Here is a 57671-nt window from a genome sequence, read left to right as displayed (position 1 = left end):
GCCGGACGCGATCAATTTCATGGCGAAATACGGGCGCGGACTGATCTGTCTTTCGCTCACATCAGCGCGCGTAAAAGAACTGGGCCTGTCGCTCATGGCACAGCATAACGGCACGCGCCACCAGACAGCTTTTACGACCTCCATTGAGGCTGCTTCCGGTGTTACGACCGGCATTTCCGCTGCCGACCGCGCGCGAACGGTTTCCGTAGCAATCGACTCCTCCAAAGGCGCGCGCGATATCGTCACGCCCGGCCATATTTTTCCGCTCGTCGCCCGCGATGGCGGCGTGCTTGTACGCGCGGGCCATACGGAAGCGGCCGTGGATATCTCCCGCCTTGCCGGACTCAATGCCTCCGGCGTGATCTGCGAAATCATGAATGACGACGGCACGATGGCGCGCCTGCCAGACCTGATGGAATTCGCCAAGCAGCATAATTTGAAAATCGCGACGATCGCCTCGCTGATTGCTTACCGCAGACGCAGTGAAAAGCTTGTGGAATGCGTTGCGGAGACGGATTTTCATAGCCGTTACGGCGGCGATTTCCGCATGCGTATCTATGTGAATAAGATTGAATATGCAGAGCATATTGCACTGATCAAAGGCAAGATTGACCCTACAAAACCTGCGCTTGTGCGCATGCATGCACTCGACCTTTTACATGATGTATTGGGCGATACGCATGATGCTAAAGCAACCGACCTGCATACTGCAATGCAGCGTATCGGAGATGCAGGAAACGGCGTAATCGTACTGCTGCGCGAACCCAAGCGCTCCGCCCTGCTCGACAAGGTACAGGCTCGCACGGGACTTAACCCGGAACCGCAGGCGCATTTACGCGATTACGGTATCGGGGCGCAGATATTGCTGGATCTGGGTGTACGCGATATGACGCTGCTTTCCAACTCGAAGCGCCCTGTTGTAGGACTTGAGGGGTATGGGCTTACGATTAAAGGATATGAAGGGATTTAGGGGAATTATTGTATCGTTCATTGCGAGGTCAGAAGACCGAAGCAGAAGCGATTTAAAGCACCTTAGAAACCTAAAAGCATCACCGAGAAATTTTCTCGCCAAACAGGGCATAATAGTACTGGAAACGCGCCGGATTTGGGTGTATGCAGGATAGTATTAATTTTGAACACGCGCTTTAGTGGGGTAGACATGGCCATCAATCTTCATCTTCCCGGTAAATCAGAAACGCTACGCCCGACCATCACGGTAGTAGGCGTAGGGGGCGCAGGCGGCAACGCCGTCAACAACATGATAAGCTCCAATCTGGAAGGTGTGAATTTCGTCGTGGCCAACACGGACGCACAAGCCCTGGAGAATTCTCTTACCGAGCGCCGCATTCAGCTGGGCAGCAGCCTCACACGCGGCCTTGGCGCAGGCGCTAATCCTGAAACCGGCCGCGCTGCCGCTGAAGAAGCGCTGGACGAAGTAGCGGGCTATATCGAAGGCAGCAACATGGTGTTCATCACCGCCGGCATGGGCGGCGGCACCGGCACGGGCGCTGCACCGGTTATCGCGCGTTTCGCCAAAGAGCGCGGCATCCTGACCGTAGGCGTTGTGACCAAGCCGTTCCAGTTCGAAGGCAACCACCGTATGCGCCTGGCTGAACAGGGCGTGAAAGAACTGCAGCAGTTCGTGGATACGCTGATTGTCATTCCGAACCAGAATCTGTTCCGCATCGCCAATGAAAAAACCACGTTCGCCGATGCGTTCCGCTTAGCGGATGAAGTATTGCACTCCGGCGTGCGCGGCGTGACCGACCTGATGATCATGCCCGGCCTTATCAATCTCGACTTTGCCGACATTCGCACCGTAATGAGCGAAATGGGCAAGGCAATGATGGGCACCGGCGAAGGCGAAGGCGCTAAGCGTGCGATCGATGCTGCCGAAGCCGCTATTTCCAACCCGCTGCTGGACGATGTTTCGATGAAGGGCGCACGCGGCGTACTCATCAATATCACCGGCGGTTACGACATGACCCTGTTCGAGGCCGATGAAGCCGCAACCCGTATCCGTGAAGAAGTTGACCCGGATGCCAACATCATCTTCGGCGCCACCTTCAATCCGAACCTGGAAGGCAAGATGCGCGTTTCCGTGGTGGCTACCGGTATCGATCTGGGAAATGCCGCAGAAGAACCTAAGTCGCAGGCAAAGCCCGCAGAAGCGGTTCGTTTCTATGGCAGCAAGCTCGGTTTTGCCGCTCCTCCGCGCGCACCGGAACCCGCCAAATTTCCGGGTGCACCGGTCCATGCCAAAGCACCTGAATCTTTTTCCGCACCGGAACAAATCAAGCGCCCTGAACCGGCTCTTGAGCAGCGCGCCAGCGCAAGAAGCGCTTTCGTATCACCGCAGACCGTTTCCGCCGTTGCCCCCGCGCCCACACCGCAACCGGTAGCGCAGCAGGCACGTCCCGCTCAGGTGGCCATGCAGGCGACCGCTCAGGACGATCATGCGCATGTCGTATTTGTCAACCGCATGGTAACCACCATTGGCGCTATCAAATATCATGAAGAAAACGAACAGCAGCTCCAGCTTCCGATTGCCGTGGGCCAGCGCGCTCCGAGCTTCGTGAGCCCGCAGGCAGCACAGCCCGCGCAACGCAGCTTTTTCCCAGCCCCGGAAGAAACGCTGCCGCAGCGCAAAAGCTCGGCCAATCAGCCGCAGGATCGCAATGCCGAAGACAGAAGCCGTGATGCCGGTAACAACTCCGCCATCAACTTCCTCAACCGTATGGCCAATGTAGGCCGCGTACTTGCTGCAAAGCCGGAAAAACCCGAACGTAGCGTGCATGTTGTTGAAAAGCCGAAGGTAGAAGTCAACGAGCGTACGCAAAAATCCATCACGGATAATGACTACCTCGAAATCCCCGCATTCCTGCGCCGCCAGGCTAATTAATCCTGCCGCAGCCAAAGGAAGAGACCGGAGCATGGTAAGGCAACATATCGTCATTTTGTCTGTACCTTCTCCGGTTTTTTTATTCAGCCTGTTATGAACGCCCAGTCCGTCGCGCATCACACCAAGCTTGTTCATCTTACCAAGGCGCTGCTTTTCGTACTGGTTGCCGTGCTGGTGTGCGTGCTGCTTTTTTATCCTATCATCCGCAAGAATACGAGCATACGCATTGCCTTTACGAGCACCGCGGAAAAGAACAACACTCCCCCGCCGACCACCATGGTCAATGCTAATTTCCACGGTTTCGATGCCAGCAACCAGCCTTACAGTATCACGGCTAAAACCGCCCTGCAGGTCGATGCCGAGAATGTGCTGCTCGACCAGGTCAACGGCGATATCTCTCTCAATAGCGGCGTCTGGTTCACCGCACAGGCCAATAAAGGCAATCTGCAAATCAAGCAGGAGCAGCTTTTCCTAAGCGGCGCTGTGGAGCTGTTTAACGACCAGGGCTATGAGATGCATACCGAATCCATGCATATTGACATTGCGAAGAAAATCGCCGTTACTGAAGACCCTGTCAGCGGCCAGGGGCCGCTTGGCACCTTAAAATCCCACGGGGCAGTTTTTAACGGCGCTCAGAGTATTGCGACGTTTAACGGCCCGGTTTTTGTTACTATTTATCTGCCTCCCAAGGAATCCAGTTCTGCCGGACAGAAAGGAAATGAAGAATGAAGCGCATTACCCTCCTCACCCTTTCCCTGATTGCCAGTGCCGCCATACTCCCCGGCCAGGCTTCGGCACAGATTGCGCAAGTGCAAATGCGCCAGCCGCAGAATGCCCAAGTCATGACAGAAAAGGATCCACAGCACTTCGACACCAAACTGCCAGTGGAAATCACCTCCGACAGTCTTGAAGTGCTCCAGCACGAAAATAAAGCCGTTTTCAAGGGCAATGTCGTGGCCGTACAGGGGAAGGTGCGCCTGAAGTCCGATATTATGATCGTGCATTATAAACAGGGCGGCAGCGAGCCAAAACCCGCCACGCCTGCTCCGGCAGGCAGCAATAGCGGCATGGGGGCGATCACGCTGATCGAAGTGCAGGGCCATGTGCTGGTGGCCACACCGGAAGAATCTGCCCAGGGCGATAAAGGCGATTACGACGTTCCCAGCCGCCTGCTGCGCCTTTCCGGCGGCAATGTCGTGCTCACGCGCGGGAAGAATATCATGCGCGGCACGGATCTCGTTTATAATATGGATACAGGCCGCAGCATTCTTACGAACCAGAATGGCAGAACGGGAAGCAAATTTGACAATGGTGGCACGCGCGTGCGCAGTCTGTTCGTGCCCAATCAGGATCAGCAAAACAGCGCCCCCACCGATTCTCCCGCCAAGCCCTAAAAAGAAAAGGGCGGCACGATGTGCCGCCCTCGCTCATTTAGTGTAATCTTTTTTATTTGCTTACACGCAGGTTCACAAGCTGGTTCGCAATCTGCTGGAATGCCGCTGCAAGCTGATCGTTTGTCGGCGCCAGGAAGAAATGATCGGGACCGCTAGCACAATCTTTCAGTAAGTAAGTATCCACGTACGTAGAAGCTGCTGCAGGCCAGTGCGCCGTTCGATCTGCCAGCGTTGGCGTTTTATGCGGATCGGCCTGCCCAAAACCGATCGTGTAAATTACAATATTTTTATCGGGCGCCTTCATCGCAGCGCAAACTTTTCTTGTCAGCGCATCCAATTGATCATTCGTCGGGCGATCATCTTGAAGCTCATAAGCGTTATCTGTATTATTATTATGATTACAGCACGGACTACCATGATAGCCTGAAGGCTGCTCACCGTTCATATTGATACCATCTGTCATCAGTACGACTACTTTTGTCATATTCTTAGTGCCATATGGCAGTGGAAGCGAAGTGCCGCCATAGTTTTGCGCCCCCCATAAACCGGTCCAGGTAGGTGACAACAGACGCCAGGACCAAGCCAGGCCAAGATTAATCATCGTGTTACCATTAGGCTCTATTTTCTTAATCGTTGCCTCCACAGCGCTTCTGCTGGTCGTCGGAGGCAATATGCTGGCGCTAGGACAGTAATCCAGTTCTATGGTTCCCGGATACGTGCTTTGCAAGGCTTTGAATGCTGTTGCAGTATTAGCTATCGGACGATCATCCGATATATCTAACGTTAAAGTGCGATCTCGTGGACTAATCGCATTACGATCACGTGCATCCACACAGCCATCCTGATTAGAAATCGTAGAATTATCGATAAAAGCTTTACCAGGATAGGATGTCACATTCGCGTTGACCATATTATCAAATGGCACAACACTTACGTAAACGTTCGAGAAGCTTGTATTGCTACCGTATAATACATCCAGCATACCGGTAGTCGTAAGCCCTTTTCCTGCACAATTAACGCCACTTGCATTACCTGCCACGGCGCATTTCAATGCATCGATTTTTGCAACTGAGCTATTGGACTTATCTACCGGATATGTCATCGAATCAGTCATATCCAATGCCAGTACAAGTTCAAGCCCTGTTACATCGCGCGTAATTGTTGAACTCAAATTGAGCGCCATATTATTTATGCCTGCCACCGGCATCAGTGATGGGCGCTGCCCTGTAGTTACATTGAGTGTCAACGTGTTATTATTGTTGGAAAGCTGCGCGTCCAGCTTAGTGATTTTTACGCCCAGATAGGCTTTCTGACAATCCGTATAAAAATACTTGCTTACCAATTGGTTCACCCATTGCTGCGTTGAACCTTGATGTGGCTCGTTGATCTTAGCCATTGCTGCAAGACCTGCCGTATCCATACAGTCGTGCAGCTTCTGCCTCGTCGTCTGCAGGCGGGACATATCGATCGCCACACCCGCCGCCGCCACAAGCGCAAATAATGCACAGGCGACGATAATGAGAACGTTCCCATCTTCCCGTTTCCTGAATTGTTTCAGAAATGCGATCATCTTATTTTTCATAACCCTTCTCCTACCCTGCCTTTATTTACAGTTCGATCCGCCTGCCGTAGTTAATAGCGAAACGAGCGAGCTGTATCGTGGAACGCTGATAGCAACGTTATATACTGTCTTATCAAATGGAACGACTTTACTGGTGATTCCGTTTTTTACTATCGGATTGAATTTATAATAGAGTTCAGCCGCTACAATTTCATCGCCTTCAGACATTGTAAAATTATTAGGCAGACTTTTTAATGTCGCCGCTTTCCCTACCGCGCCGAGCTTGCTGGTTCCCAATGTGCCAGGCCCACAATAACGCCATTTCACAACAGGACTGCCAGGATTATTGCCCAAACCGCTTGTAACTGGTGCATAAATATCCGTTAGTATCAACGTGGAGTTAGTTGTATCCAGCGCATAAGGAGCCATCATGATTTTCGCGGCGGTGATGATGGAGTCCATCTCGGACTTGGTCATGGCCGGATCATGCTGCGGATCAATTGCCGTGATAAGATTGCTTTCATTATTCACAGTAATTTGCAGTTTCTGGAAGATTAAAACATATCGGGAAACCTCAATACCACCAAAGAGTAGCAGCATTAGGATAGCCACAGAAAACGCGAATTCTATCAGCGCAAGTCCTCTTTCACATTGTCCAAACTCGGTCAATGCGCATTTGAACTTATTTAAATATACAGATACCGCTCGCATTACTGGAACACCTCGTTCTTTACGACTACGGTTGCCTGCATATTGTTGCCCTTACCGAACAGAAATTGCACAAATGGGATGTTGGGGTAAGGATACCATGCTTTATAAACCACAACTTTACCAGAACCGCCTATGCAGTCAGGTGTGCCCCCCGCCTCCTTAGCCGCAGAGGTAAAATCGGGATAAGTCGTAGCTGAGTACCCTATTTTATTAGGATCAAACAGAAACTTGGTTTGCCCTGTAAAATTACTATAAACACTTCCCCACCGAGAATTTGGCGCACTGGTTTTTACACCATTATCGAGCACATTGGGATACCCGGTTTTCCCCTGACGGGCAGCATCATTGAGTGCGCCCTGCAAGTCAGAAGATTCGTAGATCACAGCACCAAACGAAATAATACCGAGCACAAACAACACCACTACCGGCAGGATTATTGCGAATTCGATCGCGGTCGAAGCAGTCTCGGAGCGAGTGAGTTGCGCGAGTTTTCTTTTCAGCGTGATAGGGGATATACACTTTGCGAATACGCGGTAGCGATATAGTAGGCCGTTTGTCATGCACCGTATCTTTTCTTTTGTTTTATGAGCAGGCGGCTCAAATCCGTTTTAACAAACTACTCCTCAAATATCCCTTAATTATATACTAAATCCTTGCAGTTGTATAATATTATCTATTAACGATTTTCTTTATTACAACTGTGTTACAATAACTTATAAACCCTTGAGCGGACGGGACCCGCAGCATTCGCAATCCGGGTCCTGTAACAGTATGCTGCTCTTCCACTGCATGGTGAGCGCATCGAAGCGCAGTAATTTTCCGGCGGAAGACTCACCGATCCCCAGCAACTCACGCAATGTTTCGAGCGCCTGCATTGAGCCGACAATGCCCGTCAGCGCCCCCAGTACACCCAGGTCACGGCAGCCGCGTTCGTCATCCGGCGCGCCACCGACAAAGCAGCGATAGCACGGCTGATTTTCGCCCAGATAAGGCTTGAAAACGGCAAGCTGCCCTTCAAATGCGCGCACGGCGCCGGAAACCAGCGTTTTTTTCTCAGCCAGACAGGCTGCATTCACCGCAAAGCGCGTAGCGAAGTTATCCGATGTATCCACTACGATATCGTATTCGCGCATGAGCGCTGCGGCATTTGCATTATCCAGTCTCTGGCGATGAAGGGTAATACGTATTTCCGGATTTAACTCCGAGATACGGTCGCGTGCGGCTTCGGCCTTGAAGCGGCCGATATCTCCTGTTTCAAATAATATCTGGCGCTGGAGATTGGAAAGTTCCACGCGGTCATCTTCCACGATGCCGATATGCCCCACTCCTGAGGATGCCAGATAGGCCAGCACCGGTGCACCGAGCCCGCCTGCGCCAATCACAAGCACTTGTGCAGCAAGCAGCTTCTCCTGCCCTTCCTTGCCTACGCCGGGAAGGGAGATATTGCGGGCGTAGCGCCGTAACTGGTTGTCCGTCAGCATTAGTTTTCTCCGAGGGGGATTCTCCCCCTCCGCTTACGCTTACCCCCGCGCTTCGCGAGGTCATCGCCGGAAATTTTCATAAATTTCCTTGCTCTTCCGCGTACCCGCGTAACGTTTGAGGTGCTAAAAATTCTCTTTGACCCACTGGACAACCTGCTTCAGCGCGAACGGCAGGGGTTTACGCTGTATGGAGTCCATATGCGACTCCTCCAGCGCGCGGCGGCGGGCGAATTCCATCATGCCAATGGCGGAAGAGAAAGCTGCGCCGCTTACGGCTTCAGCCAGCCCGTTGATCATGCGCGGCTTCACGAGCCGCACCTGCTTGCCCAGCACGCGTGTCGCGATCTCACGCATTCCCAGCAGCTGGCTTGCACCGCCCGTCAGCACGACGCGGCGGCCTGCAATACTGTCCATGCCCGCCATTTCCAGCTTGCTGCGGATCATCTCGAAGATTTCCTCCAGACGCGGGCGGATAATGCCCACCATGATCGAGCGCGGCATCATATTGCTGCCGTCTTCGCTATATTCTTCGCCGAGCTGGGGCACTTCGATCATCGCCTGATCGTCGGATGACGCCGGCACTGCGCTTCCATGGAGGGTTTTCAGGCGTTCCGCATGCGCGATGGAGGTGGAAAGCCCCTTGGCCAGGTCGCTTGTTACATGCACGCCGCCAATAGGCACGACATCCGTATAAACATTTTTGCCGCCGGAAAAGACTGCGATGGAAGTCACGCCGCCGCCCATATCGATCAGCGTCACGCCGAGCTGCATTTCGTCCGGCTCCAGGCAGGCAAGGCCCGAAGCATGCGAGGACACCACGAATTCTGCTGCGTTCAGGTGGCAGTTGGCCAGACAGTTTGCAATATTCAATATCATCGTGGAAGGCGCAGTGATGATATGCAGGTCAGCACCCAGTTTCTCGCCGACCATGCCGCGGGGGTCATTAATGTTGCTGACATCGTCCAGCGTATAATTGACGGGGAAGCAATGAATGATTTCGTCATCGTCGCTTTCGACGCTCCCACGCCCTTCGCGCATAATGTCTTCAATGTCGCGGCCGCTGACGCGCTCACCCGACACGGTCAATTCCACGCGCAGCGTGTGCGACTGGATGCCCATGCCGCTGATATTGACGACGACATTCTCAATCGTTTCATCCGCCATCTGCTCGGCTGCATGAACGGCCGCCACTACGGAAGTTTCGGCTTCGATAATATCAATGATATGGCCGCTGCGGATTCCCTTGGAAAGCTGGTGGCCAATACCGGTCACGCGCAGGGAGCCGTCATCCTCCGCTTTCGCGATGAAGCAAGCCACTTTCGTGCTGCCGATATCCAGCACGGCAATGTTACCGTTAATTTTTTTCTGTTTTCTGGTCATTTCACAGAAAATGACTGATGAAGGGGGAATGTTCAACAAGATTTTTTGAGGAAATTTTTATTTGAAACGCCCCCGTAAAACCTACTGCCCCCGTTCCTTTATTTATCCCAGGATTTGAAACATTCCGCTTACTACTTAGTATCTTGTCATACCCCCCTGAAACGTGGTATATTTCCCGTATGAAAATACTTGTCCCCATCAAGCGCGTGATTGACTATAACGTCAAGGTGCGCGTCAAGGCTGACGGTAGCGGCGTTGAGACCGCAAACGTTAAAATGTCCATGAACCCGTTTGATGAGATCGCACTGGAAGAAGCAGTACGGCTCAAAGAAAAAGGCACTGCGACGGAAGTCGTAGCGGTGCTGATCGGGCCGGAAGCCGCACAGGAAACGCTGCGCTCGGGGCTTGCCATCGGTGCGGACAGGGCTGTGCACGTCGTCCTGGATGAAACCATACAGCCGCTGCAGGCCGCAAAGATTCTGGCTGCTATCGCTAAGGAAGAAAATCCGGGACTTATCATCTCAGGCAAGCAGGCAATCGACGATGACGCCAACCAGACCGGCCAGATGTTGGCTGCGTTGCTTGGCATTGGGCAAGGAACGTTTGCATCGAAACTGGAAGTTGCCGATGGATTCGCCACCGTTACACGTGAAGTGGACGGCGGCCACGCAACCGTAAAGCTTAAACTACCCGCTGTAGTGACCACGGATCTGCGCCTGAACGAGCCGCGTTATCCAACGCTTCCCAATATTATGAAAGCCCGCAGCAAGCCGATTACCAAGAAAACCGTCGCGGAGCTCGGCATCACGCTTACGCCTAAAGTGACGGTCGAAAAAGTGGAAGAACCGCCCAAACGCAAAGGCGGCGGCAAGGTGAAGGATGTCGCCGAGCTGGTGGATAAACTCAAAAATGAGGCGAAGGTGTTATGACAGTCCTCGTTGTCGCATCGCATGATAATGCCAAACTCGCCCGCGCAACCTTGCGGGTGCTCGGCGCTGCCGCCCGGATTGGCGGCGGCACACATGTGCTTGTGGCCGGGAAAAGCTGTGGACCGGTAGCACAGGCCGCCGCAAAAGCTCAAGGGGTTGAGAAAGTGCTTCTGGCTGACGATGCCGCATACGAACAGGGGCTGGCGGAAAATCTTTCCCTGCTGGTTTCCTCACTTGCAGGGAATTATTCCCACATTCTTACGGCAGCGGATTCCACCGGCAAGGATTTCATGCCGCGTGTAGCCGCCATGCTGGACGTGACACAGATTTCCGAAATCAGCGCCGTATTGGCCGCAGACCGCTTCAAACGCCCTGTTTATGCCGGAAATGCGATTGAAACCGTGCATTCGCAGGAAGTCATTAAAGTGCTGACAGTGCGCCAGACCGCCTTTGATGCCGTGGCCGCTGAAGGTGGAAATGCTACAGTCGAGACTATTGCCAGCAAAGGCGATAGCGGTCTTTCCAGCTTTGTTTCCCGCGAAACAGTGCAAAGCGAGCGTCCGGACCTGGGTTCAGCCCGTATCGTCGTTTCCGGCGGGCGCGGATTCGGCTCCAAAGAGAATTTCGCACTCGTAGACCAGCTTGCTACTAAGCTTGGGGCTGCCACCGGCGCTTCCCGCGCTGCGGTGGATGCGGGTTATATTTCAAACGACGCGCAAGTCGGCCAGACCGGCAAAATCGTTGCGCCCGATCTTTATATTGCGCTTGGCATCTCCGGCGCTATTCAGCATCTGGCAGGCATGAAAAGCAGCAAAGTCATTGTAGCCATCAACAAAGATGAAAACGCCCCGATCTTTGAAATTGCCGATTACGGGCTTGTAGCTGACGTATTTGAAGCCGTTCCGGCACTCATCACCCTGCTCTAACTCTCTTTTATTGTTCACTTATTGATTATCATCAATGACAACGCTGTCATTGTATGCTATTTTTAGTTGCATATTCCCCGTTTAAGGATGAATCAAATCGTGCTTATCTCATATAGAAACATAAATAGTTAATCTATGTATAATCAGCTACGTCATTTCCGCGTATTGATCTTCGACACCGATACAGTGCTCGCCGACATGCTCAAGGAGATGCTCAAGCATATGGGGTTCCACAGCCTCCAGCTTGCGCATAATACACGCAGAGCAATGGAAATGCTGGAGCGGGAATGCCCCGATTTTCTCATCATGGACTGGGGTGTATCCGGCGCAGAGGGAGCGGACTTCGTTGCCGCCGTCCGCCGTAATGTCAAAATCGCCAATCCGGCACTGCCTATTGTGCTTTTAAGCAGGCGGGCGGAAGTATCGGATATTAAACTTGCAAGGGATACGGGCGTCAATGAGTACATCATCAAACCCTTCTCTGCCAAAGCCATTTATGAGAGACTGGAGCGCCTTGTCGAGGCGCCGCGCTATTACATCAGCTCCAAAGCCTATACCGGTCCCGACCGCCGCACACGCCAGATGGAACCGCCCGCTGGCCGTAAAGACGGACGCATCGCACGCATTCTGCCTAAACTCCAGCCGCAGGACCCCAAACTGCTTATCGAAGCCGAGCAGCCGCAAATATGGATGCCCAACTTCTCCATGAAGCATAAAATCGGGCAGGATGTCACGCTGGCCTCCATCATCACCCCCGCCGTGCTGAACCAGGCACAGGCCACGATGGATGAAGCAACCGCACAGTCCGCCCAGTGGATAAAATCCGATGTGGATATTCTTTACGGCCTGTATGAGACGCTTCGTGCAATGAACGGATCGCAGGCGGTGGTGGATGAAATAAGCAATGCGTCGCTGATGGTCAGCTCACGAGCCGGGACATTCGGCTATCTCGGCGCTTCCGAAGCCGCCTACATGCTTTACCTGTTCTGCCGCAACGCGCTTAAATATACCCATGCCTCCCACCATGCCGTGATCGAGAAGCATCTGAAAGTTATCAGGCACATTATCGATAATAACGTCCGGGGCAACAATCCTGAGATTGTGGAAGTAGTCGGCGCGCTCCGAGTCCTGGCACAAAGATATAGTAAGTAGGTTTTGTTGTCAGGGGGCGAGCATAGTTCGCCCCCTACGAACCTAACGCCTTCGGCGACTAAAGAGTGCGGTCTGCTGACCGCATCCAGCATCTGCGGGTTTAATACGTAGGCTGGTATGGCATATTAATTGCTTGTATTTCTTCCATGTATTGAATCTTAGATGGTATGGAGAATTTATGGTCACGATATCAGCAATTTCAGCTAGTTACGCAAGTTACTCTTCTTCCGGCAATTCGTCTCAGGGGGTAAATTCCCTTATGAAGCAGCTGGGGAAGGCCCTGCAGTCAGGGGATACATCTTCCGCGCAGCAGGCCTATTCCGCTTTGACAAACATTCCGTGGATACATAATGCGCTTTCCAATACCTCCAGCAGCTCGGGTAGCAGCGATTTCGTCAAAGGACTGGAGCAACTGGGCACGGATTTAAGCAGCAATAATCTCAGCGGCGCTCAGCAGGATTTCAGCAAGCTGCAGCAGCTTCTGGAAGCCATGCAGACCGGCGGCGCGAGCGGCCATCACCACCATCACCATGCCGTGGGCGCTAAAAATGATAGCAACTCCAGTGACAGCAGCGATCCGCTTATGCAGTTGCTCAACGACATTGAAAACGCACTGAATAATACGCAGAACAGCCAAAGCGGCAGCGACAGCAGCTCCTCTTCTTCGCTGGCAGCCGGTTTAAGCGTGAATATCTCCGTATAAACGGGTGACAAGAAGCGGGCAGCGAGCTAAGAATATAGCAGATTCACTGCTTCTCAGCCTTTTATGCCCGCCATTGCCATAGCCCAGATCAATGTTACCGTCGGCGATCTTGCCGGAAACATCGCTAAAATAACCGCTGCTTACCGCAACGCCGTGCAGGCAGGGGCGGATCTCGTCATATTTCCTGAAATGTGCCTTACCGGCTATCCGCCGGAAGATCTGATCCTACGCCCCGCTTTCCGCAAGCAGGCGATGCAGGCTCTTGATCAGCTTGTGGCGCTCACGCAAGGCAGCGCGGCGATGCTGGTGGGCGGGCTCTGGCAGGAAGGCGAAGCGGCTTATAATGCGGCATTCCTGCTGGAAAACGGCGCGGTCGTACATCGCCAGTATAAATATAACCTGCCTAATTACGGCGTATTCGATGAAAAGCGCGTTTTTACGCAGGGGCCTTTGCCGGAACCGGTGCTCTGGCGTGGAATAAAGCTTGGCATGCTTATCTGCGAAGATATCTGGACGGGCAATGTCGCCCGTCACCTTGCCGCACGCGGAGCCGAGTTGCTGCTTGTCATCAACGCTTCGCCTTATGAGCTGCATAAGAACAGCCAGCGCATGAACATCACGCGCAAGCGCGTGCAGGAAACCGGGCTGCCGCTGCTTTATGCCAATCTCGTCGGCGGGCAGGATGAGCTTGTGTTCGACGGCGGATCATTCGTGCTTTCCGCTGGAGGCGAAGTGCAGGCGCAGCTGCCTGCGTTTCAAGAGAAAATAGCGGTCACGCAGTGGCGGCAGGAAGCAGGCTGCCTCACCTGCGCTCCCGCCCATAAAGAGCCGGAGCTGCCGGAAGAAGCCTCGATCTACCAGGCCATGGTGCTGGGGCTCAAGGATTATGTGGAGAAGAACCGCTTTCCGGGCGTGGTGCTCGGGCTTTCGGGCGGGATCGACTCGGCCATCAGCGCCGCCGTCGCCGTGGATGCGTTGGGGGCAAGCCGCGTGCATGCGGTGATGATGCCCTCCCCTTATACTTCGCAGGATAGTCTGGAAGATGCCGCCAAATGCGCGCAGGCGCTCGGCATTACGCTGGATATTATACCGATCTCGCCCGCCATGCTGGCATTCGATGAGATGCTTGCGCCTGTTTTCAGCGGCAAGGAACGCGATGTGACGGAGGAAAACATCCAGTCCCGTCTGCGCGGTGCATTGCTGATGGCCGTCAGCAACAAAACCGGTGCGATGGTGCTTACGACCGGCAATAAATCGGAAATGGCCGTGGGTTACGCCACGCTCTACGGCGATATGTGCGGCGGCTATAATGTGCTCAAGGATATTTATAAAACGGATGTGTATAGGGTTTCAAAGTGGCGCAACACCCAAAGCCCTGTGATTGCCGAGCGCATTATCACCAAAGCCCCTTCGGCGGAATTGCGCCCCAACCAGACGGATCAGGACAGTTTGCCGCCTTATGAGGTGCTGGATGCGATCCTTCATTGCCTTGTGGAGCAGCAACTTTCCGTAGAGGAAACCGCTGCTAAAGGCTATGACCTCGCCACCGCGCAACGCGTTTCCCAGCTGCTCACCCGCGCGGAATATAAGCGCAGGCAGGCCGCGCCGGGGGTTAAAATCAGCTCGATGTCCTTCGGGCGCGACCGCCGTTACCCCCTTACCAGCGGCTGGAAGCCATAGAGATAAGTTGCATAATCCGTTTTTATCTTTATAAGCGTCTTGGAGTGCCCTGGTGGTGGAATTGGTAGACGCGCTAGACTCAAAATCTTGTGTCCGCAAGGACGTGTCGGTTCGAGTCCGACCCGGGGCACCATCTTAATGTAGATCAGACGATATGTCTTATACACCTTGGGTCCGCGATACTATTAACATCGCCCTCGGTAAACGCCTTATAGCGTTACGTGAGCGTATTGTTGCACATTTCAACGCAGGCCATTGGGAAGAAGTTGGCTTACTCACTGGCTGCACCGACATCATTAATAATCATTATCGCCTATTACGTAGTCTTTCCTTCGGTGATGAAGACTATGACGGGAATGTCCTAGCGGTCCTTCGTCAAATCGCTGAATATCAGCCGCAAGGTTTAGCAATCATCGAAAATTATCTCGATGAGAAATTTCCCGGTGAGGGCGCTTATATTTCTGTAAAACCATCAGAGCGGAAAATCGCTTTTGCACCGAATGTTTTTCAGCTGCCCGAAGGTGGTGTTGAACTTAGGTGATGTCCCCTTTGATATGCAGCATCACCGAGCTCTTAAGTATTTGCCTAATAATCAGGGATTTACCACTCTCGAAACTGACTTGATAAAGAAATTGCAGCAATATAGCTTAAAAGTTGCAGCTGCACCTTCTAACATTGGAGTAATATCCACAAACATCAATGATGATATACCTTTTTAGTAATACTATTTAGATACTTTGATCCAGCCACTGCTCTACGTCTCTATCTCCTCATAACTATCCGCAACCGCTTTATAAAGCGGCGTTAGCGCTTTCAGCGTTTCGGCGCGTTCGTGGAAATACTGCATCGGCACGTGGCGTTGTCTGTTTTGTGCGCGGCGGCTGGCGGTTTCTATGTTCGTATTCAGCGCTATGATCCTGACATAGTAGCCGATATGCTGTCTGGCATGCCGCAGGATTTCCACATGATCCGCCCGTGCGCCGCTATGGTCCATGATAATATTATAACCGCCCTCCAGGGCGCGGAATAATATCTCGTAGCCGATTTCGCGTGCGGCTTCCTCCCAGTATGCGAAGGCTTCCGCTATGCCTTGTTCGTCCCTCATCTGCCGGTATTGCGGCAATGCTTCCATCACCGCATCGAAAGCGACGATCACGGTGTTCGCCGTATCCAGGCTGCGCACCGCCGTGCTTTTCCCCGCTCCGGGGATACCGAGCATATGGGTTATGTGCGGCTGTTTTTCGGCGCGTTTTTCCCTGAAGCTAGTGGTTATGATCGCTTCCGCATCCACGAGCGGCACATTCTTTTCCTGTAATACCGTTTGCATCCCCCGATGCAGGACTATCCGGCGGGGCGATACGGTCGCGGGAGTCATAGGTTTACAGCTTATCCGGCCGGATATTCCATGCGGAGCACTGCCAGCCCCTTTCTGCATGCGTAAAGACGCAGAGCGCACCAGTGGCGATTTTCAGCGTGTCTTTCTGTTGTGATGCCGCTTCTTCGGCCAGATGCACCGCGAAGCGCGCGATGCCGTTGCTGGTCACCACCAGCACTTTCTTGCCCTGGTATTCCTGCGCGATATGCGCGGCGAATTCCTTCCATGCAAGGATAATCTTTTCCGGCTCTACATGCCAGCCCTGCGGCACGATAGCGTGTTTATCCCATGCGAGCAGCGCCTCTTCACCCAGCCTTGCGCGCACCTTGTCTTCCGGCTGGTTTTCATCCGGCCCGTAGTCGATCTCGTTAAATATTTCGAGCGCCTGCCTCGGCAGTTTCGTGCCCATCTCGGCTTCCGCTTCGTCCGCTGTCTGGCGGGTGCGCTGCAGGTGCGATGTGAAGATCACATCCGGCACCAGCCGGTGTTGCGCAAGGTACTTTCCCATCAAACGGCCCTGCCTGCGCCCGCTTTCCACGAGCGGCAGATCCGTTTTGCCCACGCGTGTAACGATATCGCCGGGGCCGAATGTGTTGCCGTGGCGGGCGATGATGAGCGTGGTGGCTTCCGGCTTCACAGCAACTCTCCGTGCTTTGCAATCAGCGCTTCCGCCCTGGTAATATCTTCGGGACTATCCACGCCCGACATGCTGGCGCGCCCGCGATAATCCACCGGAACGCAGCGTATGGTATAACCGTTCTCGATAGCCCTTAGCTGCTCCAGCCCTTCCATCTGCTCAAACCTGCCGGGAGGCAGCGTTCCATAGGTTTCCAGCATGGCGGGGGAATAGCCGTATAGGCCTATATGGCGATAAACCGGGCTGAGACTGTCTTTCACGCGCAGCTTTTCTTCGCTGCGGATGGCAGGGATGATATTCTTGCTGAACCAGAAAGCATGGCCGGTTTTTTCATCGAACACGGCGCAGGTGCCGCTGAAGGGGGTCCGCTGCTTCTGTTCCCTGAGCTTATCCAGCTCCTGCCAGGATAATTGCGTGACCGGCGTGACCATATCGCATGGTGCACGGTAAAAAGCGTCTATCATGCTTTGCAGAAAATCCGGCGGCGTGAGGGGAGCATCGCCCTGCAGATTCAGGACGAAATCCGGTTTCCTGCTGAACTGGCGCACCGCGCTTGCAATGCGGTCCGTTCCGCTGGCGCAGGCGGGGTCCGTCTGCACAAAATCCACCCCTATCGCCTTGCAATGCTCCTCAATACGCGCATCGTCCGTGGCCACGGTGACTGAGATATCCGGCTGATGTTTTGCCGCCGCCCTTGCTATTTCAACCACACGCTGCAGCATGGATTTGCCCGCAATCACCGCAAGGGGCTTGCCCGGCAGGCGGGTAGAGGCGAAACGCGCAGGAATAATGATGGCGGTGTATTGGCTCATGAGGGCGCACAGGGTAAATTAAGACTATAGAACTGCTTAAGGTAAAAAGAGCCCACGGTCAATATTACAGCGGTTCGGGCGTTAACGCCCTCTTCCTGCCGCTTCTGCTGTCTGGGCCTGTTCCCTTCCCCGCCACCATTCGCCCAGCACACGCTGCATATTTCCTCCGAGTATTTTATCAGGCACATCGGGAGCATATCCATTCTTAATGCAATAGCGCTCGCGAATCGCCTTTTCGAGATTATGGATGCCGGAAGGCGTTTCCAGTCCCGGGGCCATTTTGTCGGTGCCCGGATGGAACATGGAGCGGTCTTCGTATAAGCCCCTTTTCACCTCCCACCAGTCCCGCACCGACTGCACCCAGCCGGGATTATACGGCGCAATTCCGGTCCAGAAATCCAGCCCCAGCCCCACATGATCGGGCCCTGCGACCTTCACCACACGGTCAATATGCTCCATAATGCGGTCAATGGTGTTATTCTGCTCTCCGGGTTTGCTCATGGAATAAAAAAGCGCTGAGATTCCCACGACGCCGCCTCCCGCCGCAACTGCACGGATTACCTCATCCGAACCTGTGGCATTGCGCGGAATATCGCATATCTCCTGACAATCTACATGGGAAACCAGAGGCGGCATTTTCAGCTCCTCCGTGATGAATTTCACCGCATCCAGCGCAGTCTTTTCATTGAGATGACATAAATCGATGGCTACCCCGGCCTCTTTTCCGGCGCGGATGTAATCCCTTCCCTGATCCGTGAGACCATGCTCATTGTCTTTATCGTTAAGCCCGGATCCCAGACGGTTTTTTATATTATAGGCAATCCCCGTCACCATTACGCCCTGGTCTCCGAAAGCGGCAACATCTTCAGGTGTCGCCGGGCGCGGAGGCGTTACAAAGGGCAGAAACTCCATGCGATTCAGAAGCCCGCCTATAAATCCTGCGCGGCTAAGCGGGTCGCCGAAACCCGGAGCGCCCTGATTACAGATAAATACACCGAGTTTTCCCTGCCGATGAGCCTTGTCCATATCCTCCATTGAGGTCACCAGCATGGCATAGGGACTTTTTTCCACGCTGCGGCGAATACGGGCCACGCTTTTTTCCAGTTCCTCTACTGTACGCCCCTCAAAGGGAACGGTGCTGATGCCGATTGCATCCACTCCACCTTCCAGATAGCTTTTATAGATGTCCTGAGACGGCCCCGGCATTACGCGCCTTAATATTTTAGGTCTTGGCCCGAGCCTTGAAGCGAGGGGAGACGTCGTGTCGATGACTGGAGCGGGATTTCGATCTTCCGGAGCGACGGAACCACCGACCAGAACCCTGCCGGGTGCGGGAAGTTGCCAGTCCCGTGGCCTTATGCGCCTTCTTATTTGCCGTCCGTCCTTCTCTGCTTCACCCGCTGGCGTGGAATCTTCTTCTGACATACCATGATCTCTTCTTGTTGAGCGGGCATGGTAGTAGAGAATTATTAATATTTTATTACTGGAAATGGTTGATTTATGAACGCAGTGCCTATGTGCCATCTGGCAGAATATGGGATTGCCATAAAATCAGCTACAAAACCTTCCTAAAATCATGTAATATTAGCGTGTTATGACAGAAATGTCTCGTGGTTTGCGTGAACGTGCAACCACCCTCTCCTGCTCATGGGGGGTCATTCCGACGCCGTGGAAAGGACGGTGCTAGAATGAAAGCGCTATGGAATGCGCTATGGAGGATCCGGGTCCTTTGGTACTACAACGCCGAAGGCGGTGTCTTCCTGCTCCTGGGGATGGCGATCAGTCATCTCTTCGGAATCCTACACCCAGAGAACTCCTGGTTCCTGCGGGACCTGGTTGTCTGGCTACTGGTGGCGGGTATCTATCTTGCCGCGACCGGGGTTCCGCTGGACAAGCTGCGCGAGCACTGGCGTCTCATCGTGATCGCCATTGCCACAGAAGTGGCGGTAAAATGGGTGATCATCTCGGTGGCCACGATCTTCTTCACCGGTCCGATCGCGCTCTGGGTATGCATTGGGCTTGTGCAGATCGATCCGATCACGACCAAGGTGGTCAAGCGGATCCTGTCGCTCACACCGGCAGGGGAGACCCTCATCACGACGGTCTCTATCTATGATGACATGATCACCTCGGTAAGCTCCGTCAGCCTGGTTCTCTTGCTGGCAGCGTTCGGCGTCATGCACCCCGTGCTGCCCGGCGAGATGGGGCTGGCCGAGGGATGGTCCGCCATCCTGGCTCCGCTCGCGTTCGCCCTGCTCGTGGTTGTCTACCTCGTCATGCTCAAGTGGCGGGCGTATCGCAGGCACGTGAAGGCTGAGGTCAGCGAGGAGGCGCTCAATTTCTTCCGCTGGCTCACGGGAGCGCTGTTTGCCGCCACTTTCACCGGTGGCGCCGCATCGACGGGTATGCTCATCCGTCCGAAGTGGCTCGAACGTCCCCTGGCAGAAGGTTCGGAAACGACCAATGCCGAGGGGATCAACCGGGTCATCTTCTGGACTGTCTTTTTCATCCTCGGGATCACCATTCCGAGCGTGAAGATGGCCTGGCGGATCGGGGGGATCGCGGGAACGGCGTCCTACTTCTCGCAGTTCCCGGCTGCGTGGCTGGCTTTCTGGGCAAATGCAAAGTTCCGTGAAGCTGCGGTACTGCCCAGGGAAGACAGGCACGTGTTCTCCCGCGCACAACTGCTCGGCCTGACTGCGGTGAGCCTCGGCCTCAACGGCCAGTACACGCATGTCTGGGCCCCGACGCATGTGCTGGGTGAGGCAACATCCGGCCCGCTCAGCCTGCTGCTGCCTGCGATCCTGGCATGCAACCTGTGGCACCTGTTCGTCAACACCGGTCACCTGTGGGGACGCCGGGACTGACAGCACTCCGGAGACCGTCGCCACCCGCAGGGGGTGATGGTCTTCGGAGAAGCCCGGGATTTTATCATTGTAGCAGGTGCCCTTATTGCGGTAGTCTGCTAATAGCATGTTATCCACAAGCTCCAAGGACAAGGCTGCGCTGCAAACCCGTTTCCGTCATGCGAAGCTGGATATGGAGGCTTTTGCGCGGCCTTACCGGCGCTGCAAGCCGGGAACCTGCGAAGCGATCTGCTGCGAAGCGGGAACCGTGCTGCATAAAGGAGAGGCAGATGTTCTCACCGATATCATGCAACAGCATGGAGCGGTGCTCAGGCAGTACCTGCCGGATCTTCCGGATATACCTTTCGAGCAGGCACGTACCGGCGGCAGTGAAATCACTGCTTTCATGACGAAACTGCGGCCTTTTTCATATCGCGAGGCATTACCGCCTCATTTTGCCAGCACGCGCTGCGTTTTTGCCGACGATAAGGGGTTTTGCAGCCTGCAGCGCCTTTCCCAGGAATCAGGACAGCATCCCTGGTGGTATAAACCTCTGGATTGCTGGCTTCACCCGATCCAGTTGATTGCGGAACCCAGTCCGATCATTACCATTCCGACCGATGCGAACGACCCCTACCGCACCGAAGGCTATCCCGGTTTTACGGCCCATACGCCTTGCGGTTCGTGCACGCAGGAAGGCGAACCGGGCCATATTGTATTCCGTGAAGAGCTGCAGATGCTCGGAAAGCTGCTGGAGCGCGATTTCCTGCGTGAGATTCAGTCTCATATTGGGCAGATATCATGAAACGCATCGCGCATACTTCTTCACTGCAGAGTGAAGAATGGTTTCGCCCTCTCGGATGTGCTTCCCTCATCGGCAGGAATGCCTGGCGAGGCGATGTTTTTTATGCCTTCATGCCGCAGGAAATACAGCGGCTTAAAGATGTTGCTGCGGAACTGGAAACCCTGTGCATGCAAGCTGTGGAACATGTGATTCGCCACCGGCTGTATGACGCAATGCTCATGCCCTCCGCGCCTTCTCTGCGTCAGGAGATCGAGCGTAGCTGGGAGCGGCAGGAACCGGCTTTCTGCGGCAGGCTTGACCTGGCGTATGATGGCATATCCGCGCCGAAGCTTCTAGAATATAATCCTGAACGTCCGGGCCTGCTGCTGGAAAGCGCCCTGCTGCAGCGATACTGGCTCCAACATGAGATGCCGCATGCCGGACAGTTCAATGAAATCGAAGCCCGCCTTTCACAGGCGTGGCGGGCACTGGATACACCCGAGCTTGTCATCAGCCTGCTCGATACTCCTCACCTGCACTCGGAGGAAGATGATATCGCCGCTTTCCTGCAACGCACGGCTGGAAGCGCGAGGATTAACGTGCAGATCGTACCAAGGCGGCTTATCCAGACCGATCATAACCGGCTCTGGAGCCCGGAAGGCCAACCCATCCGGCATCTAATGATTACCCATGACTGGTATGAGATGCTGGCGTGCGGGCTGCTGGATTGTTTCTCGCCGCAGGAAACGCGTGTTATTGAACCGGCGTGGCGCTGCCTGCTTGGAAACAAAGCGCTGCTGAAGGTGCTCTGGGATTTATATCCTGATCACCCGAACCTGCTGCATACGACACTGCATGCTGAGGAGCAGAGAGGGAATTACGTGACCAAGCCGATTATCGGCGCTATGGGAGAAAACATCACGCTTCATCACGCACAGGAAATACGCACGCAGGGGCGTTTTGGAGCTTTCCCTAACGTGTACCAGCAACTAGCATCCCTGCCTTTTCATGAAGCGCAATATGCGCAAGTAGGATTATGGGTTATTGGCGGTCATCCGGCGGGCCTGATTATACGGGAGGATGCCTCTCCTATCATCCGGTACGATAGTGTTTCACTGCCGCATATTGTTGAAATTTAACTAAGAGCGAACTGGCGCAGGCCTTGCCTGTTCCGGTGTGGCTTGCGGGGCCGTTATTGTCGTACTCAAATCCGGCAAGGCCGCATCCGTTCGGCTTTGGTCATCCCCAAGCCCCAGTCTTTCGCGCCGAAGCCGCATGGTTTCCGCCGTTTGTTCCCAGCCCTGTCTTCCTTCTGGACCTCCGACGGTGCGCGTCGCTGCTGTTGCCTGAGTATCACTTATTCCCCGCAATGTTGCCGCAGCCTTAACGACAGCATCCATAGCTCCACCCGGCAAATCTGGAGCAGCTTGCGCTCCAACTCCTTTGGCTAAAGCCGCTTCCTTTGCGCGTTCCTGCATCAGGCTTTCATGCAATCCATCCACCATCACCGTCACGCCACTGGCAATGCCCGAGATATTGCCATAAAAGGGGGGAAATCTTCCGCCGCTCACATTGCCCTGCTTTTCAATATGAGGGGTGCGACCGAACATCGTAGCGCCAATGGCAGGTATACCTGCCACTGTTATTCCTTCCACACGCTCTCCCCGTGCATTCAGGAGTGTAAAATCTTCTGCCAGTTCAATACCGTCGCCTGCTTTGCGATGCGGTGTGGCGAGTCCCTTATCAATCATTTTACGCCAGAACGGGTCCTGCGTGTGGCTGTAATCCACAGAATATCCCATACCTGATATTACGCGGTCGAATTTGCGCGTTACAGCCTGCGCCCCCTCTTCCGCATCCGCATCCCAGGCGAGTGGCGCTTTGGCTTCCTGCGGGCCATCCGCCCGCGGGGTGCGCTGACCAGGCGTTATCGTCACTTCAATCCCGCCATCTACTTCCTTCATCCGCTCATCCGCCCGTGTAGAGATAAATCCGGCTATCACTTCAAGCTGGCCGGATTCGCGCATTTCATTCAAAATGCGAGAGTTCTCCGGCGTCGTGCCCACACGGTGCGTATTCAGCCACGTGGCATATTGGCTATATAAGCGACGAGACGCATCGTCACTCAGCACATCCCCGATATCCGGCACACAACGCTCCCAATAGCCCAACACTTCTTCCGATGTGTAGCCTTTCTTCATATGCAATGCGAATTCGCGCTGCATCGACTGGACGATATCGGTTTCCACAGAACCGGGATAGTCTGCGCCCTGCCGTTTCGCCGCGTCCACTATGGCCATGAATCGCGGCGGTTTGCGCTCCAGTTCCGCTATTTTTTCGGGCCGCGGCTCACCGGCTAATCCGTTTGCCAGATAATCCTCGGTGCTGGTAGCGCCATAAGCGGCATGCTCCAGCGCATTACGCGATACCAGGGTAATCTTACCCTCATAACCGGATTGCTTCAGACGCAGGGCGGCATCCTGAGCCGTGAGGCCCGTTCCCATAATCAGCACGCTGCCCGGATCCTCACCCGCCGCCTTTTTGCTTGCCTGCTCTGCCAGCACCTCCTTGAAGAATGCGTTAGCCTGCGCACTATAGGGGTCTGCCGCATAACGTTCGCTGTCTACAATATTTTGTGCGGCCACGTGGCGCACCGGTTCTTTCTGGCCTGTCGCCAACACCAGTTTGCGGCACTCCAGCGTTTCAACCTGCCCGTCTTCACCGCGGACAAGCAACTTGCGCGGCGTAGCGGAGACATCCGGCTCCAGCGCCTCTCCTATCCGCACCGTAACGTTAGCCTTATCTCCCGCGCGGGCCGCCGCCAGATCCACCAGATGCGAAAGATACTGGCCGAAAAGCTCGCGCGGCGGATCCTGCAGATGCTTCAGCACCTGTTCCTTTGCCTGCGCCCCAAGCTGATCATCGGCCAGTCCCTGAATATAGCCTGCAAAGCTCGGAAAACCTTCCGGCATATTTTCAACGGCAAATATGGTCGGACTTTTCGAACTCAGATTCAGGTGATGTTCCTTGAAATCCGCCGTCTTACCGTAAGCCACTCCGCCAAATTTCTGTTGCGGGTAGCGCTCGATCATTGCGATGTTCACCGGCGCATCCGCTGTGGCGCGCGGATCATCGGCAATTTTCAGCAGCTCATGCACCAGCGTGGCTGTTCCGGCAAGGCCGCTTCCTACGATCGCAATATCATAATTATCCGCCACGGCGTTTCCCCTCTGCGACCGGACGAACACGCTTGAAATCAAACGCGAAGAATGCGTCTCTCTGGTTTTCGGCGATATAATAAAACCACTCGTTGGCCCTGTTCTGCACTGCCGGCAGATTCAGCATCAACGGGCCGGTAACGCCCGGATAATATACCCGTAAATCCGGCTGACCATACGCCTCTTCTATGACAAAGCGGATATTGTTATCCACCATCACTCCCCTACAGGGGGGGCGCTTTGCAGGATCAAAGGCAGGATTTACCACGACATACCCCTCCCCGGCCAACCTGTATAACCGGACGGCGTCATTGCCGTGATGCGTGCCTATCAGCATGGGCGCATTGCACTCATCAAGCTGAAACGGCGTTATTTCCGTGAAGATGACCTGCATAATAACCTCTTACAAACTTCCCCCTGTCATCATAGCAGGAAATTGTTACAATCCTATTACACCGCTTGTAACAGGCTGTCACTGCGGATTTGCCTGATGGCATGCTTCCACAGGCAGGCGGCGCTCATTGATAATCAGCAGCTTTTGCGTGTTTGAGCCATCAGCGGCCTGAGTTGCCAGGATCCCGAAGCGTTTTCCATCCTTATAAGGCGTGTTCATGATGACGGTGCCATTAGGAGCTGTTACCTTGAAATAGCCATGCACCATGCCGTGGCGATACGTCACTTCGGCATAATTGCCGTTAGGATACCAGTATTTGGCTAACCCATGCACCTGGCCTGCGACCATCGGCTCCTCGGCCTTCATGCCATTGCTGTTGCGCTGGCGGTAATAGTCCGGTTTTTCTACACCGATCTCGCGTTTAAAGTCAAAGTTAGCGGCCCAGCCGCATGCTTCTTTTACCAAAGCCACCGGCAAGGGAACTTGTGCGGCGGTGTTGCTCGCGAACTGCGCCGTAACCTGCTGGGAAGTGACTGCCGGATTGCGGCGTGTACTGGGCATCATTCCCGACAGGCGATAGCGTTTTTCATGCCAGGGCATGCCTAAATATCCGGCATGCATTTCAATCGTCGCCTGTGTCTGCTGTAGCACAATGCCTGCGTACGTACCGGAACTGACGGAAAAGCTTTCCTTATCGCTAAGGCTGACAGGCAGCGGCGAGGCTGCGGGGCTGGTGATGGAAAAATGATAATAAGTCCCGCCATGCCTGCCATGACTGATATATTTGCTGATTACAGGCAGCGTTAGCTCCTGTGCGGGAGATTTATCCATTTCGCTGTTGATATACATGCCAATCCCTGCAAGCGCTGCACTGATCAGCGCTATATTGGCGGCAAGAAACCCTATTCCTACGGGCTGCGCGGTCTTTACCGTTTGTCCGCTTATTGCGTCACCGGCACTCATGGCCTCGTAGAGATTTTCTGTATTTACGATCTTATTATCCGCTTCGGGTTTAACTTCGCTATCTCCATTGTAGTTGCGGTAGCGAGCGTACCATGTGCCCAGCGGAAGGGCATAAGTGGCCAGAAATGCCAGCGGCGAGGCTATTATAAAGCAGATAAGAAAGTTTTCTGCGTAGTGGAATGTTCCCAGCGCCGAAGACTCCACAATAAGCCCGACAATGAGCACATACAGGATAACCCGGTACCATCTGGCGACGGGGTTACGCTTCTTGCGTAACGCAGCCTGTTTCCTCTTTTCCTTATCTTCTGGGGAAAGTGAATTAAATGATAACTGCATTATGCACCCGGCCTGCTTTGGGGATAGATGCTCCCATTATGGCAGACAAAGCTTAAGTTTTTATTACCGGGGGTTGCAAAAACGCTAGTTCTTCAGCTCTTTCAGAAAGTCCTTCACGCGATCGCGCAGCAGATCGGACTGTTTGGAGAGCATTTCGGACGAATGGAGCATCTCTCCTGCCTCCTTGTCCGCATTGCCAACGCCATGCGTGACATCACCGATATTGGCGGAAATATGCTGAACGCGCTCGGAAGCCTGGCGCATATTGCCCGATATCTCTCCGGTAGCGGCGGACTGCTGTTCCACCGCGGATGCAATTCCGCCGGAATACTGGTTCACATTGTTAATGGCGGTCTGAATGTCTTTTAATACATCCACCACTTCATTGGAAACTTTCTTGACGTTTTCGATCTGCTTGGCGATTTCTTCCGTAGCCTTGCCGGTCTGTCCCGCAAGGTTCTTCACTTCGGACGCCACCACCGCAAATCCCTTACCGGCTTCCCCGGCCCTGGCGGATTCGATCGTAGCATTGAGCGCCAGCAGGTTGATCTGTTCCGAGATGCCACTGATAAGTTCGACAATATTGCCAATCTGCGCCACAGCGGTCGTCAGCTGTTCCACGGTCCTGCCCGCCTGTTCCGTATGCTGCACGGTTTCGCTGACAAGGGTAGAAGATTTCGTAATCTGGGCAGCGATCTCTTTCACGGAGGCGGACATTTCCTCCACCGCTACCGATACGCTTTTCACGTTCATATTGGTCTGCTCGGAAGCATCCGATACCGCACCGGACTGCATGGCCGCCTTGGCCATTTTTTCTTTCATGCCTTCAGCGGTTTTGTACAGCGTAGACGCCGTCGTTGCTACCGTGGTGATAATCCCCTGCACTTCATGCTCGAACTTATCCGCCATCTTGCCCATTGCAGCGCGCTTCGCCACTTCCGCCTCGGCACGCATTTTTTCTTCATTCTTCTGCATGTCTTTAATGCGGATGATGTTCGCCTTGAAAGATTTCAGCGCTTCGACGACCACTCCCAGCTCGTCCCTGCGTGAGAATTCTTCCAGATCCACGCTGACATCGCCTTTTGCCAGCCCATCCGTGACTTCGGCAATTTTCCTGATGGATTGCAGCAGCTCCTTGCCCATGATGTAGTTCAGCATGAACCCTACGAGCAGCAGCACCCCTATGATACCCTTGCCCCAGCTCTGGCTTTTGGCAATATCGGCAAACATCACATCAGATTTATGCTGTGCGTCGTTATAGGAGTCTTCGCGAATCTGGTGCAGCAGTTCCTGGACTTTCTTATATTTGGCCGTGAATGGCTCAATGGCGTTAACTGCGCCGGAAAAGTCAATTTCCAGCATCGCCTGAATAACGGTCAGGGCATCTGCATATCCCGGAATCTTATCTTCTTTGCTGCCCTTGATTTCTTTTATCACAGATGCAAGGTCGGGGCTGGGGTGCTGGCCGTAATAATCGTCCAGTTCCTGTGTCAGGGTCCCCAGATCTTTTTTAATGGATTCGATATCTTTATTGGCGTCGTATGTCTTGTTCGCCGCTTTTCTGACCAGGGTCTGATATATACTTGTATTGAGGGAGCTGAAATGGTCGGAGATGGATGCCAGCGTTACCGTCGATTTGACGTTTACGTCCGCAATCACTTTGGCTGTGCCCGCTGAATTCGACAGCAGCGTGTTGGCAAAAAATGCAACCCCGATAAGGGAGAGCATGCCCAAGGCTGCGGGAGCGGCGATTTTTGCAAGCAACGAAAAATTCTTTAACTTCATAACACCATTCCCCACTTACACGAGCCCTGTTTAGGTAAGGGCCCGGCGAACCGGGCCCCCTTAATTCATTAGGGCACTTCCTTGATCATCATGCTGAACGCCGAACCGAAAGATACCCCCGTTGCAGCCGATGCGGCTTTGGAAACGGTAATATCCACGGCAGGCTCGCTCTTTACCGATATAGCACATTTCTGAGCGGCCGTACAGTCACCGGAGTTCGAAATGGTGATGAGCTTCTTGGCGCTTGCAGCCGAGAAGATCGCGTCGAAGCTGCCGTTCATGCCCGCAGGGATGAACACCACTTTCGCCGCTGTGCCGGAAAGTGCGGCAGGCGCCACGATGGTCGCCGTGAGCCCGGCACCCGCTGCCTGGCTGACCGCTGCATCCGCATCCGCCTTGGATGCGCCGCCGTCCGTCACCACTGCAACGTCCACTGTCCCTTTCGGACCGTTTTCCACGAAGCTGATTGCCTTGGCCACCACCTTCATGTCCTTGTCGGTCACCGCTGCCTGGGCCTGCGTCGAGAGAGCAGATGCAGCCAGCAGGGATACAGCGCCGATTACACCATAACGTAGTCTGGAAATCTTATTCATAAAACAACCTCATTATAGCTTAATTGACGCTTAGAACTTTTTGGACAGAGACAGGAATACCTCGCGCTCTTCTTCAAGCCCGAAACTGGTCGGTACGCTTGCCTGAGAGATATCCAGACCGGACAGCGCAATCGTGATACCCGGATCGAACGTATAACCAACGCGGGCAGACAGCGTGTGGAAATCATTCACGTCCACCAGAGCATCGTGACTTGGCACTGCCGTTGTTGTGATTGCTTTATATCCGGAAGCAACCTGACCGTAAACGTCAGCTTCCCAAGGACCTTTCGCCCAGCCCAGGTGACCATTCAGCACGTGATGCGGGAAGGTATCCTGGAAGTCGATCGGCACTGAGATAAAGGACTGATTCACGGTGAAATTATCATCCGTGGTCTGATAGGCATAGCCCAATCCCCAGCTCCAATCCTGCAGGAAACGGCCATCAAGTTTCAATTCCAGACCTTCGGTACGGGTATCACCGATATTACCAGCCTGCGATACGAGTGCTGAAAGCTGCTGTGCGCTGGTAGACATTACATCGCGCGTGTTTTTATAATAAACATCCGTGCGCAATTTGCCGCCGATCTGGCTGATCAGACGATCGTAACCAAGTTCATAGTTGGTAACAATCGAAGGCTTCAGGGCCGGCTGGCCAACCGTATAAGCATTTACGCCTGGAAATCCAGTGGGTATGGTTAAGTCTATCCCGTAATCCACCAGCGAAGGCGCCTGGATACCACGTGCATAAGACACACGGAATGTATCTAAATCCGTCGCTTTCCATACCAGGCCGCTGTTTTCGCTCAAAGCTGTGGTGCTTTCATCGAAATTGGCATCGCTTGTAAAGGGAGTAGTAAATGGCCCGCGGCGCCCCAGATCGAGTGTATCCAGACGCACAGCGTTCGTCAGTTCCAATTTCGGCGTGATAGCCCAGTTCCACATGGCCGAACCAGCCCAGACACTATAAAATATATCACCATTCCCCATTAACGGCCCCCCCTGCATGGTGTTATAGCGATACTCACCCATCACACGGAAGCTGTGGTCGGTACCGATCTTGAACAGATCCTGCAGCTGCGCTACCGTTACTTTATTTTCAATCGCGAGCGCAGGAACTACTCCGGATGCTCTTGAATGTGAAATCAGATCGTTTTGATAAACATTCGCTTCAACAAGGCCTATATTGGTCTGAGAAGTCAGTGTGGCTTTTTCGCTATTAACGCGCGTGCGTACGATAGAGTTGCTGTAGAATACTGCTTCGTTGTCATTGCTGTTTGCCAGACTTCCTTCCAAGCGCAACTGAGTCTTCGAATTGATCTGGAAGATCGAGTCCAGATTGAAATCCTGTGCATGATCTTCAGGCTGGAACGAACCGCTCGCAAACGTTGTGCCATTGGAGTCTTTATTGAATTCGTTTTCACCCATCGTGCTGCCGGATACGCGGACGCTGGCCCAATCGGTCGGGCTTACGGTCGCAACAGCATGCGCCTTACGATATTCACCGGTGCCGACTGTGACGCCTGCTTCTTTGACGTTATCGTATTTCGGATTGTAGGTCACAATATTGACCACGCCGCTAACTGCGTTAAAGCCGAACAAGGCGGTATTGGGGCCTTTGACGACTTCGATCTGGCGGATTTCTTCAAGCTGCACGGGGATCAGCGTCCAGTCCGTATAGCCGTAAGTGTCGATATATACCTGACGGCCGTTTACCAGTACGAGCAGGGTCGGGTTCAGTGTCTGGTTCTGTCCGCGAACGCCTACGTCGGACCAGGCGCGCGTGCTCTGCCAGTTCATTACGCCATCAACACGGCTCAGGATCTGCGGGATGGTCTGAGCACCGCTGCGGCGGATATCATCAGAAGTGATGATGTCCATTGCCACCGGGGCTTCCGATGCTTTCTGGGGTTTGCCTGTGGCGCTGGTGGTGACCGGTTCGCCGAACAGTTCCTGTAAACTGCCGTAATTAATTGTTTGCGCATGCGCCGCGCCCGCATAAGCAAGCGTCAGAGCAACCATACTGGCAGTTGTAGCAAGGATTTTTTTCATAAGCAGCCCCATGTAGATTGTGTTACCCTTTCACAGCTAGCATATGTAATTTGGAAAAGTCTTCGTGAATTTAGCATCGGAAAACACAAAGTTTATTCACTGTAACATAATTGCCGCTAATGATTTCGGATTCGTAAACCATTCGGTTTCATATTAAGATTTATTTAACTCTTATATTGTCTAAATTGGGACTATTTCTACAAACAAAATATTTCTCCTCTTATAAGTTGGCACCTTCTCCTCTATTAATTTGCATTGCTGTCCTATAGTGCCCGATTATCATAAAGGAAAATCATTCCTTCATGAGGCATCAATGAAATTATGCGCATTATTAACCGCTGTCGGTTCGCTTACTATTGCGATGCTTTACCTCTCTCCTGCTCCTGCTAATGCTTTTGGTCCTTTGCGTGCATTGCTTCACCGCTCTCACAGCGACTCCTCTTTCGATGCGGAAAGTGACGGCTACGGATATTTCTTCAATCACTTAAGCTGCAACAAAGCAGTGCGGGCGGAAAGCCGGGGTTCTCACCGGGAAAGCACTTCCATTGCTCCCAACTATACAGCGTCCTATGGCTCCAGCCCATTACAGACGCTGGATGTCTATGCTCCTTCCAAACGAGAAAACAGTTCATTGCCAATCATTGTGATGGTGCATGGCGGCGCGTGGTGTGTCGGCGATAAGCGCATGGATAAAGTCGTCACCCATAAAGCGAAGCGCTGGGTATCCAAAGGCTTTTTGTTTGTCTCCGTCGACTACCGCATGCTGCCGCAGCACGCGGACATTATGACGCAGGCCGCAGATGTTGCTTCCGCTATCGCCTATGTCCAGGCCCATGCGGCGCAATGGGGCGGCAATCCCGCGGAAGTTATTGTGATGGGGCATTCGGCCGGAGCGCATCTGGTTTCCCTGCTCAATTCCGATCCGCAGCTCGCGGCCCAATACGGTGCGCATCCCTGGCTCGGCACAATTTCGCTCGACAGCGCAGCGCTCGATGTTCCGATGAGCATGCATGCGCAGCATCCGGTTTTCTATGACGATGCGTTTGGCTCCGATCCTTCCGTGTGGCTGGCCGCTTCGCCGTTTCAGCATTTATCGCGCCGCTCATTGCCCTGGCTGGGCGTCTGTTCTTCCCAGCGCAAGGATTCCTGTCCGCATGCTCATGCCTATGCCAAACGCGCGCAGCAATTAGGGGTCAAAGCAAGCGTACTGGAAGAGGATATGAAACATGCAGAAGTTAACGACAGGCTCGGCGAAGACCCATCTTATACGGATGCTGTCGAATCGTTTATGGCATCGCTTAGCGCCGACATAGCACACCACCTGAAATAGAACTGCCTTTCCTATATGGTCACACATTGATCAGGAGTGGGAAACTTCTTCAGATGTTTGCGCTGTGCGTGTCGTCTGAACCCAATTTTTGGTTGCACAGTGACACAGGAAGGGCTACTAATTTGGTATGGTAGCCTCGTGAATCCTCAGGGATTACGGCGACTTATATCAATACGCCGAAGGACATTACATGAACAGTATCGTGCGTCCGGCAGATAATTTTTTTATGCGGCAGGCCACCGCAATTGCCATTATTATCGTGACATTGCTGATGGCTATGTCCGCTGTCATTTTTTACAATCAGGAACGCGCAGGACGTCTTGCCAAGGACTGGGTTGAGCATTCGTACCAGGTGTCCATGCATACGCAGGTGCTGTTCGGCAAACTAAAGGATGCGGAAATCGGCGAACGCGGCTTTCTGCTTACCGGCAGGAAGGAGTATCTGGAACCCTATTATAACGCCATCAACGATACGCTTGTTCCCGTTACGCTGCCGGTAAGCCATTTCGTTCGCAGCAAGTTCAATTCCGATGCCGAGCCTAACAATCTGCCAATGGAATATGCCGTACCGGATCCGCGCGTTTCCATACAGAATGAGCTGAAGACGCTGCGCTGGCTTACCTCGGATAATATCGCCCAGCAACGCAACGTAGATGAAATGGACGGGGTGATAAAAGAGCTCCTTGCCTACTGGGACGATGCTATCAGGGTGCGAAAAAGCAATAACAGCATGGCTGAAGTCTCGCAGGATACAGGCAAGCATATGATGGATCATGTGCGGATTCTGGCACGTGTGATGCTGTCAGAAGAATCGCGCCTGCTGGAAATGCGCAGCGACGCCGATGAAGCCAACACCGAACGCAATCATATGCTCATCTATGGTGGTATTCTGTTTTTCTATGCCGCGCTCGTGCTCTGCATATGGCTCTACCAACGCACCCGCGCACGCGCCGCGGTTCAGGTGCTGAACTATACGCAAGCGCTCGAGAAAAGCGAAGAAGAGCTGAAGATGCAGCAGGAAGAATTGAAAGCCTCGAACGAAGAGATCGAAGCTTCGAATGAAGAACTGGAAGAAAAAACACGGGCGCTGGAAGAGCAGAACACCCAGATCCGCCGCCAGACGGAAGAGCTGGAAAAAAGCAGAGCCATGGTTATCCAGAAGGCCCAGGAAGTGGAGCAGGCAAGTAAATATAAATCGGAATTCCTTGCCAATATGTCGCATGAACTGCGCACACCGCTTAATAGCCTGCTGATTCTGGCCAAGCTGCTGGCCGCCAATGAAGAAGGCAATCTTACAGCAGAACAGGTGGAAGAAGCCCGTGTTATCCATAATGGGGGGCTGGAGTTGCTGAACCTGATTAATGATATCCTGGATCTTTCCAAGGTGGAAGCGGGCAAGCTTACCATTACCGCCGATGATGTTTACATCGATAATATCGTCAAGCAGATGCAGCGCCAGTTCGCTCCCGTCGCCAGGGAATCCGGTGTCGCGTTCCCGGTAAAGATCGCAGATGATACCCCCTCTCTCATGCGTACAGACGCGCAGCGCGTGGAACAGATTCTGAAGAACCTGATTTCCAATGCTTTTAAGTTTACTGAACGCGGTCACGTAGCACTTGAAGTCGGCAGGCCGGATGCAAAGCTCTCCCTCCAGCGCCCTCATCTGGACCGCAATAATACTATCGCATTTACGGTGGAAGACACAGGTATCGGCATTGAATCCTCGAAGCTCAATGATATTTTTGAAGCTTTCCAGCAGGAGAATGGCTCCATCGACCGGCATTATGGCGGCACTGGCCTCGGCCTTACGATCGCGCGCAAATTCGCTCATATGCTGGGCGGTGAAATTCATGTCACAAGCGCTAAAGGTAAAGGCAGCCGGTTTACGCTTATCCTTCCCGTTTCGCTCGAACCTTCTACGGAAAGCAGCGAGCCCGCAGAGACTGTCTTATCGGAGCCCGTTTCCCTGCAGCAGGAACCGGCAGAACCGGTGAGCATGCCCATGCCTTCCGCCGCGGAATTCGTTTCCGACGATCGCAAGGTAATCGGCGAAAAAGACAAGGTGCTGCTTGTGATCGAAGACGATCCGCAATTTGCCGGAGCGTTAATGACCATGGCCCACCGGCATGGTTATAAATGCCTGATTGCCGGGGACGGGCGCTCCGGCATATTGCTTGCAACGCAGGCTAAAATCACTGCTATCATACTAGACCTGAAACTGCCGGATATTGACGGCATGCAGGTGCTGGAGCAATTGAAAGACGATTTGCGCACACGCCATATCCCGGTTCATATCATCAGCGGGCGGGAAGAACCGGAGGGCGACGCAGCGCCGCTTCGCAAGGGCGCTGCCGGATATCTGCGCAAGCCTGCGGAAAAAGAAGATATCGACCGCGTATTCGCAAAGCTGGATTCACTGCTGCCGTCGCAGACCAAGCGCCTGCTTGTCGTGGAAGACGACCGTAAGAGCCAGGTTGCCATAGAGAGCCTGCTGAAGAAAGAAGGCGTGCAGATTACCTCCGTTAACACAGGCGCAGCCGCATTCGCGCAACTGGCCGAAACCACGTTCGACTGCATTATTCTCGACCTCCGCCTGCCGGATATGAGCGGGTTTGAATGGCTGGAGCAGGCAGAAAAATCTCCGCCTAAAAATGGTTTACCCCCCGTCATCGTTTATACGGCGAAGGAACTGACGGAGGATGAAAATCGGGACCTGCATGGCTATACCGGGAGCATCATTATCAAAGGCGCGAAATCTCCAGAGCGGCTGCTCGACGAGGTGACCCTGTTCCTGCACAGCGTGGAATCCACTCTCTCGCGCGAACAGCAGGATATCATCCGCATGCAGCATAACCCGGACAAGGTCCTGCAGCGCCGCACCATCCTGCTGGTGGATGATGATCTTCGCAATACATTCGCGCTGTCCAAGCTGCTCAAAAAACACGGTATGAATATCGTGATCGCCGATAACGGCCAGATGGCGCTGGATAAACTGCGCGAGGATCCTTCCATCGAACTCGTGATCATGGATATCATGATGCCCATTATGGACGGCTATCAGGCCATTCGGGAAATCCGCAGCCAGAAGGCCTATGCAAGAATGCCGATCATCGCGCTCACGGCGCGCGCCATGCCCCAGGAGCAGGAAAAATGCATGGAAGCCGGGGCGAACGATTACATGACGAAACCCGTCGATATCGAACGTCTGCTCACGCTACTGCGCGTCTGGCTATTCAGGCAGGAAAAGGCGGCTTAATGGCATCCCTTACCCCTCCCCCAGCCATATATGACGCCAGCGACACCGAACAGATCGAGATCGATCTGCTGCTTGCAGGCATCCGCAGCCGCTATGGTTATGATTTCAGCCATTATTCGCATGCCTCGCTTAAACGCCGCCTGGAGCGCGCACGCGAGCAGGCAGGATTGAAGCGGTTTACTCAGCTGCTGGACCTGCTGCTGCACAATGAAGCCAGCTTCGATGAATTCCTGAAGGCCATGTCCGTCACGGTTACGACGATGTTTCGCGATCCGCTATTTTACCGCACCGTACGCGAGAAAATCATCCCTGTGTTTAAGACCTTCCCTTTTGTCAAAATCTGGCATCCGGGTTGCGCCACCGGGGAAGAAGTTTATTCCATGGCCATTGTGCTGCACGAGGAAGGTTTTCTGGAACGCGCACGGATTTATGCGACGGATTTCAATAAACACTCGCTTGATATTGCACAGAAAGCCGTCTACCCGGGGCGCAATCTCACCGGATATGAGGCTAATTACCGTGAAGCCGGCGGCAAGGGCGACTTCTCCGACTATTACAGCGACCGGTATGAGCTCGTGAAATTCAAGAATTTCCTGCAGGAACGCATCACCTTTTCCTACCATAACCTGGTTACGGACGGTGTATTCGGAGAAATGAACCTGATCTGCTGCCGCAATGTGCTTATTTACTTCGACAAGGTGCTGCAGGAGCGCGTGCTTACCCTGTTTGCGCAAAGCCTGCGCCATGGCGGATTCCTGTGTCTTGGCAACAAGGAGAGCCTTAAATATACTGGCGTAAAGCCGCAGTTCGAGAATGTGGATTCCAAGCAGCGTGTTTTCCGTAAACTTCATACGGAGGATATCTATCATGCGCTATGAGGCTATTGTGATCGGGGTATCGGCGGGGGGGCTGCAGGCGCTCAAAACGCTGCTGCCTGCACTAAGCAGCACTTCCTTGCCGCCTATTGCCATCGTGCAGCATATCGAGGAGCATTCCGGCAGCTTCATGGTGGAATATCTCGACCAGCTATGCAGTTTCAGTGTCAAAGAAGCCGAAGATAAGGAGCCGATGCTTGCCGGTCATGCCTATCTTGCCCCGGCGGGCTATCATTTGCTGGTCGAGCCGGACCGCACATTCAGCCTGTCGGTCGACGAGCGCGTGAATTACTGCCGCCCGTCCGTGGATATTCTGTTTGAAAGCGCGGCGGAAGCCTTCGGCAATAGCCTGATAGGTGTTATCCTGACCGGTGGGAATAAAGACGGGGCGAAAGGACTGCAAACCGTCGCCGCACGCGGCGGAGTTACTATCGTACAGCATCCTGAAACCGCTGAGGCGCAGCCCATGCCCCGGGCCGCACGCGAAGCCGTGCCCGAAGCAGCCTGCCTTCCGCTGGAACAGATCGCGCCGTTTTTGATGCAATTATGCACTTCACCTTCCAAGAAGAAGAGGATTCCATGAATCAGCCTTTGTTAAAACCGGATAATTTTCCGACTTCCGATGCTGCATTGAGGCCCAATATCCTCATTGTGGATGACCGCAAGGAGAATCTGCTCGCGACGGAAAAAATCCTGCGGCACCTGGATGCGGATATTTTCAAGGCCGGTTCCGGCAATGAAGCCCTGTCGCTCATGCTGCGCCACCGTTTCGCGCTTGTGCTGCTGGACGTACAGATGCCGGAGATGGACGGATTCGAGACGGCCAAGCTTATGCAGGACCATGACGATATGAAAAATACGCCGATCATCTTCGTTACGGCGATCAGCAAAGAAGAGAAATATGCGACGCAGGCCGCGGAAATTGGTGCGGTGGATTATATCTTCAAGCCCATCAACCCTGAAATCCTCAAAAGCAAAGTGAAGGTTTATCTTGATATTTACGTCCAGCGCGAGGAGATACTGAAGCTCAACTCCGTCCTGCGCCAGTCCAACGAGGAGCTGGAACGTTTCGCCTATATCTGTTCGCACGACATGCAGGAGCCTGTGCGTATGATGAACAGCTATGCGGAATTGCTTAGCAATAAATACGCAGAGCAGCTGGACGAAAAAGCGACCAAATACTTACGCTTCATTTCCAGCAATGCTCGCCACTTACAGAAAATGATCATGGATATTCTTGAATTTTCACGCGTGGGCAGGGAATCGCCGACACTGGAGCGGATCGACAGCCATAGGGTAGCAATGGAAGTGATCGGCAAATTCGAATCCCTCATCGCAGAGAAAGGCGCAAAGATTGAGTGTGAAGACCTGCCGGTGATCCGCACTTCCGATACGCTCATGCGCGCTTTGTTCCAGAATATCATTGGCAATGCGCTGAAATTTCATGACGGCTCGAAAACTCCTGAAATACACGTTCATGCCGAAGAACAGCCGGATGGATGGCTATTCTCCATCACGGATAACGGTATCGGCATAGACCCGCAATATAACGACAAGGTATTCGCCATTTTCCAGCGCATCCACCGCAGGGAGCTTTATCCCGGCACGGGGATCGGGCTCAGCACTTGCAAGAAACTCGTGGAGCTTTATGGCGGCCGTATCTGGTTTGAATCTATCCTCGGCGCCGGAACCACTTTTTACTTTATCATACCGAAAAAGGAGTAGTTTATGCCCATGGGCAGACGCGCAGAAGTATTGCTGGTTGAGGATAATGAAGGCGACATCGAACTGACCGAAATGGCTTTCCTGCAGAGCAGGACGCCCTCCCGTCTCTGGGTTTCCCATAACGGTCAGGAAGCCTTGGATTTTCTGATGAAAAAGGACAGTTTTGGCCAATCCCCCACGCCGGATATCATTCTGCTGGATCTGAATATGCCGCGCATGGACGGAAAAACGTTCCTTGATGTGCTAAAGCGCGACGAAAGCCTACGGATCATTCCCGTCATAGTATTCACAAGCTCCAATGCCCCAAAAGATATCGCTGAGGCCTATCAAAAGCACGCCAATTCCTATATAATTAAACCGTTCAGCCTCGAAGAATATAGCGAGGTCGTGAAGCAGGTAGAAGATTTCTGGATCAAATTGTCGCAACTTCCCACCGTGAGGTAATGTTATGGCTCTACCTTCCCTACAACAGCCTACCCCTCTTCAGATCCTGTTGATTGAGGATAATGAAGGGGATGCGTTCCTGGTGCAGGAGACACTGGAAGATACTCGAGCGGGATTTGCCGTCTCCCACGCTTACAGCATCGCCGAAGCGGAGCCCATGTACCGCGCGCAGGATTTCGACATATTGCTGCTCGATTTGAGTCTTCCCGGCATTTCCGGGCTCGACGCAGTGGAGAAGCTCCAGCATGACCTGCCGCGCACTCCCATCATCGTCATGACAGGCCTCAACGATGAAACCAAAGCGCTATATGCCATGCAGGCCGGGGCGCAGGATTATCTGGTCAAAGGGCGCTACAGCAACGAGGCCCTGCCGCGTGCGATCCGCTATGCCATCGAGCGCAAGCGTTTTGAGAATGAAGTCATCGAGCTTGCCCATTTTGACCGAGTAACAAGGCTGATGCACAGCGATATTTTCCGCAGCAATCTGGAAGCCGCCATTATCATGGCCGCGCAGAACGGGATGCATCTGGCCGTACTGCTAGTCAGCCTGCGGCGCTTCCGTGACGTGACGACCATGCTCGGCCACGAGGCTGGTAATGCGCTGCTCAAAGAGGTCGCCGTGCGGCTGAAGGAGTGCCTTATGGCACAGGATTGCGCCGCGCGCCTCGAAGGCGACGAGTTCGTACTGCTCCTCACCGGAAGCCGCGCACGGGATGAGGAACTGCCCGGCATTGCCCAGCGCATTATGGAACATATCCAGATGCCGTTTTTCCTTGAGGGCGCGCAAGCAGAGATCGGCTGCAGTATAGGTATCGCCACTTATCCCGCCTGCGGCAGGAGCGCTGGCGAACTTATGAAACATGCCGACATCGCCCTGCACCGCGCAAGGCAAGCCACCAAGGATGAATTCCAGTTCTTCACCGACAAGCTGAATGTCGAATTCGTCGAGCGCATGACACTGGAGAAAGAATTGCGGGAAGCGCTGAAATCGCGCCTGCTCGTGCCGTATTACCAGCCGATCATGGATTTGAAAAACAACACGGTCTGCGGCGTGGAAACGCTGCTGCACTGGCAGCATCCGGAAAAAGGGTTGATTCCGCCGGGGGCATTCATGCCCATCGCCCAGAAATCCGATCTTGTGGTCGATATCAGCGCTTATGTGACGGAACTGGCCTGTAATGACTACCGCTTATGGAAGAAAAACCTGCCGCAGACGTTTTATGTGACTATTAACTTAAGCGGTAAGGATATCCAAAGCCAAAGCTTTACCGACAGGCTGGCCAAGATTCTCGGCGATAGCGGCATGAACCCGAAGAACATTGCGCTCGAGATCACCGAATGCGCCCTCACGGACGATGCAAAACAGAGCATCGAGGCGCTGCGCAAATGCAGGGAAATGGGCGCTTCCATCTTTGTAGACGATTTCGGCACGGGTTATTCTTCGCTCAGCTATTTAAGCGTGCTGCCGCTTGATATTCTGAAGATTCACCGCTCGTTTGTGAGCGGTATCGAAACCAACGAGCATAATCGCCTGATCGCCACTTCCACCATTCATCTGGCCAAGGGGCTTGGGCTCAAGGTAATTGCGGAAGGCATTGAAACCGGAGCGCAGAAAGACCTTCTCACGGAACTTGGCTGTGACAAAGCACAAGGCAGCTTCTTCGCCAAGCCAATGACAGCGGGTGAGCTGATGAAATGGCTGCCTAAGACGGCATAACGGCACTGGTCGCAAAATCGACGGCATTGCGGGATGGGTGGCACGCGTATCCGCATTTGCATTCACGGCGCGGTTGTTATAGTTTAACGCGCATGAAAACAGCACAATCCCCCTCCGATATTCTTGTCCCCGTTCTGGCGCCTTATGCCTGTCATCCGTCCGCGAGCCGCGGTCGATTGCATGCGGAGCCGGACGATACGATGCGCACGCCGTTCCAGCGCGACCGCGACCGCATCATCCATTCCACGGCCTTTCGCAGGCTGGAATATAAAACGCAGGTCTTCGTCAATCATGAGGGTGACCATTACCGCACGCGCCTGACGCACAGTATCGAGGTGGCGCAGCTTGCACGCACGATGAGCCGCGCGTTGGGCCTGAATGACGATCTGGCCGAAGCGCTGGCGCTTGCGCATGATCTTGGCCATACGCCGTTCGGCCATGCCGGGGAAGATGGCTTGCAGGAAGTGATGAAAGATTTCGGCGGTTTCGATCATAATGCACAGACTTTACGCATACTGACCAAGCTCGAGCACCGCTACGCCGCTTTTGACGGGCTGAACCTGACCTGGGAAGCGCTGGAAGGCATCGCCAAGCATAACGGCCCTGTGGCCAATCCCCCGCGCGCGATGGCGGAATATGCCAAAACGCATGATCTGGAGCTTTTGAGCTTCGCCAGCGCCGAGGCGCAGCTTGCCTCGCTTGCGGACGATATCGCCTATAATAACCACGATATTGACGATGGGCTGCGCTCCGGCCTGTTTACCATCGCGGATATCTGCGAAGTGCCGCTCGTCGCAAACATGTTTGAAGAAGTGCGGACAATGCATAAAGGGCTGGACGAGCGCAGGCTGGTGTATGAAGTCATCCGCCGCATGATCACCGTCATGGTCTATGACGTGATTGCGGAAACTTCCGCCCGCCTTGCCGCCCAACCGCTTGCTTCCGCTGAGGCGGTGCGCAGTCTTGGCAAGCCTGTCGTGGCGTTTTCGGCTAAAATGGAGCAGGATATCAAGCTGCTCAAGGCGTTTCTCATGAAACATATGTACCGCCACTACCGCGTCAACCGCATGACGAGCAAGGCGCGGCGCATCGTGAAACGGCTGTTCGAGTTTTTCCTGCTGGAGCCGGAATGCCTGCCGGACGAGTGGCGCAGCCTTACGGATGGGAAAGGTACCCGTCAGACCGCTGAAACGGTGGCCGACTTCATCGCAGGTATGACGGACCGCTTTGCCATTGATGAATATGAAAGAATTTTTAATGTCAGAGAGAGGAGTTAGTATTTTGAATTGCTCCCGCTTCGACCTGCTGGCCTTCGCGATGAGCCTAACGCCTTCGGCGACTAAAGAGGCGCGGTCTACTGACCGCGCTTACAGCCAACACAAAATATGACCTTATCCACCCCTATTTTTTCTCGTTTAGACGCTTTTCTTACTCCTGCACCTGTTGCTATCGCGGTTGCCTGCTCTGGTGGCGGAGATAGTATGGCACTTACGCTGCTCGCACAGGAATGGGCTAAACGCCACCACGTGAAACTTATTGCCCTGACCGTGGACCATGGATTGCGCGCAGAATCCGCGAGCGAGGCAAAAACCGTCGGCAAATGGCTAAAAAAACATGGCATTAACCACCATGTGCTGCGCTGGGAAGGGAAGAAGCCGCAATCCAATATCCAGGAAAGCGCACGCGAAGCGCGTTATGGGCTGCTGACCGGTTATTGCAGGGAACGTGGTATTCCAGCATTGCTCGTTGCCCATACGCTGGAGGATCAGGCGGAAACATTCCTGCTGCGGCTGAAGCGCGGCAGTGGGGTGGACGGGCTTGCAGCAATGGCGGAATCCTTGCAGTGGGAGGGCATAAACATCCTGAGGCCGCTGCTTGATATCCACAAGGCCGATCTGCTGGCTTATCTGGAGACAAAAGGTCAGGCTTATATCAACGATCCAAGCAACGAAAACACGGCTTATGACCGTGTGAAGATCCGTAAACTCCTGCCGGAACTGGCCGCGCTTGGCCTGACGCCGCAGCGACTGGCTAAAACTGCCGCCAATATGGCGCGGGCGCGGGAATATCTACAGGCGCAGACGGAAGCGTTTCTTGCAGCCCAGGCGCATTTTCATGAAGCCGGGTATGCCGAACTAGCCGCACTGCCGGCGGAGGATGAGATTGCGCTACGCGTACTGGCGGCGCTGCTTACGCGTATTGGCGGCCATAACGTTCCGCCCCGGCTGGATGAGCTGGAAAGATTGCATGAGAGAATGCGCGCCCCCGGCTTTAAAAGCGCCACGCTCGGCGGCTGTGTATTCAAGCGGAATAAAGATGGTTTTTTGGTTTTACGCGAACTTAAAGCCGTAGAGGCTCCTGCACCGCTTCCTGCAGGAAAGGCTTTGCTTTGGGATGGGCGATTCACCTTAACCGCTGCCCGTAAAGGCTTCTCAGTTGGCGCACTTACACAGACAGGGTGGCTGGAGCTTGCGCGTGAGCATGGGCTGAAAAATTCATTTCCGGATAAACAAATTCTTTATACCCTGCCCGCTTTACGCAACGCAGCCGGGAATATCGTTTCTGTTCCGCATCTGGGAGTTGGCCAGAATCAGGCGGCTTGGGCCGTAAAATAGGCTATTTATTCTCTAGCCTGCTACGCAATGTTTCCACTAGCCTGGCGCGCTGAGCATCGTCGCACTGAGTGGCAATTGCGGCCAGCGCATCGGAGACATCCTGCGAGATTTTCACGTGGATATCCGCTAAGGCTTTAGTGTGCTGATCGTAGGCATCTTTATTGAACGGCTTGGCATCCAGTGCCGCAATTGCCTGCAGACGCTCGTTATGCAACTGCTGGCGCTGGTTATCCAGATCTTTTTGGTCAGCAGCAATCCGCCCGTGGAGCTGCTGCTGCGCCTGCGGCGAGAGGAATGCAGCCATTTCCATGAGATTGATATGATGATGCTCATTGCATGACAAAAAGTCACGCCCGGTATGGCCAAATACCATGCCCAGCATCAAAAGGTTACCCAGTAGCGAAATCGCCAGAAAAAATTTTAAGATTCTATGGTTCATAACATCTCATCTTCATCCAAGACTGCATAAAGGGCGTGAGGCGTCTGCACGGGCAGCGCCGCACCGATCACGAGGCCGAGCGCCAATACGGCCAGCACGGAATAAGCGGGGCGCAATGCCATACGTTCGCTTACCCATTCCCAGAATTGTTCCGTAAATGCAGGCTTATATTCCCGTGCCACGGCCTTACCGATAATCCGCTCCGCCAGATCTGCGCCCGGCGGCTCGTATTTTCGGTTTCTCAGATACACATCAAACTGCTTCTCGGTCAGCATAAAGCTCTCCTATTCTTTCTCTCAAGGTCGTCTTGGCCCGCATCAGCAGCGACTGCAGTGCCTTGAGCCTGACTCCCATAATATCCGCCGCCTCCTGGTTGCTCAGTTCTTCGTAAAAGCACAGATTCAGTGCCGTGCGCTGGCGTTCCGGCAGTGCCCGTATCTGCGCTTCGAGCATGAACTGCTTCTCATCAATCAGCATCGTTTCCTCATGCGTCTGCCTTTCATCCGCTACCCAGTCGCCCTCCTCCAGCGGAAGTGGGCGCTTTTTCTTCTGCCAGTCCAGGCACATATTCACCACCACGCGGTAAAACCAGGTCGTAAAAGCGGTTTTTCTGTCTTCCTGCCACATATCCGGCTTTTCCCAGAGCTTAATGAACGCCTCCTGCACGATGTCCTCCGCTTCCGTGCGGTGACCGGAAAAACGGTACGCGACACGGTAGAAGCGTTCGCTATGGCGCCTGACCAGCACTGCGAAAGCCTGTTTCTCTCCTTTTCGTATAAGCCTCAGAAGTCGTGCATCGTCTAATGCAGCATTCATTTAACCGCCATCATTTTACCTGTTAATGCCAGTGATGATAATGCCATCCATAGCCGTAGTAAACCGGTGACTCCACAATTACCGCCGGCGCAGACGCAGCATAGGCCACGGGAGAATAGACAACGGGCGGCGGCGCAGCCACGTATTGCGGCGGAGGCACATAAGCAACCGGCGGAGGTGAATACACCACCGGCGGCGCATAATAGGCCGGAGCAGACAGGGAAACATACACGGCGGCATCGGCTGCGCGTGCGAAGGGCAATGTAAGCAGCAGGGCCGCCATTGTCAGGGCAATTTTGTTCATAAGACACCTCCTTAAGGCATATTTAGCGTTCTTATGACTGTAATACGACTCCCGCCCCCTATTATATTCGCGGGAATTTTACTGGTGCGCAAAAATATCGACTTCTTCCCAGCCTGCAAGGTCAAGAAGCGCGCGCGCAGGCAGGAAATTGAAGCAGGCCTGCGCCAGTTCATAGCGCCCTTCGCGCACGAGCATCGGGTCGAGCACAGCACGCAGCTGGTGCAGGTACAGCACGTCACCTGCTGCATATTCCTGCTGTTCGGGCGTCAAAGTATCTGCGCCCCAGTCAGAAGATTGCTGCTGTTTGGAAATATCTTTGCCGAGCAGTTCACGGCAGAGCTCTTTCAGGCCATGGCGGTCGGTGAAGGTGCGCACCAGACGGGACGCCGTGCGCGTGCAGTAAATATTCTGGATCAGAACGCCCAGATAATAGCGAATGATCGCCACATCGAAGCGGGCAAAGTGGAACAGCTTCACAGTATTGTTATCGGAAAGCAGCGCTTTAAGGTTCGGTGCTTCATACTGGCCGCGTGCAAACTGCACGAGATGCACATCGCCATTGCCGTTGGAAAGCTGCACGACGCACAGGCGGTCACGGCGGTTCACAAGCCCCATCGCTTCCGTGTCGATAGCGATATCGCCGCTCAGATCCACGTCTTTCGGCAGGTCATTTTTATGCAGGTAAATAGTGATAAGCCAGCCCTTTCGGTAAAAGTATGTTCCGGCGTGCATTAATGCACTTTACAGCCCTCTTTGTTAGTCCTTTCAGCCTCATAAGTCAATATAAGCCATTATCTGCGGCGGAATTTCGTATTTCATTCCCCGGCAGCTGTGCTAGCATGCCGCCGATTTTTAACCAATCATGAGGTCTTTTCATGTCCAATTCCAATTACCGCAAGAAAACCATCGGCGAGCATAAGCTCCACCCGGAAACACAGATGATGTCTTACGGCTATGATCCGTTTCTTTCCGAAGGCGCTGTAAAGCCGCCGGTCTTCCTTACTTCCACATTCGTTTTCCGCTCGGCTGAAGACGGCGCGAATTTCTTCGATGTGACTTCTGGCCGCAAACCGCAACCGGAGAATACCTCCGCCGGGCTGATTTATAGCCGTTTCAATCATCCGAACCTTGAAATCATCGAAGATCGTCTTGCGCTGCTGGATAATTCCGAGGCTGCGGTCGTCACCTCGAGCGGTATGTCCGCAATCAGCGCCGTGCTGCTCGCTTTCCTGCGTCCGGGTGACATCGTCCTGCAGTCCAATCCGCTCTACGGCGGCACAGAAACGCTTATCAATAAGGCGTTGAAGGAATGGGGTATTTCCACCCATGCGATCAAGGATGCACTTTCCCCCGCCTCCATGCGCGAAGCACTGGAAGAAGCCGCAAAAGCAGGTCCGGTGAAAATCGTCTATATCGAAACACCGGCCAATCCGACCAATAGCCTCGTGGATATGGCAGGTCTGAAGGCAGAACTGGACGCATTTGAGAAAAAGCACGGTTACCGCCCTATTTCGGTCTGCGACAATACGCTGCTTGGCCCTGTTTTCCAGAAACCGACGGAACACGGCATCGATCTGTGCGTTTATTCGCTGACCAAATATGTCGGCGGGCATAGCGATCTCGTAGCGGGCGGCGTTACGGGTAAACGCACACTGATCACGAAAATCAGGCTCACACGCAGCGCTTTCGGATCACAGCTAGATCCGCATTCCTGCTGGATGATTTCGCGCTCCATGGAAACGCTTGTGCTGCGCATGAAACAATCCGCGCGTACGGCCAGCCGGATCGCAGCATGGCTTGCTGCCAATCCGCATCAGAAGATCGAAGTGTTCCACAGCGAACATATCAAGGACCCGACCTATCAGGCGGTTTACCAGAAACAATGCTCCGGTCCCGGCTCCACATTTTCTTTCGTGCTGGATGGCGGGCGCGAGCGGGCATTCAAATTCATCAATGCGCTTCGCCTCTTCAAATCCGCCGTCAGTCTCGGTGGCACGGAATCGCTTGTCTGCCACCCGGCTTCCACCACACATTCCGGTGTGGGCGCGGAGATGTTGAAACTGACACGCGTAAGCGAAGGGCTGATTCGTGTTTCCATCGGCCTAGAACATGAAGACGATTTGATTGCGGACCTCGAACAGGCGCTAAAAAACTGCTAAGCCTACCGGAGGCGGAGTGGCTGTTTACGCTATTCCGCCTCTTCTTCCACCTTCTTTTGGTATCTTTTTCAGACGATCCTCAACAAATCGCTACGGTATTCAGGTGCCCCGCCTATCACTCTGAAAAATCATTATTTCTTAACCAGGCTCCATTACACGCTGCTTATTCTATTCGTGTATTCAGTTATTTATAGTCTGAAATCAGACTATTTATTCTAATTAATCCTTATTTGTTATTGAAATAAGTCCAATATTGGACTATTATTACCTATATATTTAAAATAGTCCTATGACAGTCACATCCAATATCGCAAAATCCTACAATCAGATACAGACCGTTTCCGGCGCGGCGCTCCGTACATTTTTTAATATTGCGGGAGCCTGGGGGCTGGATACGGAAGAACAGCGCATTCTGCTGGGCAAACCTGCCCGCAGCACATTCTTCAACTGGAAGAAAAACAAACCTGTTGCCCTGTCGCATGACACGCTGGAGCGGCTTTCCTATATTCTGGGGATTTACAAGGCGCTGCAGATATTATTACCGCAAGCGGAAGCAGCCGATGGCTGGGTCAAACGGGCTAACGATGCTCCCATTTTCGGCGGTAAATCCGCGCTTGACCGCATGTTGAGCGGCAACGTCGCCGATTTATACGTCGTACGGCAGTATCTGGACGCACAAAGAGGCGGCTGGGCATGACATTCACACTGGCTGACATCGCCTGGCTGCCCGCCTGGCGCATTATTCCCAGCCGGTTCCCTCCTACCGGATTATTTGACCGTGTCGCCGCACCGGAGGATCTGGAAGCGGTATTCGCGCTGGAAAGTATGACGAACGACCGTTTGCGCGACGAGGTGGGCAATCTGCAGCTCGTCCCTCCCGAAGACCGTATATCGGGCAGCGGCACAAGCATCGTCATGGCAGCTTTTACGCATTTAAATCCGGATGGCAGCCGCTTCTGTGACGGTAGTTATGGCGTATTTTATGCGGCCTACACGCTGGAGACCGCGATTGCGGAGACGCGCTATCACCGAGAACGTTTTCTGCGCGCGACGCATGAAAAACCGCTTGAGATCGATATGCGGGTTTACAATGTGGATTTACGCGGCCAGTTACATGATATTCGCGCACAAGATTCCGTTTCCGCTGAAATTTACCATCTGGATGATTACCGCGCCTCTTCCCGCTGGGCGAAGCAACTGCGCGATGAAGGCTCACAGGGCGTGGTTTATCGCAGCGTGCGACACGAACTGGGCATGAACGCCGCTGTATTCAAGCCCCGGCTCTTGTCCAATTGCCGTCAGGAGCGGCATTTATGTTATGCATGGGACGGACAGAGTATCACGCACGTATATCGCAAAGAGCTTCTGGGATAGGCAACGTATGAAAATAGAACAACATGTTTGCTATGCAATTGACGATTATCAGGCCGGGAAACTCGATTCGGCTCTTATGCACGCCTGCATGGCTATCGATGGCACGGCTAAGAATTTGTTCTCTAGCGGTGGCAATACTATTGGATTATCGAGCCAATGGTAGGTGTTGGTCTTAATCTTGAGGAAACACAATGGACCAATATTACCATTATCGAACAAAATGGAAAAATAATCTCCTCACCTGATCTTGCTGATATTATTTATCATATATTTCGATGCAGCCATGCTCATTGCGAAGCTGTGCCCATTAATTATGCACTTATTCCTAGCCATGATGGCAATTCAAAATGGATATTTGCCAAGGGTCTTCTGCAGATGCCAGATAGAATTATATGGGCGTTATTAGCTGTTGCTGTATTTGCGTCTGCCAATAAAGGCATACAGAATAATGGCGACTATTATCTAAGCTGGGGTAGCGAAACGTTAGGGCTGGGTGTTCAAAAATTTGTGATAAATGAGTGGTGGGGGCGTGAAGATGATTTCCGTGCTTTTATCACACCATACAATACACTCCGTGTGAAAATGGATAAATTGCATGAATTTAACTAGTTACGAATCTTATATCCTGCTAAACGTCTTATGCACATAGTTTAAATACTGTTGATTAATCCTGTAACAGAATCTTCATTAGCCCGTTTCCGCCTCATAATGGTATGATGCAAAACTTTATTGGCGTGGCTCGGCTCACCGGATTCGAGATTTTCATGCCGATTTCGGCGTGAAATACGCCTCTAAAGCATTCTACCTGCGAGTCCGCAGCATTATATGCATCCAGCTGTAAGGGTGCGGACAGACAGGTGACAGGCAAGAACATTTTGCCTGCAACTCCTATTCTACTGAGAGGGGGTACTTCCATGTCCAAGGGACGCTCTATGCGCCGCGGCAAGCAGCCCAAAGTGAATGCAAACGGGCAGCGCCAGAATCCGCAACGCGCGAAGAGAAGGAAGAAGAGCAGGAAACAGTAAAAACCCTGCTGACATAGAGGCAATTTAGCAGCACCGCGGGCAAGGGCTTCTCTCAATATCGTGCCGCCAGCACGAGAATTGAGGTGAAGCCCAAACCTAAATTCTCAAAATATTACGCTACTTTTCTCGCCTGATATTCCGTAATGCGGCGTTCGACTTCCGGACGGAAGTGACGGAACAACCCCTGGATCGGCCAGGCGGCAGCATCACCGAGCGCACAAATCGTATGACCTTCAATGCGCGTCGTCACATCCAGCAAACGGTCAATCTCTTCCATCTGCGCGTTGCCCGTTACCATACGCTCCATCACACGCCACATCCAGCCCGTGCCTTCACGGCAGGGCGTGCACTGGCCGCAGGATTCATGCATATAGAACTTGGACAAGCGGGCGATGGCTTTCACGAGATCGGTCGATTTATCCATGACGATCACCGCAGCGGTGCCAAGGCCGGATTTCACTTCACGCAGCGAGTCGAAGTCCATGAGCACCGTGTCGCAGATGGATTTGGGGATCATCGGCACGGAAGAACCGCCCGGAATGACTGCAAGCAGGTTATCCCACCCGCCGCGCACGCCGCCAGCGTGTTTTTCAATGAGTTCCTTCAGCGGAATGCCCATTTCTTCTTCGACATTGCAAGGATTGTTTACATGGCCGGAGATACAGAACACTTTTGTGCCCGTGTTGTTCGGGCGGCCGATACCAGCGAACCAGGACGGGCCACGGCGCAGAATTTCCGGCACGACCGCAATGCTTTCCACGTTATTGACCGTCGTCGGGCAGCCCCAGACGCCCACGCCTGCCGGGAATGGTGGCTTAAGACGCGGCTGGCCTTTTTTGCCTTCAAGCGATTCGATCAGCGCAGTTTCTTCGCCGCAAATATACGCGCCTGCGCCACGATGCACGAAAACATCAAAATCGTAGCCAGAACCACAGGCATTTTTGCCGAGCAATCCGGCAGCGCGCGCTTCATCAATTGCATACTCCAGGCGGTTTGCTTCCTCGATAAATTCGCCGCGGATGTAGATATAGGCCGCAACTGCCCGGATCGCAAAACCGCCGATCAGGCAACCTTCAATCAGCTTATGCGGATCGTGGCGCATCATGTCGCGGTCTTTGCAGGTACCGGGTTCGCCTTCATCGGCATTCACAACGAGGTAAGACGGACGGCCGTCAGATTTCTTCGGCATGAAGGACCATTTCATCCCGGTGGAGAAACCTGCACCGCCGCGACCGCGCAAGCCTGAAGCTTTTACTTCCTCGATGATCGTATCCGCGCCTTTGGCCAGCAATTCTTTCGTATTGCTCCAGTCGCCGCGCTTTTTCGCGCCCGCGAGTTTCCAGTCTTCAAAACCATACAGGTTGGTGAATATGCGGTCTTCGTCTTTTAACATAGCAATCCCTGCTTTTGTCTGTTTGGATTATCCCGATGATTATAATAAAATGCACGGACATACCACAAAAAATATTAGGAAAACTCATATATGCGTTTAGTTTTTACCCTCCTGTGTCTTCTGGTCTGGCTTCCCGGCTTCGCTCATGCCTCCGGGGATAATATCACGCTTGCAGGAATGCGTGTAAGCGTCTGGCAGCCCGCCACGTCCGGCAAAGCTCCGGTTATTATATTTTCGCATGGATTTCACGGCTGTTCCACACAGTCGCCTTTCCTGATGCAGGCCTTTGCCGAAGCCGGTTATATTGTCTTCGCCCCGAACCACAGGGATGCGGTTTGCAATGGCGGTGCTGCTTCTCGCTCCGACCGCCCGCAGGCTCCGTTTGGCCGGCCAAACCTTTGGGACGAAAAAACTTACGCAGACCGGCGCGATGATATTCGTGAGCTTATCTCGGCGCTGAAGCAGGACAGGCATTTTGCAGGGCGCATTGACTGGTCGCGCCTGGGATTATGCGGCCATTCGCTCGGCGGCTATACGGTGCTGGGGTTAGGCGGTGCCATTCCCAGCTGGAAACTACCCGGAGTGAAAGCCATTCTTGCACTGGCTCCCTATAACCTCCCGCTTGATCATCTGGAATCGATTGCTGCACCCGTCATGTATCAGGCGGGAAGCCGTGACAGGATGATTACCCCCAGCCTGGAAGGCACAAAGGGTGCTTATGCGCTATCCCCTGCTCCCAAATATTTTGTGGAGTTTAACGGCGCCAACCATTTTGCATGGACGGCATTCGGTTATGTTCATCCCCAGATTACGACTTATAGCCTGGCTTTCATGAACCATTATCTGAAAGGGACTGATGAGCCGCAACTTACTCAGCCCATGCAGGGAGTTAGTGTTCTTAAGCACTTACCCTAATTTACGGCTCAACTGGCATAAAATATGCATATACCTTTGTATTTCCATATAAAGGCAGATTCTTATGACCAGCATCACTAATACTCCGGCTTCCTATTACCAGCTTTCTTCGCTGCAAAGCGGCAATAGTCAGTCGTCGCTCACGGCTAACAATAAAAGCTCCGGCGGTCCTTCCTCCGTCACACAGTCGCTCATCAATGCTTTACAAGGCTTAGGCAGTTCAACGGACTCTTCCGGTTCTTCCGATATTCTGGACCTAAGCCCCGCAGCACAGGCGCTTCTGAATAATACTTCTTCCGGAAACACCCAAAGCCCGGGCAGCAGTTCCAGCTTTAGCCTGACACAGGCACAGCAGGTGCAGATTAATGAGATTATCGCAAAATATAAAGATGCGCCTATGACGCAGGAAACTTTTAACAAAATTCAGAATGATCTTGAAGCAGCGGGTCTGGGCGCCGATCAGCTCTCGGCGAAGGATCAGGTTTCCTCGCTGAATCTGACTTCGACATTGCTGGATGCGCTCAACGGGAAAAACGATCCGCTCAGTTCGACATCGGATAAACTTTCCGCCGAGCAGACCAAAGCGAACAATTATATGAAAGATGTTTATAGCCTCTGGCAACAGGTGGCTTCGGGCTCCAGCAACTCCTCCTCTTCTACGACCGCCTAGCGGTCAAAAAAATGCCCGCCTCATTTCTGAGGCGGGCCAAGAGACTCAACAACAAATCGTTAAATGCTTCCGCCCAGGCGGCGCAATACATCGTCCAGCTGCTCGAGGCTTTCATAGGCAACGGTGATTTCACCGGCCTGGCCGCGATCGTTAATGCTGACTTTTAATCCGAGATTCTCAGAGAGTGCTGCTTCCAGTGCCAGGATATCCTGATCTTTGGGGCCCTGATGGACAGCAACGGTTGTCACTGTCGTGGTTACGGTTTTGGGCTCCCTCGGCTTTTGCGCCTTGGGTTCCCTGTTCGGGTTTTTGCTGTCGCTCACCAGCTTTTCCGTCTGGCGGACGCTCAGATTACGGCGGATAATTTCTTCCGCGATCTGCGAAGCACTTTCTACGCCGATCAGGGCGCGGGCATGGCCCATCGTCAGTTTTTCGGTCGTCAGCAATTCCTGGATATCTTTCGGCAGACTCAGGAGACGCAGCAGATTCGCGATATGGCTGCGGCTCTTATGGACGGTGGACGCGATGTTTTCCTGGGTATAACCGAATTCGTCCATCAGCCTCTGGTAACCGGCGGCCTCTTCAAGCGGATGCAGGCCTTCGCGCTGGACGTTTTCGACGATAGCAAGTTCCAGCGCCTGCTCGTCTGTGAGGTCGCGGATCACGACCGGGATTTCATCCAGGCCCGCGATCTTGGAAGCGCGCCAGCGGCGTTCACCGGCAACGATTTCATATAGATCGGCTCCGATCATGCGTACCAGAATCGGCTGCATAACGCCGTTCTTCTTGATCGAATTGGCGAGATCGCTCAGAGCGCTCTCATTGAAATGCTCACGTGGCTGGTATTTGCCGGAACGAAGCTGGCTGAGCTTAAGGGTCTGCTTGGGAAGTTCGGCAGCGGATTGTTCCGGGCGGTCCTGGTTGGCGGGCTGTGCCGGAGCGGCCGGGGCCTGGCTGTAGGTGTCCGACATCAGGGCCGAAAGCCCTTTACCTAATCCGCGTGCATTCGATTTTTTTACTGCGCTCATATGGTGCTCCTTAGATTATGCTGCGGTTAATTCGCGTTGCTGTTTTTCACGTTTCAATAACTCACTGGCCAGTTTCAGATAGGCTTGCGAACCGGTGCAATGCAGATCATAGATCAATGCCGGTTTCCCGTGAGACGGCGCTTCCGACATACGGATGTTGCGGGGGATGACGGTTTTGTAAACTTTCGTGCCGAGGAAATCGCGGACGTCTTCCTCGATCTGCGCGGTCAGGCTGTTGCGGCGGTCATACATGGTCAGCACGATACCTTCGATGGTCAGCGCGGGGTTGATACGCGTGCGGACGAGTTCGATGGTTTTCAATAGATGGCTCAAACCTTCCAACGCATAAAATTCACACTGCAGCGGAATCAAAACGGAATGAGCGGCGGTCAATGCATTGAGGGTTACCAAACCGAGTGACGGCGGGCAGTCGATAATGACATAATCGTAGTTCAGTTTCTCATTTGCGAAAGCTTCCTGCAGACGATATTCACGGCGCATCATGCTGACGAGTTCGATCTCGGCGCCGGAGAGATCAATATTAGCAGAGACCAGAAACAGATTTGGAATTTCGGTTTTTAAAGTTGCTTCGGCAATGCTGACCTCGCCAATGAGCAGATCATAGGATGTGATGCTACGGTCACTATGATCGATACCGAGACCGGTGCTGGCATTCCCCTGCGGATCGAGATCGATGAGCAATACCTTGCGTCCGCAAGCCGCGAGCGCAGTAGCTAAGTTAATCGCAGTGGTGGTCTTTCCGACGCCGCCTTTCTGGTTCACGATAGCAATAATTTTTGCTGGCGTGTTTTCATCCCTGATATGTTTTGATTGTTTGCTGCTCATATACTAATCCTTTGTTTTATAGATATTTTCTATAATAAGAATGGCGCTGTTATTATCCGTTATACTATGAATTTTTTTATAGTCAAAATGCCAATTGGCCCTGGCTTCCGCGATTTCCTTCTCATATTCCCTTCCCTTCAATAAAACCATTTTATGACGTGGGGTTAGGTTTTCTCCGAGCATCGAAAAAATTTTTTCGAGCGGAGCAAAACCTCGCGCGGTGATCACATCCACTTCATCAAGTAAGATCGTTTCAACCCGATTATTGGAGATACTGATGTGGGTGTTCGTTACTCTTGCCGCTTCTCTCAAGAACGCAACTTTACGCATATCGCTTTCAACAAGCGTTACGTTCTTAATGCCGAGTATGGATAATATAATTCCGGGAAGCCCTGCCCCACTCCCCAGATCGGCCACTCTTTGATCGGGGTGAATATGAGAAATGAGTTGGGTTGAATCCAGAATATGGCGCGCCCAAACGTCGGGAATTGTAGAGTCACTGATGAGATTGATCTTCTTCTGCCATTTTAGAAGAAGCGAAACATACTCCTCCAATCGGGTGAATGTTTCACGTGAAACGCCCCCGGGGACTATTTTTTGGAAATTTTGATATAAAAAATCGCCCGACATGTCGTGTTTATACACTTCTATTCGAATAGACGCCAGATGAAATTAGGCCGGGATTTTATTTTTTGACGGACGCATTTTTTCTTTAATGAATCCCATCAGAATCGTAAGCGCAGCGGGCGTTACACCAGGGATTCTCTGGGCTGCGCCTAGCGTCAGCGGCTTATGATTTTTGAGCTTTTCTTTAATCTCGTTGGAGAGCGATGGCACCGTATTATAGTCAATATCTTCGGGAATCTTGAGCGATTCTTCTTGTTTGAAAGCGAGGATATCCGCGCCCTGTTTTTCTAAATACCCATCGTAAAGTGCTTCTATTTTTATCTGACGCAGAATTGCATCCGGTATTTCTTTTAATTCATTCCAGATATGATAAATATCCTCCAATTCGACATTCGTATTGGAGAGCAATTCAAATGCGGAGCGTTTAATTCCGTCCTTATTCAAATTCACTCCGTATTTTGTCGCCTCACTGGGACTAATCAGACTATTTTTGAATAGGGAAATAGAATTGCGGAGTTGTTCGGATTTGTTTTTATACATTTCAGAGCGCGACTTCGTGACGCAACCAATCGCAATACCTCTATCCGTCAAACGCAGATCAGCATTATCAGCCCTGACGCTGAGACGGTATTCGGAACGCGATGTGAACATACGATAGGGTTCACTCGTTCCGAGTGTAATCAGATCGTCGATCATGACGCCGATATACGCGTCGCTACGGTCGAGAATAAATGCGTCCTGACCACGAATGGAAAGTACGGCGTTAATCCCAGCGATGATACCCTGCCCTCCGGCTTCTTCATATCCCGTGGTGCCATTGATCTGACCCGCGAAATAAAGACCTTTAATTTTCTTGGTCTCGAGTGTCGGATAGAGTTCCCGTGGATCGACATAGTCATATTCAATCGCGTAACCCGGACGGATCATGGTCGCATCTTCCAGACCCGGAATTGTTTTTAAAATCGCGAGCTGAACATCTTCCGGGAGCGATGTGGAGATGCCGTTCGGATAAACCGTATCGTCATCGAGCCCTTCCGGTTCGAGAAAGATCTGGTGTTTCGGTTTATCGGAGAAGCGAACGATCTTATCTTCAATGGACGGACAATAACGAGGCCCCCGTCCTTCGATCTGCCCACTATACATGGGGGCGCGGTGGATATTACCCCGGATAATTTCGTGAGTGGCTTGTGTCGTCTGAGTGATAAAACATTTGATCTGAGGAACGATGATCTTATCCACCATATAGGAAAATGGTTGAGGGATATCGTCGCCCGGTTGCTCCTGGAGACCGGACCAGTCGATCGTCTTTCCATCGAGACGGGGTGGCGTTCCGGTCTTAAGACGTCCGACCATAAACCCCGTGTCACGAAGGGTTTTGGATAGACCTAATGAAGGGGCCTCCCCTACCCTGCCGGCCGGGATTTTCTTTTCACCGATATGGATAAGCCCACCCAGAAAAGTCCCTGTGGTGAGGATAACTGACGAAGCAAAAATTTGTTCGCCTTCTCCGGTCACGACCCCAACGACTTTTCCATTTTCGATAAGAAGGTCTTCGATCGCGACCGACTGTATGGTGAGGGTTTCGTATTCGGATAAAATATCCTGAACAGCCTGGCGGTATAATTTCCGATCCGCCTGTGCACGAGGTCCGTGAACTGCCGGCCCCTTACTGGCGTTAAGCATTTTGTAATGGATGCCCGCCCGATCAATTGCCCTTCCCATGACTCCGTCCAGAGCGTCGATCTCACGGACAAGGGTGCCTTTGGCGATCCCCCCGATAGCCGGGTTACACGACATTTCGCCCACGGTTTCTTTTTTATGTGTTGCCAAAAGTGTGGTCGCGCCCATACGCGCAGAAGCCGCTGCGGCCTCTGTTCCGGCATGCCCACCCCCAATAACAATCACATCAAATCTGGTCATAAATGTTTCACGTGGAACTTTTGCGAAAATCAGGGATAATTCCCGTAACTAAAAATATTTCTCTGCCCTATACCTTAAAAAAGCTAAATTAGCAATTGAATCCGTTATAAGCCGCCAATCAGGGCATCAAAACTTGAAAAGCGAGACCGGTATATTTATACCTGAGCAATATTATTTATTTCTTGATGGTATATCGGTGAAACCCGCATTTTTATTTACCGCTTTTGTGAGCGCCTGTCTTGTGTTTTCGCCCCTGCCTTCCATGGCCGGAGAAACACCGCCGGGCTTTGCCGATCTCGTGGAAAAGCTCACGCCAACCGTTGTAAATATTTCCACGACGCAGAAAATGCCGGGCGATACGATGAATGCCACAGCCACGGCCATTCCTGAGGGGTTTCACGATTTCCCCGAACATCCTGAAAACAAGGATGACTCCCATAAGATTTATTCGCTCGGTTCCGGTTTCATCATCGATCCGAACGGTTATATCGCGACGAACAACCATGTGATTTCCGGCTCCGGCGACATCACGATTACACTTAGCGACGACACTAAACTCGATGCTCAGATCGTGGGTCACGATGAAAAGACGGATCTGGCCTTGCTCAAGGTGGAGGCTGGAAAAAAACTGCCGTCCGTGGTCTTCGGCAATTCCGATAAGGCCCGTGTCGGCGACTGGGTAATTGCCATTGGCAATCCGTTCGGCTTCGGCGGTACGGTGACTGCGGGTATCATCTCCGCCCGTGCGCGCAATCTGAATGCCGGACCGTTTGACGATTTTATCCAGACGGATGCCGCCATTAACCGTGGCAATTCTGGTGGACCGATGTTTAACCTTCAGGGCCAGGTGATCGGAATCAACACGGCGATTTACTCTCCTTCGGGTGAGAATGTCGGTATCGGATTCGCCATGCCGATTGCACTCGCCAAAACCGTATTCGAGCAACTCAAAACCAAAGGTTATGTTGAGCGCAGCTGGATCGGCATCCGCATTGAAGACGTGACTGCTGCTGCGGCACATAATGCCGGGCTTAAAAAGCCTTATGGGGCGCTCGTGATGAGCGTGGCGGAAAATGGCCCGGCCGCCAAAGCAGGCATTGTGGCGGGCGATGTAATCGTCCGTTTTGATGGTAAAAACATCAGGGAAATGCGTATGTTACCGCTTTGCGTGGCAGAGACCGAACCCGGCAGCGCCGTACCGGTGGAGCTGTGGCGCAAGGGCGAACTGCACAAGCTTGTCATGCATGTCGGGAAGCTTAAAGGATAAGGAATTACCGGTTGGTTTTGGAGGCCAGGGGGAGAATCGAACTCCCGAATACAGGATTTGCAGTCCCGTGCATTACCACTTTGCTACCTAGCCTTCACCATTGCCTGCCCAATACCAGCGAGTATGGGCTTTATGCAACACCGCTATAGCGCTTAAGCGTGGTAAGGTCAAGATGTTCTCTGATTGCGGGCCTATCGTCAAGCTGGATTTTTTCCTACTGCCCATCTTCAATCTCACCAGTGGTATGATGCTGGTAATAGGAAAGAATTTCTAGTTTATTAAGAGTCTTATTTGTGGATGTTTTTGAGGTAAAAG

Annotated in this window: 53 protein-coding genes, 2 tRNA genes and 1 pseudogene (1 of these 56 running past the window's edge); 30 read left to right on the top strand and 26 right to left on the bottom strand. The window is 53.1% G+C overall.

Translation table 11 applies throughout. The annotated features are described in order from the left end of the window. The 4 genes and pseudogenes from ribB to VFT64_03255 all read left to right on the top strand — a co-directional run. Nucleotides 1-970, top strand: partial view of a 3,4-dihydroxy-2-butanone-4-phosphate synthase gene (ribB, locus tag VFT64_03270; GenBank protein ID HEU5046840.1) — the 3' portion only. It extends 119 nt beyond the left edge of the window; only the last 970 of its 1089 coding nucleotides appear in the window; its start codon lies off the left edge, out of view; it ends in the stop codon at nt 968-970. A gap of 189 nt (nt 971-1159) precedes the next feature. Beyond that, nucleotides 1160-2182 (top strand): annotated as a pseudogene (ftsZ, locus tag VFT64_03265) (cell division protein FtsZ). Nucleotides 2183-2995: 813 nt separating this feature from the next. Next, nucleotides 2996-3631, top strand: a complete 636-nt coding sequence (lptC, locus tag VFT64_03260; GenBank protein HEU5046839.1) for an LPS export ABC transporter periplasmic protein LptC — start codon at nt 2996-2998, stop codon at nt 3629-3631. Then, a complete protein-coding gene (locus VFT64_03255) occupies nt 3628-4296 on the top strand; it encodes an LptA/OstA family protein (GenBank protein HEU5046838.1) in 669 nt (222 codons plus the stop codon). The genes lptC and VFT64_03255 overlap by 4 nt, the downstream gene beginning before the upstream one ends. A 52-nt stretch (nt 4297-4348) precedes the next feature. On the opposite strand, the gene VFT64_03250 is transcribed toward VFT64_03255, so the two are convergent. The 5 genes from VFT64_03250 to ftsA all read right to left on the bottom strand — a co-directional run bounded on the left by VFT64_03250 (nt 4349) and on the right by ftsA (nt 9429). Continuing rightward, a complete protein-coding gene (locus VFT64_03250; GenBank protein ID HEU5046837.1) occupies nt 4349-5878 on the bottom strand; it encodes a Tad domain-containing protein in 1530 nt (509 codons plus the stop codon). A gap of 21 nt (nt 5879-5899) precedes the next feature. After that, a complete protein-coding gene (locus tag VFT64_03245) occupies nt 5900-6568 on the bottom strand; it encodes a TadE family protein (GenBank protein HEU5046836.1) in 669 nt (222 codons plus the stop codon). Next, on the bottom strand, nt 6568-7128 hold the full coding sequence (locus VFT64_03240) for a TadE family protein (GenBank protein HEU5046835.1): 561 nt from the start codon (nt 7126-7128) through the stop codon (nt 6568-6570). The genes VFT64_03245 and VFT64_03240 overlap by 1 nt, the downstream gene beginning before the upstream one ends. A 153-nt stretch (nt 7129-7281) precedes the next feature. Continuing rightward, entirely contained in the window at nt 7282-8049 is a 768-nt protein-coding gene (locus tag VFT64_03235) for a HesA/MoeB/ThiF family protein (GenBank protein ID HEU5046834.1), read from the bottom strand. A 123-nt stretch (nt 8050-8172) separates the two neighbouring features. Further along, a complete protein-coding gene (gene ftsA / locus VFT64_03230) occupies nt 8173-9429 on the bottom strand; it encodes a cell division protein FtsA (protein ID HEU5046833.1) in 1257 nt (418 codons plus the stop codon). 179 nt (nt 9430-9608) lie between these two features. On the opposite strand from ftsA, the gene VFT64_03225 reads away from it, so the two are divergent. The 7 genes from VFT64_03225 (at nt 9609) to VFT64_03195 (ending at nt 15360) form a co-directional block, all read left to right on the top strand. Then, nucleotides 9609-10358, top strand: a complete 750-nt coding sequence (locus tag VFT64_03225) for an electron transfer flavoprotein subunit beta/FixA family protein (GenBank protein HEU5046832.1) — start codon at nt 9609-9611, stop codon at nt 10356-10358. Next, nucleotides 10355-11284 carry an FAD-binding protein gene (locus VFT64_03220; GenBank protein ID HEU5046831.1) on the top strand — a complete coding sequence of 310 codons (930 nt, stop codon included), beginning with the start codon at nt 10355-10357 and terminating at the stop codon, nt 11282-11284. The genes VFT64_03225 and VFT64_03220 overlap by 4 nt, the downstream gene beginning before the upstream one ends. Nucleotides 11285-11419: 135 nt before the next feature. After that, nucleotides 11420-12436 carry a response regulator gene (locus tag VFT64_03215; GenBank protein HEU5046830.1) on the top strand — a complete coding sequence of 339 codons (1017 nt, stop codon included), beginning with the start codon at nt 11420-11422 and terminating at the stop codon, nt 12434-12436. A gap of 178 nt (nt 12437-12614) precedes the next feature. Then, entirely contained in the window at nt 12615-13139 is a 525-nt protein-coding gene (locus VFT64_03210) for a hypothetical protein (protein HEU5046829.1), read from the top strand. Nucleotides 13140-13202: 63 nt separating this feature from the next. Then, nucleotides 13203-14819 carry an NAD+ synthase gene (locus tag VFT64_03205; GenBank protein HEU5046828.1) on the top strand — a complete coding sequence of 539 codons (1617 nt, stop codon included), beginning with the start codon at nt 13203-13205 and terminating at the stop codon, nt 14817-14819. A gap of 46 nt (nt 14820-14865) precedes the next feature. Then, a tRNA-Leu gene (locus VFT64_03200) sits at nt 14866-14952 on the top strand. A 21-nt stretch (nt 14953-14973) separates the two neighbouring features. Continuing rightward, nucleotides 14974-15360, top strand: a complete 387-nt coding sequence (locus tag VFT64_03195; protein HEU5046827.1) for a hypothetical protein — start codon at nt 14974-14976, stop codon at nt 15358-15360. A 213-nt stretch (nt 15361-15573) separates the two neighbouring features. On the opposite strand, the gene VFT64_03190 is transcribed toward VFT64_03195, so the two are convergent. The 4 genes from VFT64_03190 to VFT64_03175 form a co-directional block, all read right to left on the bottom strand. After that, on the bottom strand, nt 15574-16146 hold the full coding sequence (locus VFT64_03190; GenBank protein HEU5046826.1) for a zeta toxin family protein: 573 nt from the start codon (nt 16144-16146) through the stop codon (nt 15574-15576). A gap of 52 nt (nt 16147-16198) precedes the next feature. After that, a complete protein-coding gene (locus tag VFT64_03185; protein HEU5046825.1) occupies nt 16199-16831 on the bottom strand; it encodes a histidine phosphatase family protein in 633 nt (210 codons plus the stop codon). Then, nucleotides 16828-17643, bottom strand: coding sequence for a manno-octulosonate cytidylyltransferase (locus VFT64_03180; GenBank protein HEU5046824.1), 816 nt, complete (start codon nt 17641-17643; stop codon nt 16828-16830). The genes VFT64_03185 and VFT64_03180 overlap by 4 nt, the downstream gene beginning before the upstream one ends. Nucleotides 17644-17724: 81 nt before the next feature. Then, on the bottom strand, nt 17725-19068 hold the full coding sequence (locus tag VFT64_03175; protein HEU5046823.1) for a membrane dipeptidase: 1344 nt from the start codon (nt 19066-19068) through the stop codon (nt 17725-17727). A gap of 263 nt (nt 19069-19331) precedes the next feature. Here VFT64_03175 and VFT64_03170 point away from each other — a divergent pair, with 263 nt between their 5' ends. From VFT64_03170 to VFT64_03160, 3 genes are all read left to right on the top strand, one after another. Next, a complete protein-coding gene (locus VFT64_03170; protein HEU5046822.1) occupies nt 19332-20510 on the top strand; it encodes a hypothetical protein in 1179 nt (392 codons plus the stop codon). A 106-nt stretch (nt 20511-20616) separates the two neighbouring features. Beyond that, nucleotides 20617-21294, top strand: coding sequence for a hypothetical protein (locus VFT64_03165; protein ID HEU5046821.1), 678 nt, complete (start codon nt 20617-20619; stop codon nt 21292-21294). Next, nucleotides 21291-22412 carry a glutathionylspermidine synthase family protein gene (locus VFT64_03160; GenBank protein ID HEU5046820.1) on the top strand — a complete coding sequence of 374 codons (1122 nt, stop codon included), beginning with the start codon at nt 21291-21293 and terminating at the stop codon, nt 22410-22412. Before VFT64_03165 ends, VFT64_03160 begins: the two co-directional genes overlap by 4 nt. On the opposite strand, the gene VFT64_03155 is transcribed toward VFT64_03160, so the two are convergent. The 6 genes from VFT64_03155 to VFT64_03130 form a co-directional block, all read right to left on the bottom strand. After that, on the bottom strand, nt 22413-24491 hold the full coding sequence (locus VFT64_03155) for an FAD/NAD(P)-binding protein (GenBank protein HEU5046819.1): 2079 nt from the start codon (nt 24489-24491) through the stop codon (nt 22413-22415). After that, on the bottom strand, nt 24481-24885 hold the full coding sequence (locus VFT64_03150; GenBank protein ID HEU5046818.1) for a hypothetical protein: 405 nt from the start codon (nt 24883-24885) through the stop codon (nt 24481-24483). The genes VFT64_03155 and VFT64_03150 overlap by 11 nt, the downstream gene beginning before the upstream one ends. Before the next feature lie 78 nt (nt 24886-24963). Further along, nucleotides 24964-26184 (bottom strand): hypothetical protein, encoded by a 1221-nt coding sequence (locus tag VFT64_03145; protein ID HEU5046817.1) that lies wholly within the window; start codon nt 26182-26184, stop codon nt 24964-24966. A gap of 84 nt (nt 26185-26268) precedes the next feature. After that, complete coding sequence (locus tag VFT64_03140; protein HEU5046816.1) at nt 26269-27969, bottom strand: methyl-accepting chemotaxis protein; 1701 nt, start codon at nt 27967-27969, stop codon at nt 26269-26271. A gap of 68 nt (nt 27970-28037) precedes the next feature. Further along, nucleotides 28038-28562 carry a hypothetical protein gene (locus VFT64_03135; protein HEU5046815.1) on the bottom strand — a complete coding sequence of 175 codons (525 nt, stop codon included), beginning with the start codon at nt 28560-28562 and terminating at the stop codon, nt 28038-28040. Nucleotides 28563-28592: 30 nt separating this feature from the next. Continuing rightward, the gene (locus VFT64_03130; protein HEU5046814.1) at nt 28593-30611 is read right to left on the bottom strand and encodes a TonB-dependent receptor; all 2019 of its coding nucleotides are present in this window, start codon (nt 30609-30611) and stop codon (nt 28593-28595) included. Between the two features lie 313 nt (nt 30612-30924). Here VFT64_03130 and VFT64_03125 point away from each other — a divergent pair, with 313 nt between their 5' ends. The 9 genes from VFT64_03125 to tilS all read left to right on the top strand — a co-directional run bounded on the left by VFT64_03125 (nt 30925) and on the right by tilS (nt 42573). Continuing rightward, on the top strand, nt 30925-31941 hold the full coding sequence (locus VFT64_03125; GenBank protein HEU5046813.1) for an alpha/beta hydrolase: 1017 nt from the start codon (nt 30925-30927) through the stop codon (nt 31939-31941). A gap of 190 nt (nt 31942-32131) precedes the next feature. Then, nucleotides 32132-35197, top strand: a complete 3066-nt coding sequence (locus VFT64_03120) for a response regulator (protein HEU5046812.1) — start codon at nt 32132-32134, stop codon at nt 35195-35197. Next, nucleotides 35197-36075: a protein-glutamate O-methyltransferase CheR gene (locus tag VFT64_03115; GenBank protein HEU5046811.1), complete on the top strand. Its 879-nt coding sequence runs from the start codon at nt 35197-35199 to the stop codon at nt 36073-36075. The genes VFT64_03120 and VFT64_03115 overlap by 1 nt, the downstream gene beginning before the upstream one ends. Then, nucleotides 36065-36655: a chemotaxis protein CheB gene (locus tag VFT64_03110; GenBank protein HEU5046810.1), complete on the top strand. Its 591-nt coding sequence runs from the start codon at nt 36065-36067 to the stop codon at nt 36653-36655. Before VFT64_03115 ends, VFT64_03110 begins: the two co-directional genes overlap by 11 nt. After that, a complete protein-coding gene (locus tag VFT64_03105) occupies nt 36652-37797 on the top strand; it encodes a response regulator (GenBank protein ID HEU5046809.1) in 1146 nt (381 codons plus the stop codon). The genes VFT64_03110 and VFT64_03105 overlap by 4 nt, the downstream gene beginning before the upstream one ends. Before the next feature lie 3 nt (nt 37798-37800). Next, nucleotides 37801-38241 (top strand): response regulator, encoded by a 441-nt coding sequence (locus VFT64_03100; protein ID HEU5046808.1) that lies wholly within the window; start codon nt 37801-37803, stop codon nt 38239-38241. Between the two features lie 4 nt (nt 38242-38245). Further along, a complete protein-coding gene (locus tag VFT64_03095; protein HEU5046807.1) occupies nt 38246-39958 on the top strand; it encodes an EAL domain-containing protein in 1713 nt (570 codons plus the stop codon). Nucleotides 39959-40050: 92 nt separating this feature from the next. Next, entirely contained in the window at nt 40051-41235 is a 1185-nt protein-coding gene (locus VFT64_03090) for a deoxyguanosinetriphosphate triphosphohydrolase (protein HEU5046806.1), read from the top strand. Between the two features lie 108 nt (nt 41236-41343). After that, nucleotides 41344-42573 carry a tRNA lysidine(34) synthetase TilS gene (tilS, locus tag VFT64_03085; protein ID HEU5046805.1) on the top strand — a complete coding sequence of 410 codons (1230 nt, stop codon included), beginning with the start codon at nt 41344-41346 and terminating at the stop codon, nt 42571-42573. 1 nt (nt 42574) lies between these two features. Here tilS and VFT64_03080 read toward each other — a convergent pair whose 3' ends face one another. From VFT64_03080 to VFT64_03060, 5 genes are all read right to left on the bottom strand, one after another. Then, nucleotides 42575-43012, bottom strand: coding sequence for a periplasmic heavy metal sensor (locus tag VFT64_03080; GenBank protein HEU5046804.1), 438 nt, complete (start codon nt 43010-43012; stop codon nt 42575-42577). After that, the gene (locus VFT64_03075) at nt 43009-43287 is read right to left on the bottom strand and encodes a hypothetical protein (GenBank protein HEU5046803.1); all 279 of its coding nucleotides are present in this window, start codon (nt 43285-43287) and stop codon (nt 43009-43011) included. Before VFT64_03075 ends, VFT64_03080 begins: the two co-directional genes overlap by 4 nt. Further along, entirely contained in the window at nt 43265-43828 is a 564-nt protein-coding gene (locus tag VFT64_03070; GenBank protein HEU5046802.1) for a sigma-70 family RNA polymerase sigma factor, read from the bottom strand. The genes VFT64_03075 and VFT64_03070 overlap by 23 nt, the downstream gene beginning before the upstream one ends. A 22-nt stretch (nt 43829-43850) precedes the next feature. Then, nucleotides 43851-44132: a hypothetical protein gene (locus VFT64_03065; protein ID HEU5046801.1), complete on the bottom strand. Its 282-nt coding sequence runs from the start codon at nt 44130-44132 to the stop codon at nt 43851-43853. 78 nt (nt 44133-44210) lie between these two features. After that, nucleotides 44211-44825: a ribonuclease D gene (locus tag VFT64_03060; GenBank protein ID HEU5046800.1), complete on the bottom strand. Its 615-nt coding sequence runs from the start codon at nt 44823-44825 to the stop codon at nt 44211-44213. A gap of 182 nt (nt 44826-45007) precedes the next feature. Here VFT64_03060 and VFT64_03055 point away from each other — a divergent pair, with 182 nt between their 5' ends. The 4 genes from VFT64_03055 (at nt 45008) to VFT64_03040 (ending at nt 48274) form a co-directional block, all read left to right on the top strand. Then, nucleotides 45008-46291: a cystathionine gamma-synthase family protein gene (locus tag VFT64_03055; protein ID HEU5046799.1), complete on the top strand. Its 1284-nt coding sequence runs from the start codon at nt 45008-45010 to the stop codon at nt 46289-46291. Nucleotides 46292-46580: 289 nt separating this feature from the next. Beyond that, nucleotides 46581-46988, top strand: coding sequence for an MbcA/ParS/Xre antitoxin family protein (locus VFT64_03050; protein ID HEU5046798.1), 408 nt, complete (start codon nt 46581-46583; stop codon nt 46986-46988). After that, nucleotides 46985-47665 carry an RES family NAD+ phosphorylase gene (locus tag VFT64_03045; protein HEU5046797.1) on the top strand — a complete coding sequence of 227 codons (681 nt, stop codon included), beginning with the start codon at nt 46985-46987 and terminating at the stop codon, nt 47663-47665. The genes VFT64_03050 and VFT64_03045 overlap by 4 nt, the downstream gene beginning before the upstream one ends. Nucleotides 47666-47821: 156 nt before the next feature. After that, the gene (locus VFT64_03040; protein ID HEU5046796.1) at nt 47822-48274 is read left to right on the top strand and encodes a hypothetical protein; all 453 of its coding nucleotides are present in this window, start codon (nt 47822-47824) and stop codon (nt 48272-48274) included. Nucleotides 48275-48802: 528 nt separating this feature from the next. On the opposite strand, the gene nuoF is transcribed toward VFT64_03040, so the two are convergent. Continuing rightward, on the bottom strand, nt 48803-50083 hold the full coding sequence (gene nuoF / locus VFT64_03035; protein HEU5046795.1) for an NADH-quinone oxidoreductase subunit NuoF: 1281 nt from the start codon (nt 50081-50083) through the stop codon (nt 48803-48805). 90 nt (nt 50084-50173) lie between these two features. Between nuoF and VFT64_03030 the strand changes: the two genes are divergently transcribed. Together VFT64_03030 and VFT64_03025 are read left to right on the top strand one after the other, a co-directional pair. Next, on the top strand, nt 50174-50998 hold the full coding sequence (locus tag VFT64_03030) for a dienelactone hydrolase family protein (protein HEU5046794.1): 825 nt from the start codon (nt 50174-50176) through the stop codon (nt 50996-50998). Nucleotides 50999-51062: 64 nt separating this feature from the next. Next, nucleotides 51063-51668, top strand: coding sequence for a hypothetical protein (locus VFT64_03025; protein ID HEU5046793.1), 606 nt, complete (start codon nt 51063-51065; stop codon nt 51666-51668). A gap of 59 nt (nt 51669-51727) precedes the next feature. Here VFT64_03025 and VFT64_03020 read toward each other — a convergent pair whose 3' ends face one another. From VFT64_03020 to mnmG, 4 genes are read right to left on the bottom strand one after another with little or no spacing between them, the layout of a single operon-like run. Continuing rightward, on the bottom strand, nt 51728-52696 hold the full coding sequence (locus VFT64_03020) for a ParB/RepB/Spo0J family partition protein (protein ID HEU5046792.1): 969 nt from the start codon (nt 52694-52696) through the stop codon (nt 51728-51730). Between the two features lie 15 nt (nt 52697-52711). Further along, a complete protein-coding gene (locus VFT64_03015) occupies nt 52712-53542 on the bottom strand; it encodes an AAA family ATPase (GenBank protein HEU5046791.1) in 831 nt (276 codons plus the stop codon). A 3-nt stretch (nt 53543-53545) separates the two neighbouring features. Next, a complete protein-coding gene (rsmG, locus tag VFT64_03010) occupies nt 53546-54172 on the bottom strand; it encodes a 16S rRNA (guanine(527)-N(7))-methyltransferase RsmG (GenBank protein ID HEU5046790.1) in 627 nt (208 codons plus the stop codon). Between the two features lie 42 nt (nt 54173-54214). After that, nucleotides 54215-56089: a tRNA uridine-5-carboxymethylaminomethyl(34) synthesis enzyme MnmG gene (gene mnmG / locus VFT64_03005; GenBank protein ID HEU5046789.1), complete on the bottom strand. Its 1875-nt coding sequence runs from the start codon at nt 56087-56089 to the stop codon at nt 54215-54217. 196 nt (nt 56090-56285) lie between these two features. Between mnmG and VFT64_03000 the strand changes: the two genes are divergently transcribed. Then, complete coding sequence (locus VFT64_03000; GenBank protein ID HEU5046788.1) at nt 56286-57356, top strand: Do family serine endopeptidase; 1071 nt, start codon at nt 56286-56288, stop codon at nt 57354-57356. Between the two features lie 18 nt (nt 57357-57374). On the opposite strand, the gene VFT64_02995 is transcribed toward VFT64_03000, so the two are convergent. After that, nucleotides 57375-57449, bottom strand: a tRNA-Cys gene (locus tag VFT64_02995). Nucleotides 57450-57671 lie beyond the last annotated feature (222 nt).

This window comes from Rickettsiales bacterium (assembly GCA_035765535.1).
Lineage (GTDB): Bacteria > Pseudomonadota > Alphaproteobacteria > Rickettsiales > JABCZZ01 > JABCZZ01.
This window is presented reverse-complemented; position numbering and strand designations above follow the sequence as displayed.

Bases quoted from the DNA above. Each gene is read 5' to 3' on its own strand.
- VFT64_03055 (HEU5046799.1), top strand. From the start codon at position 45,008: ATGTCCAATTCCAATTACCGCAAGAAAACCATCGGCGAGCATAAGCTC.
- VFT64_03110 (HEU5046810.1), top strand. From the start codon at position 36,065: ATGCGCTATGAGGCTATTGTGATCGGGGTATCGGCGGGGGGGCTGCAG.
- VFT64_03075 (HEU5046803.1), bottom strand. From the start codon at position 43,287: ATGCTGACCGAGAAGCAGTTTGATGTGTATCTGAGAAACCGAAAATAC.
- mnmG (HEU5046789.1), bottom strand. From the start codon at position 56,089: ATGACCAGATTTGATGTGATTGTTATTGGGGGTGGGCATGCCGGAACA.
- VFT64_03025 (HEU5046793.1), top strand. From the start codon at position 51,063: ATGACCAGCATCACTAATACTCCGGCTTCCTATTACCAGCTTTCTTCG.
- VFT64_03070 (HEU5046802.1), bottom strand. From the start codon at position 43,828: ATGAATGCTGCATTAGACGATGCACGACTTCTGAGGCTTATACGAAAA.
- VFT64_03165 (HEU5046821.1), top strand. From the start codon at position 20,617: ATGTTATCCACAAGCTCCAAGGACAAGGCTGCGCTGCAAACCCGTTTC.
- VFT64_03030 (HEU5046794.1), top strand. From the start codon at position 50,174: ATGCGTTTAGTTTTTACCCTCCTGTGTCTTCTGGTCTGGCTTCCCGGC.
- VFT64_03100 (HEU5046808.1), top strand. From the start codon at position 37,801: ATGCCCATGGGCAGACGCGCAGAAGTATTGCTGGTTGAGGATAATGAA.
- VFT64_03130 (HEU5046814.1), bottom strand. From the start codon at position 30,611: ATGAAAAAAATCCTTGCTACAACTGCCAGTATGGTTGCTCTGACGCTT.
- VFT64_03150 (HEU5046818.1), bottom strand. From the start codon at position 24,885: ATGCAGGTCATCTTCACGGAAATAACGCCGTTTCAGCTTGATGAGTGC.
- VFT64_03120 (HEU5046812.1), top strand. From the start codon at position 32,132: ATGAACAGTATCGTGCGTCCGGCAGATAATTTTTTTATGCGGCAGGCC.
- VFT64_03195 (HEU5046827.1), top strand. From the start codon at position 14,974: ATGTCTTATACACCTTGGGTCCGCGATACTATTAACATCGCCCTCGGT.
- VFT64_03080 (HEU5046804.1), bottom strand. From the start codon at position 43,012: ATGAACCATAGAATCTTAAAATTTTTTCTGGCGATTTCGCTACTGGGT.
- VFT64_03095 (HEU5046807.1), top strand. From the start codon at position 38,246: ATGGCTCTACCTTCCCTACAACAGCCTACCCCTCTTCAGATCCTGTTG.
- VFT64_03170 (HEU5046822.1), top strand. From the start codon at position 19,332: ATGAAAGCGCTATGGAATGCGCTATGGAGGATCCGGGTCCTTTGGTAC.
- VFT64_03235 (HEU5046834.1), bottom strand. From the start codon at position 8,049: ATGCTGACGGACAACCAGTTACGGCGCTACGCCCGCAATATCTCCCTT.
- VFT64_03175 (HEU5046823.1), bottom strand. From the start codon at position 19,068: ATGTCAGAAGAAGATTCCACGCCAGCGGGTGAAGCAGAGAAGGACGGA.
- VFT64_03210 (HEU5046829.1), top strand. From the start codon at position 12,615: ATGGTCACGATATCAGCAATTTCAGCTAGTTACGCAAGTTACTCTTCT.
- VFT64_03160 (HEU5046820.1), top strand. From the start codon at position 21,291: ATGAAACGCATCGCGCATACTTCTTCACTGCAGAGTGAAGAATGGTTT.
- VFT64_03125 (HEU5046813.1), top strand. From the start codon at position 30,925: ATGAAATTATGCGCATTATTAACCGCTGTCGGTTCGCTTACTATTGCG.
- VFT64_03145 (HEU5046817.1), bottom strand. From the start codon at position 26,184: ATGCAGTTATCATTTAATTCACTTTCCCCAGAAGATAAGGAAAAGAGG.
- VFT64_03045 (HEU5046797.1), top strand. From the start codon at position 46,985: ATGACATTCACACTGGCTGACATCGCCTGGCTGCCCGCCTGGCGCATT.
- VFT64_03220 (HEU5046831.1), top strand. From the start codon at position 10,355: ATGACAGTCCTCGTTGTCGCATCGCATGATAATGCCAAACTCGCCCGC.
- VFT64_03040 (HEU5046796.1), top strand. From the start codon at position 47,822: ATGGTAGGTGTTGGTCTTAATCTTGAGGAAACACAATGGACCAATATT.
- VFT64_03225 (HEU5046832.1), top strand. From the start codon at position 9,609: ATGAAAATACTTGTCCCCATCAAGCGCGTGATTGACTATAACGTCAAG.
- lptC (HEU5046839.1), top strand. From the start codon at position 2,996: ATGAACGCCCAGTCCGTCGCGCATCACACCAAGCTTGTTCATCTTACC.
- VFT64_03240 (HEU5046835.1), bottom strand. From the start codon at position 7,128: ATGACAAACGGCCTACTATATCGCTACCGCGTATTCGCAAAGTGTATA.
- VFT64_03180 (HEU5046824.1), bottom strand. From the start codon at position 17,643: ATGAGCCAATACACCGCCATCATTATTCCTGCGCGTTTCGCCTCTACC.
- VFT64_03140 (HEU5046816.1), bottom strand. From the start codon at position 27,969: ATGAAGTTAAAGAATTTTTCGTTGCTTGCAAAAATCGCCGCTCCCGCA.
- VFT64_03050 (HEU5046798.1), top strand. From the start codon at position 46,581: ATGACAGTCACATCCAATATCGCAAAATCCTACAATCAGATACAGACC.
- VFT64_03205 (HEU5046828.1), top strand. From the start codon at position 13,203: ATGCCCGCCATTGCCATAGCCCAGATCAATGTTACCGTCGGCGATCTT.
- VFT64_03065 (HEU5046801.1), bottom strand. From the start codon at position 44,132: ATGAACAAAATTGCCCTGACAATGGCGGCCCTGCTGCTTACATTGCCC.
- VFT64_03190 (HEU5046826.1), bottom strand. From the start codon at position 16,146: ATGCAAACGGTATTACAGGAAAAGAATGTGCCGCTCGTGGATGCGGAA.
- VFT64_03105 (HEU5046809.1), top strand. From the start codon at position 36,652: ATGAATCAGCCTTTGTTAAAACCGGATAATTTTCCGACTTCCGATGCT.
- VFT64_03020 (HEU5046792.1), bottom strand. From the start codon at position 52,696: ATGAGCGCAGTAAAAAAATCGAATGCACGCGGATTAGGTAAAGGGCTT.
- ftsA (HEU5046833.1), bottom strand. From the start codon at position 9,429: ATGACCAGAAAACAGAAAAAAATTAACGGTAACATTGCCGTGCTGGAT.
- VFT64_03090 (HEU5046806.1), top strand. From the start codon at position 40,051: ATGAAAACAGCACAATCCCCCTCCGATATTCTTGTCCCCGTTCTGGCG.
- VFT64_03015 (HEU5046791.1), bottom strand. From the start codon at position 53,542: ATGAGCAGCAAACAATCAAAACATATCAGGGATGAAAACACGCCAGCA.
- VFT64_03215 (HEU5046830.1), top strand. From the start codon at position 11,420: ATGTATAATCAGCTACGTCATTTCCGCGTATTGATCTTCGACACCGAT.
- VFT64_03135 (HEU5046815.1), bottom strand. From the start codon at position 28,562: ATGAATAAGATTTCCAGACTACGTTATGGTGTAATCGGCGCTGTATCC.
- tilS (HEU5046805.1), top strand. From the start codon at position 41,344: ATGACCTTATCCACCCCTATTTTTTCTCGTTTAGACGCTTTTCTTACT.
- VFT64_03115 (HEU5046811.1), top strand. From the start codon at position 35,197: ATGGCATCCCTTACCCCTCCCCCAGCCATATATGACGCCAGCGACACC.
- VFT64_03245 (HEU5046836.1), bottom strand. From the start codon at position 6,568: ATGCGAGCGGTATCTGTATATTTAAATAAGTTCAAATGCGCATTGACC.
- rsmG (HEU5046790.1), bottom strand. From the start codon at position 54,172: ATGTCGGGCGATTTTTTATATCAAAATTTCCAAAAAATAGTCCCCGGG.
- VFT64_03250 (HEU5046837.1), bottom strand. From the start codon at position 5,878: ATGAAAAATAAGATGATCGCATTTCTGAAACAATTCAGGAAACGGGAA.
- VFT64_03255 (HEU5046838.1), top strand. From the start codon at position 3,628: ATGAAGCGCATTACCCTCCTCACCCTTTCCCTGATTGCCAGTGCCGCC.
- nuoF (HEU5046795.1), bottom strand. From the start codon at position 50,083: ATGTTAAAAGACGAAGACCGCATATTCACCAACCTGTATGGTTTTGAA.